Here is a 48726-nt window from a genome sequence, read left to right as displayed (position 1 = left end):
TTAGCGACTCTAATTTCCTAATCCCTTTTTTTATTTCAAATAAAAAATATAATTTTTGAAAAAGTCAAGATGACTTCATTATTTGTTTTAGGATTAAAATAAATTGGATAATATAGATTTGGTCTATCAACTTGTCTTGCATTACTTCCTCTTTTTCTAAGCCCTAATAATCTATATCTTTTTCCTTTCGCATCTATTTCTTTATATTCTTTAGAATAATCTTCTGGCAATTCAACCCCATTAGTTATAAATTTACCTTTATGATAAATTAAAAGGCTTTCATGTGCTGATGCGATGTATTTATCATCACTTCTTCCTTTAAAATTGTTAACAACTGCTACATTTGAAATAAAGTTTCCACTCCCAAAAATTTCATCACAAATAAGTTTGAGATTAGCCTGTTCATTATCATCAATAGAAATAAAAATAGCACCATCATCTGCCAAAAGCTTATGCAAAAGTTTTAGCCGTGGATACATCATGCAAAGCCATTTATCATGTCTTGTGAGGTCCTCACTTTCTTTGCCAACTACTTCTCCCAACCATTTTTTCATTTTAGGATCATTGACATTGTCATTATAAACCCATCCTTCATTTCCTGTATTATATGGTGGATCTATATATATACAATTAATTTTTCCTTCATATTCGGGTAAAAGACTTTTCAAAGCTTCTAGGTTATCTCCATGAATGATTTTGTTTTCAGAAGTAACTGAGTTTTCAGTTCTACTACTAATGGTATATTGGTTCTCCAATATCCTGTAAGGAACTTCTTGGTGATGGTTAATGACTTTTTCTTTTCCTATCCAGTGTAATGATGGCATTTTAGAGATAACTTTTTAAGATTAGCACATTATAAAACAATCGTAGTAATTAGGAATTGCTTTAATGATTGTCAAATTTAACAATTAATATATTAATCTTGTAGAAAAGTATAGCTGCCTTTTTCTATATTTTTTGACATCATTTGTTCTTTCAGGATTTCACCGACACAAAATATTCTAATAAACCAATAAAATAATATAAAATCCGCACCCTCTTTTAAAAACATAAGGCAACAGCATTGCATTGTTTTTCAATAGGGTTGCACCGCTTTCCGCAAAAATGCGTTTCCGACCAACGAGAGGAAATGCATTTTTGCCGCCCGATTTTTCTCAGGCGGTAAAATCATGCAATTTTTATGGGTTGGGAATGAAAGTTTTTCAGGTTAAGGAAAAATCCTCTGTTTTCCGTTAATCCGTTTCTAAACAAACCCCACAATAGAGAGCTTCCCATCTGTGCCAATGTTGAATTGATAAACAAATCCTGCTTCTCCAGTGCTTCTGCCAGTGAACAGCTTGGTGTATCATCAGTGTTTTCTGATTGCTTAAGCAAATCCCCAAACTCATCGGTGATAAAAGCTAAATGATCCACTGTTTCATATTTCTGTGAATTAGGCTGTTTGATTGTTCCAATGGTTGTCAATATTGTTTGACCTGTATTTTTGCTGTTTCCAAAATCTAAGGAATATAACGGACGGTTAGCATAATATCTGCCATTATTCAGGCTTTTTAATATATCCGCAATTTCAAATCTTGCACTCACACTGTCAACACAGGAAATATAAATATTTGCAGAAATATTTTCGGAAAATTTTTCCGATTCACTCTTTTTAAATTTTTGTGTTTCTGCTTTCCAGCTTGTTCCCATCCAACGGTTAGCACGGTTGATTAAGGCAACTGATTTGTATAACCCTAATTCCGATTCGGCAAAACGTTGTCTCCCTAAATTAGCTTCGGTAATGAGATCATCATCCCAAAGTCTTATCATTAGTCCTGGATGCCCCAATTGTATAAGACTGTAATTCATTTCCATTAATGCCGTCAATACTTTTGACCCTGTTCCTCCTGCACCGATCAGGTTAATGGTTACAGGGTTGGTCGGATTAATCAGGTAATTATCTGTAAAATGGACTTTTGTTTTTTCACTTGTCATGGCAGTATGTTTTTAAGGGTTTTATTGGTCTTTTTTAATATTTCTTTCGGGAAGGTTTTATCAGTATCAATAAGACCTTTCCAAATGCTTACACAGTTTCCATTGGTAGGATTATGGTTTAAATGACTGAACCTGCTGTTAAAAAAATAACTTTCCCAAGCACCAATAAATTCTTCAACCGAAGCTGAGTTTTTAATATCCACATTGACTGTTCCCATACAGACACTTCCGTTTTCATACACATTAAAAAAGGGAGCATGATACAAAATTGTTTTTTCTGTGGGTCTTTTGTCGGAAGTGAGGGCAAATAAGGTAAGATTTTGCTTTGAAGCCACCCACAGCATAGCAGGTATGGATGCTGTACCATTGGGAATTCCAAGGGATTCGGTAAAGAATAGTTTTACTTTTTTGGCTTTAGTATACCATATTACCGAGCCTTTTTCGGTCGGATTAATATATAGAACATTTGTTGGCAGAATACTCTCAGGTTTCAGAAATGCTTTGCTTTTTTCTTTTTCCGTATTAAGCGACTTTGCCAATATTTTAGCTTCCCTTTCACTCAAAGGATGAGCATTAATGGGATTTCCGTTTTTATCCATATCAAAATGTTCTACATAAGTATCTTTATCATCGTCTTTGGTCTGATAAATGACCAGTGCTGAAACCGGATGATATAATGTTCCGAAATGATGGGTAATGTCATTCATAGGTTAAATTTTAAATACTGTTTAAAATGTCAATTAATCTTTCAATCAGGGGAAAAATGCTGTTTTCAAAATCCAGTATATCAGTTTCGATGGGTGTTCCGTCAAATCTTTTTTGGGTGGAAGGTTCTTCTATTTCAGTACATTCCTGAAATTCAGCATTAACAGAATCAAATAAATTTTGAAATAATATTCCCTTATCATCTGCACAGAACGAAACATATTTTTCCATTGTGATGGTTCTTTCATGATAATCCTCATCATAATCGTCATGAGCTGTATTTCTTTTGTCCTGTTGAATATTTCGATAAATACTAGCATCAGGAAACATTTCATAGAGGGCAAGGGCATCACAGGCTAATAGGAGACAGTCGGTTTCAAAGGAATCTCTATTTTCAAAATGGTTGATTCTCTCTTTAAATCGGGTTAAATTCTGATGATTGAATATTTTTTGCTCCATATAATCACCAATCCACACACTTTGTCTTATTTCACGTAAGTATTCAGGAGTATCATCAGTTTCATCATAAATAAGCCACTCCGAAATCATTTCGTACATCCAGCACAGGTAACTTTCCTGTTGTCTATAATAAGGGACATCTGCAATGTGATACAAATATGAGCAGACGGATTGCAAAAGCTGTGTTGCCTGCCTGTAATTGGGGTTTTTAGATAATCGATACAGTGGAATTATTGGAATATAATACAGAGTAGCTCCGGTATTATATCTTTCTTCACTCAACAAATACGTTTTCTTTTTATCCTGTACCAAGCGGATTTGCTCCCAATTTTTTATTTTAATTTTTAACTGCTTTTTGATATCCTCTAAAGCAAAAGCAATATTGTAAGGAAAACCTAAATGTTTTGATGGTGCAGGTATGATTCCGTAATGTTCAGCCAATTGGGAAAGGGACAGGTAAAAATCCCTTTCCATTTTGCCTGTTTTCTTTTCATCCTGTGGGGATGGTGTGTCTTTCAGCTTAGGCAGAAACGAACATTTTAGAAAAGCATGGGTAGCATGACTATCGGTACTGCTTTCATTTTGTCTTTCTGTATTTCTCCTGCATCCTTTGGTCTTTGCATCCAATGGGCAAACTCTCCCAACTGTTTGTGCAGTTGCTTTTGTTTTTGTTGTTCGGGAAGCTGTATTCTTCCCGATATGATTTTTTGTTGCATTTATCATAATTTAGTGATTGATATTTAGTAAATAGTGGTTGGATCTAAAGCAGGTTACTGAAAACCCGACCACAAAATTTTATCAGCCTTTCGTTCCCATTACACTTTCAAAACGGTATTCTACCGTGTCATTCCTGATTTGTGGTGCAGAAACTTTTGCAGTGGTTAAAATCGGATAGGTATTGGCGTAAAAATTCATCACGGCTTCTACACTCCATTTCGGTTCTGGATCTGTCAATCGGATTTCCTGTCCGTTATCTCTCAGGATAAAAACTCTTTCTAATTGGGTTGCAAGTAACATAATTGTTGATTTTCTGATTTGATGTATTTTATTTTACTATTTTTCTGCGCTTCATCTGTAGTCTGATGATTGCTGACAGTAGGCAATTTTCTATTGCCATTATCTGTTGTATGGCTCCCTGTTTTCCACTCATAGAATTTATTTGGAATCTTATTCTACCCTTATCATGTTGTAAGGTTGCTATATAGGTTTCTATGGTTATCACGGCTGTTAATTAATGGTTGTGGTAGAAGTTTCTTCCTGACTGAAAAGATTATGCGCAAAGTGCTTCTCATATTCGTCCTGCTTTTTGAGGATAGTTTCTACATAGTCGGGATATTCTGAAGCCTTTGGAAGTGCTGACCATGCCCCTTTGTAGTTTCCTTCTTTTTCAAGTTCTTCGGCTTTTTGAAAAGCATCTTTGTACTTTTTCTCTTTGGCTTCTCTTTCCTTCTTCTCTTTGTCGGATTTTTCCTTTTCCATTGCCGACTGCTTTTTGGCTTCCTCTAATTGCTTCATAAAGCTTTCCATACCGACCATCAGTCCCGAAGCGGTTTGTAATGGGGCTTTAATGTGTTCAAAAAATCCGGCATCAAGCTCGTCTGCCGTTCCTTTAAGGTTAAGAGGAGGAATGATATTTTTTGCTTTATCTCCACATCCATCATTTTGTACTAATATGGAAGCCACTATTTGGCTTTCGTTTGCTTTGGCAATGGTTAGTATCAACTTACTATTAATATCCATTTTGGCTATCTGATTGAAAAAATTGGTTTGCATAATTTGTTGGGTTATGGATTAATTACTAAATGAGTATTGAAGTCTATTAGTTCCCATAATGAAAACTCCACTGTCCTAAATTCTTCTTCCGTATGCTTTCCATAGGCTTTATAAATGGCATTTCCATCCTTAGATATCTGCATCTGGTAATGACACAGGCTATTTTTAGGTTGTTTCAGTTCTTTTAAATTCTCTTTCTCTAATTCAATGAAAACTCTGTTTCTCTCAGAGAGCCACTCTTCAACCACAGGATAATATACTTTCGAAAATCTAAAGAACTCCACATGGGTGTCGAAATAGTTCAGCGATTTTATATCTTCATCATTTTCAATGATTTTTATAACTTCAAGCCGCTTCTTTTGGGTTCGTTTCCACTCCCCTGTAATGTTGATAATGGCAAAGTCGCAAGCATCCCATTCACTGTTGGTTTTTGCTTTTACAAGTAAATATTCCGTTGGTATATCAGATCGTTTCATTTTTTGTTTTATTTATGTTATTAATTCTATTAATTCTATTAATTCTATTAATTCTATTAATTCTATTAATTCTATTAATTCTATTAATTCTATTAATTCTATTAATTCTATTAATTCTATTAATTCTATTAATTCTATTTCTCCGAGGTATAAACCCCGTTCACGTAGTAGCCGATAAGCTTTTCCAAAAGCCGTATTAAGTCGTTGATATCTACATAGTATTTTTCTGTTCGGCTACAATAAATAACATATACAGGTACATCTGCATAATCTTTGTTGTAGCTATATGCTTTTGCCAGTTTTTTGGCTTCGGTTTTAGATTTTGTTTTCATAGTCAGGGATTTTCATAGATGTAAGTTCCACTTGTTTTAAAGGGGTCTGCACCCTGTGTCAATCGGATTTCCTTGTTAAATTTCAATGACAAGCTCCTTGCATAGTGTATCGCTGTTGTCCTGTCACAATGGATTTTGAAGTATATTGCTACCTGCTCCCATTCTGTTCGGTCATTTCGGGATTTCATCTGAAAATTATATTGTGATTCCATAAGTTTTAAGATAATCTTGTGTTAATGATTAAAATGGTAAATCATCATCCGTATCCCCTGCAAAAGGATTGTTTGATTCTTGCGTTGCATTTTGCTTCGGTTCACTTTCAACATTTCTTCCACCTCCATAAACCTGAATGTATGAAGTATGAAAATTCAATCCTGAACGGATTTCCCCATCTTTACCTATCCATGCGCTTGAGCTTGCCCTGCCTGTTAATTCTACCACCGTCCCTTTGGTAAGGATTTTGGCAACATTCGGGCTTATCCAATACGAGCAATTGTAATAGGTAGTCAGCTCTCTGCGTTCTCCCTGCTTGGTATTGTAGCTGTCATTGATGGCTACTGAAAAGTTCACGACCTGTCTGTGGTTTTTCAATGTGTTGATTTCTGCGTTTTTGGTAATTCTACCGACAATGGTGTTCATAATATTTTGTTTTAATTGTTAATGATTACTTTTTTTCAGTTGTAAAATTTCGAGTGATTTGATTCGGTATCGAGGACACTCGGCTTCTTTCTTTTCACCTTTTCCAATGGGAAAAGCATTATTTATTTTTTTTGTTTGATTATTCTTATGTTAAAGAGCGACTGTTTGATTCGTATAACTGAGGTTCCGACTTTTTCTTTGCTAAATGACCATAGTACAGGATCAGGCACTTAAAACCTGAATGGAAAAAAATGAAATGAAGGCTCTGAAATCTTTTTGTCCGAAGGATTCAGGAGTGTCTGGAAAAATTGTTGGAGCGGAGTGGAGAGAATTTTTGTAGAAACCCAAAAAGATTTTTTTGAGTGAATGACCTGTACTACATTTGCTACAGTAAAAAGTGAAAAACCACAGTTATATATATGAATTGAATGGGTGATATTTAACCCGAGAATGATCTAAAAACAATAATGAATAATTGGATTTTTCCTTGTGTTGATGTGATTTTGAAGTCTATTTTCTTATGACCGTCATCAACATTCAAGACCGAAATTCTAAAAATTAACAGTTTTATTGAAGATTTTATATTTTTGTTAGCTGATGAACCTGAAAAAATTAGGTATATTAAATTGAAAAAAATTTTCAACTCATGAAATTACCTCCTAAATTATAGGACCGTATATAAAAAATGACAAGTAAATTATTTGCAATATAGAAATAAACAAGATTATTCTATATTTGCAACCTTAAAATCCATTTTTTATGAAAGAACTATTAGAAAAAATTAACGCAGAATTTGAAACTTTTAAAACAGACTCCAACCTTCAGCTTGAAAAAGGAAACAAAGCAGCCGGAACAAGAGCAAGAAAAGCAGCTTTGGAATTAGCCAAGATTCTAAAAGATTTCAGAAAAATTTCCGTCGAGGAAAGCAAGAAATAGTCAAAAGCTTCCTCTAGATGGAGGGAGCTTTATTTTTGTAACACTCTATAATGAGCATTCAGAGAACCAGTTACTCATTATATCTTTTGGCAAAACCACTCATTAAGGTCCTTAAAATCTCGATAAATTAGAGAACAATCCTCTACATGTTTATATTTCGTTAATATTTTGTTTTTAGTGATATTTCCATTCGAATCATTATCAAGAAAAAGGTAAATTTTATCATATTCATTAAGCCTTTTCATTGCTTTGAAAAGCATTACCGTAGAATTAAGGATCAGATAATCAGAATTTTTAGTTTTTTCTATATTTTTGAAAGTCAGGTAATCTAAAAACCCCTCAAATACCGTGATTTCTTTATTATTTTGTTTGCCCTGAATCAAAGTCACATCTTTTTTACCTAAACAGATTTTAGAATACGGATTGCGGATTTCAAAACCACCTGAATTATTTTCAAAGCCAATTCCGAAATAATTTTTCCCATTTAACTCATATTGCAGTTCTCTAACAAGATCCCTTTGCTGATAAACTTTCCTTGATTTCAGGTATTGCATCAAAACCGGATGCCCGATTCTTTTTATTTCCAAGATCCTGTAATGAGGCCGTGTTGTAATCTCTCCCTTTTGTTTTTGATCCTGTATTGAAAAATCAAAATTTCCAAGGTATTTCAAAGCTTCCGAAACAGAACATTTGTTCACCTGCTGAACAATTGAAATGACATCATAACTCTTTCCTGTTCCAAAATCAAATGCAACATTTTTAATAAAATCGACAGAAAGACTGGGAATCTTTTCGTCCCTGTCCAGCGCAAAATAAAAGGCTGTTTTCCCATTTTCTTTCACGGGAAAAAGATTGAAGGATTCTAAAACCGTCCGGATTCCGACTTTCTGTTTGATTTTTTCGCAATTCATTTTTTTTCTTTTTAAAGCAATTTTTTACCCTGGATTTCCCTTTTAATAAAAAAAAGACTTTTATTATCTTTTAAATAACTTTTAATAGTTCGTGGTATCTGCCTGTCACAAAGCGTTTGCAATGATTTTCAAATGAGCGCAATTCCGAATTCCGAATGAGTGCAAATCCGAAATACAGATGAGCGCAATTCCGAAAAGATGCCCTTTACCGCATGAGCGCAAATCCGAATTGAACTATGTTTTCATCATTTCTTTTTAGCGTATCTGTCATTTTCACTGGCTTTACAATATCGGAATGAGTGCAATTCCGAAATCAGCTTCATAAAATTCTAAATTTTAACAATTCCTTAACTTCAGTGAGCGCAATTCCGAATTCCGAATGAGTACAAATCCGAAATACGGATGAGCGCAATTCCGAAATCAGAGAATCACGGGATAACCGTTGGGCAGTATTTCTCCCATTTTTGTTTCCCTGTATAGCTGTATAATAAGCTCCTGTATTTTGTTTAAAAAAGCCGTTCCCTGATAATTTGTGGATTTTACCCCTTTCAGCCTGTTCATCCTTATAAATTCGCCAAAAGCCTTTTCTATAAGTTGGCGGGTTTGCGGAATAGTTTTGTATTGGTAAGAAAACTGGAGCATTTCGCGTTCTTCCAGGCCATACCTTTTCTGAAAATAATAGAGCCTCTTTGCAATTTTTGATTTCTCTGCCGTGTGCTCCGACATATCGGTACCGCTTACCATTTTATTGAAAAAAGGATGAATGAAAATAGAATCACCTTTGTAATGATAATTGAATGAAAGGGTATTGTACCTGTTGAAATTTATTTTTGCAGTTTTGAGGAACTTGAAACAAAAATCATTCGCGGTTTTATAGTTCAGCCCAAACTTTTTGTTCAGTGACGAAAGTTTTATCACTGTTCCATCTTCAGGCAGTTTTGAAAGCCAGATCGCAAAAATAATGTGCTTGTTGTTTCTGATATTATACACCAGATTGTACAAGATGTAGTTATATTCAGGTATAATCATTAGCTTTTTCAGCCAGTAACTGCTGATGAGAAAGCTTGTATATCCACGCTCATCATAACTGGGAGTGGAAATAAGCCCACCGAATGTTTTAATCTCTTTTCCTTTTGAATTTACGGATTTATACCAGCCCATTTTAAACCGGGCAAGAAACTCATACGCTTCCACAACCTGTTTGGTTGAGCCACTCGGTGAGATCTTGCTGTTCCGGATTTTAATGGAGGCAAAAATGTTATTTTCGGTTTCAAATTCTTCATCAAATAAAGAGAGCTGCTTCGGACGGTCTTCCGGACGGAACTGCTCACTACTGATAATCAAAATGATGTTAAAAATAACACGTAGTGCATTGATCGGAATATCAGCCGCCTCTTGGTCTTCAAAAATAAAATCGTCCACAAAATGATTACCCAGGCGTATTCTTTCTGAAATTCTCTCATCTTTATCTTCAAATATCCTTCTGACAAGCCTTACATCTTTTTCCGGAATCGCCATAATTTATATTTTAAGTGCTTTTAACTTTGTTATTCTAACAGAACTCTATTCTTTGCAAGACCTACAGCAATTTAATTTTCTCACTTTTTAATGTTTTTGAGCCATCGGTAAGATTATAATACAGGTACTCCCCTGTTTCATCTATTCTGAAAACTCGTTTCTCTACTTTCCCGAAATTGGGTATTCTAACTTTTTGGATTCCCTGATACTCGGCGATAGTGCCATTGAGACTTACTTTCTGTCCAGGCTTTAATTCTGATAGTTTCATTTTTTACCGTTTTAAAATTTTAAATAGATAAACATCAATACTTAGGTTCTTTAAAGGATCATTTTGGAGGTTTAATAACAGGGATTGAATCTAAAGACAGCTGTCCGTTATCCGTCCCATTTTTTATATAGGGCAAAAGATTTTTCAATGAGGATTTCCAGTTGGTTATCGGTTTTCCTAAATTATTGCACCAATCATTACCCGCCCACAAAGCGTATTTTTCCTTAATATCAGATTCCATAGATGCCTCATAACCACTCAGTGTATAGGCGTATGCCATGAATTCCTCTAAAGAAGGATTGCCGACTACTGTTTTAAAAGGCTGAGGCGCACCATTATCAAAAGATGCTTTCTCTTTCTGTTCTGTAGTTTCGGGAGTACTTATGACGGGTAAACCAGTCAATGACAAATTTTCCTTTTTTTCTATTACCGGAATCCGAGGGTTATTTTTTCTTTTTGCCTTTTGGTCTTCTTTATCCTTTTGGATTGATAAAGGATAATCTTGCACTATTCTGTAAGAACAGGAGTACCCATTTTTACTTTCGTACCGGACCAGCCCTGAGTTGAGCAGCGCTTCTCTTGCGGATTTTACCGTTTTTCTTGTTAGTCCTAACGTATTACCAATCGCTACGTCGGAAACAGTAACATCATATCTGTTATTATCGTTCGCTAATTTCAGCAGATACAGGTATATTGCAACAGCAGTGGTACCCAGTTGCGCTTTTGGACCAGATTCCCAAAATTTTTGTATGAGTTCCTGATAATACATCGCTACTTCCTGCCAAAAAGCTCTAGTACTTTTTGCTTATCAATGATGATAATTTTCCCCTTTTGTATGATGGCTTCATCCAACATTCCGGAGGATTTTATTTCCGAAGCTTTTGAAACGGAACATCCCAGGACTTTTGCCAATCCCTTGAGTCCGTATTCATGCCTGTTTTCCGAATTGAGGGTTTTGATAATTTCCAAAAATTCCTCAACGGTCAGCTTCCAAAGGGGTGTTTGCGGATCTATCTTTTTCATTTCCTTCTTTTATTGATTTTAGCTAGCTTTTTTTTCCTTAGAAATCCAATTCCTTGCAGCAGCCTGCCAGCTGTTCATTAATTTCCCGTCACTTAATTTCCAACCCTGAGAATCATAAAAAGAATAAAACTCATGTGCCTGAGCAGAAGGTAGATCACGTTCATTAAAATATAATTCTACTTCATGAAATTCAGGTGCAGAAAAGAGGCTTTCTTTTTGTACTGATAATTTTTGCTCCCGGAATGCTTTATGTAAAGAAACTCCAGATTCCTCAAAGTCAACAATATCAACCAGGCTTCCAATATAAGGGTCGTAACTGGGGGAATACATAATGAATCCTGCCAGATGTAATTCTTTAATGCACTTATGATAGGTTCCAAGGGATTTTACCTTACCCAATCTCATGACCTCACCACGATAAATACGAAAGGGGCTTTGAAACCGGTTCATGCTCCAGCACTGAAAAAGTGCAACATAAATACTGATATGGGATGGATGTAGCCGGTTATCTTTAATCACATGCGCAAAAAAATTGATGATATCTTTAGTCTGACTCATGATTTCCTGTTTTCTGTGATTATTTAGAATCCGTAAGCAGCTTCTCAATGTCTTTGTAGTTATAATACAAGATCCCCCCTATCTTCGTATAAGACAGGGTTCCGTTGATTCTAAGATTCTGTAAGGTCCCGGAAGAAATATTCAGAAGCTTTTTGACCTCCGAAGTACGGAGCCATAATTTTTGTTCTGTCGTTCTTACCTGAAGTAATTCTTTAATCCCTTCCAGCAGATCTATTTTGAATTGCTGAAGGTCTTCTTTGGTGATAATGGATATTGCCATAATTTCAAAAATTGTTTGTTTGACAAATTTTCGAAATCAGACCGGATTTCTTTCGGTAGGTCTTCGGTACTACCGAAAGATTTTTATATACCTCTTATCAATAAAGGAATTGTGGAAAAAGTACTAATAATTTGATTTATTGTGTACAAACAGGGAAAAATGTCTATTGATCACCATCTTGGAATGATTGATTCAAATGATCACTGAGCAGCTGAAGGAATTTAGTAGGGTTGGTTTTCCTGCTTTTTATCTCATGAAGCGTCTTATAAAAGTTCCCCAGGTTAATATTGAGTGACTTTTCAGTAAATTTAATAATCTCGCTAAACTCAATATTGCCACCATTAAATGAACGTGTATTGTGGAGCGCATATAGAAGTTCCACCAAAGCAGATTTTGAGGCCGACCATTGGAGCGGGGATTTATCCGTTATCTTTTCATATACATACACGTTAATTTCAGCAATAGATTTCAAAAGGTATTTTTCCAATCGATCATTAGCAATAATTTGGGAAATAAGGTGGTCATGTGAAGTGGCAAATTTTTCATCATAATCATAAAGACCGGATTCTATTTTCGTTTTCAGATCAAACTGATTCCGGACGAAATATTTTTGATCAAGATAGGTGGCTCTACGTCTATAGTACTCATAAAAATCGATGTGGTTTTCATAAAAATTTTTCAACACTTCCAATTCGCATTCAAAATATTCTTTCAGGCTTAACTCTCCTGCATTTGGTTTGGCCGCCTCAATTGATAAAAGCTTTGAAAAATAAATAAACTGCGAAATGAAAACGGGCTTGATTTCCTTGAAGAAATAAACTTCGTCTGCAACAGTTGAAAACTGATATAAGCTTACCTCCTGTTTAATGATTCTTATTACAGAATCAATTTCCATCAATGATCTCTCATATAAATCAATAGGATTATTTTTTTGATCAAAACTAATCTGTTCAAGCTTTTTCCCTAAACTAGTCTCTAATCGCTTACACTTTTTAAAAAACGAATTGGCATGCATATTTTAAATAATAAGTATGAATTTTAAAGAATTATACAAATGTTTAATGATAAATTACACAGCGTGAAACCCAATAAAATTATGAATCACCAAACTCATCATTGATTTTTTGAATATATTCCGAAGGCATTACACCTGTTAATTCTATAAAACATGTAGAAAATTTGGGTCTTGTGGAAAATCCGCATTCATCAGCTATCGTATCAATGGAATACTTCCTCCATTGCACACTGGTTCTTAGCATTTCTTTAGCATAGTCGATCCGTAACCTATTGATGTACGTATTAAAATTCGCTCCTTTATATTCATTTATAACTGCCGATAAATAAGCAGTATTCGTTTTTAGCCTCTTTGCGAGCTGATTTTGGGTAAGCCTTTTTTCTAAATAAAATTTGTTTCGCTCCATAATTTCGAGTTTTTCCAATATTTCGTCTGTCAGATTCTCAGGCAACTTGGAATGTTTTATTGAAACTGGATCTTTATGGTTTTCATTTTCTAAAATCGGGTCGTTAACAATTTGGTTCTTTTTAACACCTTTTCTTACCTTATAATACCTTGCGGATATTACGAGCAGAGCACTGAAAGAAATTCCTGCAATAACATATCCGTAAAAAGCGGAAGATTCCAGTCTTTTTTTGGATGTAAGCAAGTCATTGGTATCATATTCTTTATGGATTTTTCCTGAAAGGTATTTAAAATCGTTAAGCATTACTCTGTCAAATTGCAATAATTGTTTGGTATAATACAATTCTTTTTTATTGTCATTTTTATTTTTGTAATGTGTGATAAGCAACTCAAACGCTTCCCTTACCGAAGGATGTGCAAAATTTCGCTTCAGAAATATACTATCTACTTTTTGTAAATAATTAATACCTTCATTTTCTCTGTGATTTCTTAATAGAATTTTACCTTTTAAAAAATAAATCAGCGATGCATTGGTAAAATCACTCTTCTTTTCAATGCCTGCCAAAGCAATATTAAAATCCGACAAAGCCTCCCGGTCATTTTTTCTTAGGTAGTCTAGGATCCCAGTCAGCTTATAAAAATAGCTTCTTTCTATATAAAAATTTTTATCCTCGGCTGAAGCCTCCAATCCTTCATTAATAAGATCGGAAACCTCTTTTATTTTTGATTGATAAAACAGACAGATACCCATCTGATGAAGGCTGTTCAGATATCCCTTCTTCATATTGTATCGAAGATTGGGAAAATCATCGGGAACGCTTGTATCCCGATAATAGGAACGGCACTTTGAAAAAAGTGTAAAGGCTTCTTCATAATATCCCAGATAACTTTTGACAACTCCTATATGGTACATATTCTTATGACGCAAATAGGGATCTTTACTTTTATCCAAATATTGCCAAGCCCTCAGATACTGATCAAGAGCCTTCTGATATTTTCTGTAGGTAAAATAGTAAACACTTCCTTTTGTAAGATAGGAATTCCCTATAAGATCAGGGTCCCTTGTTTGGGAAGCAGCCCATACAGCACTGTCCGAGTATTCTATTTTTTTATTTCTCGAAAAGCTAACGGCATCACGATACGCCTGGGTCAGCTCCTTATAATTTTTAAATGCTTTCGCCTCTTCAATATAGGCATTGACAAACTCAAGAGCACGTTCATCGTTTTCTTCAAAATTATCATAACGTACCCTGTAATCAGAATATTTCTGACCATTAACCAAAAAGCAAAAGAACACGAAAAAACAGAATATTATTTTCAAAATAAAAATAAATTGACAATATAATGTTAAAAATATTACAAATATGATTCAAAATTAAGCAAAATGAATCAAGCAAAAAATTATTTTAACACTTTAGGAATCATGCATAATAAACACAATAAAACTATCTGATTTACAATCAATTAACACACCATTAAACGTGGATCCGATTTATAAATCGGATCCTGAAAATTTATAAATCAGATCCACCAACCTTTTTTTTCGAAAAATTCATGCTCTAAATTCGCTTTCAGAATTCTAAAAAACTACCGGCCGGGATTGTTAATTATTTAATCCCAAAATCATGAAAACCAAAATATTAATACTGCATATTGTTGCAGGAATTTTACTTTCATTTGTTATTTTATCCTGTCGTGAAGAAAGCCTTCCGCAGATTCCTTATCCGGAGATGCCTGTCATTACGACTGAAAGAATGGTCTCAAAAGCAGACACTACCCAACTTGAAAAAGAATTAGAACCCAGTGAAAAAGATCCGCCAAAGGATCGGGACAACTGGAAAACCAGTAAGTAACAAAATTTTGAACCAACATGGAGACTCAGGTGCCACTCATCATTGAATCGGGAACGGCCTGTCCCGTTAGTGGAATATGGAAAACCATAGGACCTCTTACTACTACCATCACGGTAAATGAAAAATCTGCTATGCCTACCTATTGCGGCGTAAAAGTACGCTGGATATTGTTATACCATTGTTAAAATCTTATTATGAAAAAGAAACTGACACAACTTGCCATATGGATTGCTTATTTTTTTATCCTGTTGTTTTGCTACGCATCCATCAGCAAAATATTTGATTTTGAAAACTTTCAGGTTCAAATCGCCCAGTCTCCATTGTTAAGTGCTTATGCTATAATAATTACCTATGGAATACTTTTCCTTGAACTTTTGGTCTGCTTCTTTTTGATATTTGATAAAACGAGATTCATTGGATTGTACGGTTCCTACATACTGATGGTTCTCTTTAGTATCTATATTTATCTTATCCTCAATTATAGTGAGTTTGTTCCCTGTTCCTGCGGTGGAATTCTTGAAAAAATGGATTGGCAAACACATCTCATTTTTAATCTGATATGTGTACTGGTTGCTGTAGTTGCCCTTAGTATCGACACGTATGCAAACCACAAAAAACAAGGGAAGCTCTTCTTCACACTTCTAATCACAGCAGGGCTCTGTATCACCGCAATGCTCATCATGTATCAAAAGTCAGAATATATTCTTAAGAAAGATAATGGTTTTCAAAGAAGATTTTTACAGCATCCTATTCTTAAAAATGGTACGTATGATTTAAAACTGAACTCCTATTATTTTGCCGGCTTTTCAGGCGATACCCTATATCTTGGGAATTACACAGCACCGTTCTCACTCACAAAGATTACCAATTTTACGGGAATGGAACGAAAAAATCTACAACTCAACCATACAGACATTAATTTCAGGTCCCCCCTACTTGAAGTAACAGACGGGCTAATCACATTATATGACGGGACAATCCCAATCATTTTTGAAGGAACAACCGGAAGCAATAAGCTCACTGAGCAAAATATTGGAAAAACCTATTTCAGGAAAATCAAACGAATTGATCATAATAACTTTCTCATAGGTGCTTTCCACCGCAAAAAGCAGATTCAGAGTCTGGGAATTATCAGTAGAGGAAACAAGGATTCTGTAAGGTTTAATCCAGAGCTTTTGGAAAAGAATAAAGAAGGTTTTTTTGAACCCGATGGGCAATTAAATTATGATTCTTTTACAGGTAAGGTTGTTTATGTTTACCATTATAAGAACAGGTTTGTAGTTACTGATCGAAATCTGAAATCAAAACATGTATTCAGGACCATTGATACCGTCAGCATCCCGCGGCTGGGTCTTTCCCACTTAGCCGATGGCAGCAGAAAGCTTAACAATCCGCTGGTGGTCAACAAAAGATCAATTGCCTATAAAGGGGTTCTGTTTGTGGAGTCGGACCGCAAAGGAAAGCTGGAAAAAGACAGGGGTAATAGAGCCATTATACTTGATCTTTATTCTATTCAAGAGCAGAAATACCATGGCAGTATCAGTATTCCCAACAGAAAGAAGGAGCAACGTGTACAATTTACAATACATGGAAACATCTTGTATGTAATAATAGAAAATGAACTGATCAGATATCGTTTTGCGCAAAACATCACTCAACATTTCATTTCAGGGGAAGCCGAAAACCTGTACACAGAGTAGGCACCAATAATAAATTTATAACAATGAAAAAAATGAGAAAAATCGCATTGCCATTGGCTATCCTGTTAATCGGAGCAGGCAGCGCGTATGCTACCAATGTAGCATCAGAGACTAAAAAAGCTGATATTCCTGGATGGAAAATTGATCTTGAAAATCCGGAACAGCCTTGTGTCATGACTAGTCAGCTGTGTACGACAGATAATACTGGTATTGTCTGTACGGTAAGTGATGCTTCCGGTGTCCATGACCTGTATGAATCCAGTTGCGAAACAGAATTATTCAGAATTCCTTAACTGTTAACTATTACTAACTACTAAAAGAAGGGTGCACTTTATTGAGCACCCTTTATGTATTTCTGTATCCAGGGGATATTTCTTTCATCCTTTAAATGATAATTAAACCAATCCAGAATTTTCAGGGTAAGGTCTTTCTGAGCTTCAGCTCTGCTTAAACTGTGGCCTTCTTTATCATAAAACAAGGCAATAACAGGTTTCCGGTATTTTCTTAAGGCAATAAACATGGATTTGGTTCCTTCAGGGCTTACATTTCCATCATCAGTTCCTGTCCAGAGCAGCATGGGTGCACTGACATTCTGAACAAACATTATCGGATTATTTTTGATATATTTTTCAGGATTTTCTGCCATCGTAGCCTTAAACCAGTACTGGCGCCCTTCATACCTGTAATAGTCGGGAGCATTAAAATGATAATTGTATGCATAATAAGTCCGTACCACATCAGAAACTGCTGATCCTGAGACATAGGCTGCAAAACGGGCTGAATGACCCGCAATAAAATTAGTTTCATAACCGCCAAAAGACTGTCCCATGAGTCCAATCTTTGTCATATCTACATTCCTAATCTTCTGTAATTCGTCTAAGGCATTATTAATGCTTTCCAGTGCTGAAATTCCTGCTCCTTTGTCAGATTGCGAGATATCAGCAAGCAGTACAGCGAAGCCTTCCTCCATCAACAGCGGGATATTCAGCCCTGTGGGATTCGAGAAGGAAGGTCGCAGGAATCTTTTGGTCATATAATCCTGCTTCTCATACACATGGATAACAACGGGGTATTTTTTTGAGCTGTCATAATTCATCGGCATATACAAAGCTCCGCTTATGGTTTTTCCATCCGAGCCTTTGTAGGAAATTTTAATAAGCTCTGCCTGTTCAAATTTTTGATTATTCTGATCTGAAACATAAAGAACTTTTGGATTTTCTTTCTCTTTCTTTACTACAAGCCTTGGCCGTTTATTGAAGTTTTCTTCGATCCAGTAATAATTTCCACCCTGATTCATCTTTTTAAATTCTGTGATTCCATGAGCCGTTGGCTCCTGGATGATATCCAGCTTCCTATTTTTTAATGAAGCATAGCTGGTATAACTGTTATTCGGACCCGTGATTTTTAGCAGCAAGCACTTTTTGATATCCACTGTCCTGAAATCTCTTCCGTATCCTAATTCCGTACTGGTTCTTGTAAAATCTATCAGCTCAATTTCAGAATCATCATTTATGGTAAACATTTCTTTCATTTTCTTAGTAGCCAGATTATATTCAGAGATCCTGTTTCCTCCTACCCATAGAACTTCTTTCTCAGAAGTAAAATAAGGAACCATAGCCGCAGAAATCTTTACATCTTCCATCACCAGAGTTAACGTATTGTACAGCTGCCAGTTGTTTTCCCTCTGGATTAGCAGGTACTGACCTGAAGTTGAGATTACCATCTGTTTCCGCACATCCGTAATCAGAGTATATGTGTCAGTTACCGCATTCCAGAGATACAGCCTGTCATAGCTATTTCCTCCCGCTTTATCCATTTTATCCACCTGCTCCTTATCGGTTTCATACATCATGTAGCGTGAATTCCCGATAGCAGTCTCCCCGAAATATCCGAGGCGGGTCATCAGGACCTGCTTACCGCTTACCGGCTCCCAGTCCACCCGGATAAATTCTGTGATCGCTTTTGCATGTTTCTTAAGGTCGAAGTCCGTTCCGTACCAGATATCAACCATTCCTTTTGAAGGCGGGATTTTCTTTCCTAATTTAAGGACAATACTATTATCAGAACGGGAAGGATTCAGCATCATCTGATCATAGTCAGCGTAACTGCTTCCATCAAACACATATTGTTTTTTATCCTGAGAAACATAATAGAGGTTGGTCTTGCCTTTCTTTCGGGTCTGAATCACAAAGCCTTTCTGTTTCATTCCTGAAGGCAAAATATTGCTCAGCTCATCATGGGTAGAAAAGATTGTTTCAAAAACTCCATTCTTTAAAATTAATGCTTCAATCAGATCACCTGTCTTTCTCCTGGCGATGGTCTCATCCCCTTCAGAATAGATATGCTGAATACCGGAAATACTTTGTCGAAGGCTAAGATCAGTATCATAAACTTCCAGCCTGCTTTCATCTTTTTCAGTATACAGCACCATAAAGGCATGCTGCTGTTTATTGTAGATAAACTTTTTTACGTGTTGAAAAAAACGGGATTTTCCGGTTTCGGGATTAAGATACTCCAATGTATCTTTTGTCTGTATCGCGAGATCGTTTCCCACCCAAATGATAAAATCAATATTTTTTCTTTCCGTTCTGTGGTCTTTATCTCCTGTTCTTTGCAGCATCATGTTTTTTGTCCCGTCAACAGAGAATATATACCATACCAGCCATTTACCATTATCAGAAGCCTGAGGAAATTTCATTTCTTCGGTATCCCTGACAAGCTTTTCCAAGTGCTCATACCGTTGGGCTGAAAGGTTTTGTGGCATAATGAAAAGAAATATCCATAATATCCATGCGACCACATAGGTCTTTCGCCTTCGGAAAGATTTGAAAGTGATATAATCAATATGTGACGCCTTAATATCCATCATTTTGTGGTGTTAAGTGATTGTTCAAAAGCATTTCTTTCTGTGGCAACGGCAGATATTGGTTGGTCGTTTTCCAGTTAGGTTTTATGGGTTGTAATAAATCCAGCTGCCCCCACCGTTTCAGGTCAATGAAACGACTTCCGTGTTCTGCAAAAAATTCTTTTCTTCTTTCATTTTTTATTTCTTCCATCGCCTGAGCCTGTGAAATAGCAGTACCAAGCGGCGTTAATCCCCCCCTTTGTCTGGTCTGATTGATGAAAGGAACTGCCTCGACTATTTTATTCTGCATCACTAGCGCTTCTGCCAGCATCAAGTAGATATCCTCCAGCCTGTAGATGATAGAATATTCTGTCGTATTGGTAGCGGTAGTTATTTTATATTTGGTCTGCTTATAATTGGTCTGTGAACCAAATACCACCGGAGTAAAATAGTTTTGCCGTCGAAGATCGGTGGCTGAAAAAGAACCTATAAGATCCGGATTCAAAATAAATGAAGTAGGCGCACCCACAAAGTTATAGAGCATTGCTTCACTTGTCGGGTCAGTATTGTTCTTAGGCTTTAGCTGCCAGATAATATGCTTTCCGGTTTTCTGAAATACTTTGGGAAGGTCATTTTGAAAAACATAGTCAGCATTCTGAATAATCGTCCGGCATAATGCTTCTGTTTCCTGCCATTTTCCCAGCATCATTTTCATTTTAGCCTGTAAAACCAGGCCTGCTGCCTTATTAATATAAATCCTTTCTGCATTCCGGTATGCTGAGGGCAGAAGGTTCACCGCATCCAAAATATCGGCATCCAGCCTTGCCAGAAATTCAGTCTTAGGCATTCTGCTTAAGGTCGAATTATATACATAATCTGTCGTGGTAGTATATGGAATCTCCCCGTACATCTGGTACAGGTAATAGTAGATAAGGGAGCGGATGAGCATTGCTTCTCCCTTTATCCTGCTTTTTGCTGATGCCGAAAGGCTTTTGGATCTTTCCACGCCTTCTATGATGCTGTTGGTCATATATACCTGCTGATAAGCCGTTGTCCATACCTGGCTCACGGTAGCATTGGTCGCCAGCGGCTGATTATGGTAGATATCCAGGATACCGTTTCCGGCGCTGGTGAAAACGCAAGTAATATCATCGGTATAATTTCCAAGTAAAGCACCGGAACCGTCTGTTGTGCCACTGATCACGGAACCGGTCCATAGTCCCGAGTACAGTCCAGCGAGCGCCGCATCTGCGGTTCTCTCATCTTCAAATACCTGTTCTGTGGCCAGCTGGTTGTTCGGAAAATCTGTTTCTATGAATTTCTCACACGATACTGCGCTTAAAGCAGCATAAAGCATCAAAAGAAGCGCTATGATAGAGTCTATAATATTTTTCATTGTTGTTGGTTATTTGGAGTTATTACATATAAATCTTCAATCATCTCAATCGTTAATGATCCCAAATCTTTATCTTTAATTTTTAATCACTAATCATCAATCTTAATCGTTAAAAAGTCACCTGGAATCCCAGGGAATAGGTTTTAAGGGGTGGAAGGTAGCCTACGAGATAAAACTCCGGGTCCATTCCAAAATAATTGGTGATGGTCAGAAGGTTTTGTCCCTGCACATAGATCATAGCTTCTTTGATGCCCAGCTTTTGCATGGGAATGCGGTAGTTAAGCTGCACATTCTTCAGCCTGATATAGGAAGCATCACTTATTGCCGCTGTTGAGTTCTGGAAGAACCCATGCAGGGAAAGCTTCTGGGGGTTGTACCCTGCTGAATATTCCATATAGCTGCCTCCCGGGTTAGATGGTGACCATGCATCCAGTACTTCTACAGGCTGATTGCTGAGTGCTCCGGGCAGAAGCATCTGGCGGTTGTAATTCCAGTTTCTCTGTTTTACAAACTGCCACAGGAAAGATGCTGACCAGTTTCCCCATCTGAATTGATTCGACCATCCCCCGAAAAACCGGACACCCAGCTTTTCTACTGTCTTATTATCGTCAGGGGAAGTAATCTTGCCGTCACCATTGAAATCTGTAAACTTGTAAAGCCCGGTTGCAGGGTCTATGCCTTCATACTGGTAGACTTTGGCAATGGTGGTAGGATATCCGATCACATACTGATTGGAATATGTAGAGCCTTCGAGATTCGGGAATTCTACAAGCGTATTCTTAGGAATGCTCAGGTTAAAAGAGGTTTCATACCTGAATTTTCCTTTTCGCAAAACCTGCAACGAGGTATCGAATTCCCAGCCTGTATTCCTGATCTTTGCCGGAAGATTGGACTGCACGGAAGGAAAGCCAGTGGTGGTAGGAAGGGGAATACCCACCAGCTGGTTGGAAGAAGTGTTTTCATAATAGGCCGTGGAAAAATTAAAGCGTCCATTCCATAGCCCTAATTCCAGAGCCAATTCTTTTTTCAGAGTCTTCTCCCAGCTGAAATCAGGGTTATACAAACGGGCCGGATTTAAACCGGTCTGCCCGTTATAGATACCCGATGAAATAATATAGGTATTGAGATATTGGTAATCTCCTATTTTATCATTTCCTGTGGTTCCGATGCTTCCCCGAAGCTTACCCAGACTCAGCCATTTTACATCTTTCAGAAATGGTTCTTCTGAGAAAAGCCACGCCGCGCCTACGGCTCCGAAGTTTCCGAAACGGTTATTAGCTCCAAAACGGCTGGAACCGTCACGCCTTCCGGTAAGATTCACAATATATCTTTTTTTCAGCTGGTAGTTAAAGCGGGCAAAAACGGCTGTATAGTTATACTGGCTGCGAACCTGATCGGAGATGGTTTTTACGCTGGCGGCTCCGATATTATCAATCAAAGCGTTGCTCTCAAAGCCTTTTCCCTGGATAGCTCCCTGTTCCGATTGTGTTTTTTGCAGGGTTGCTCCCAATAAAAATTCAAACTGGTGATTTCCTATTTTGTAGGCTCCCACCAGCTGGGGTTCGAGGATATAGGAAAAATTGACCTGGTTATTCCTGGAAGAGGTAGAATTCATGCTGGTTTGTCCGAATGAAGGATTATTGATCGTATGGGGCTTTATCGAACGTTCTTCGAAATTCTGATAGCTGATTCCGGCGTTCATTTTTAATGATAGGAAAGGAAACAGCTTATAGGACACATTAAGGCCGTTATTAAAGTAGGCGATCTTATTTGAATACTCGCTCAGAAGCGAAGCCACGGGATTGTTAAATGTTCCGTTCTCCCAGTTGATGCTCCCGTCTGCGGTATAAAGTGCCGGAGCATTGGGGCTCAGCATAATACTTTTCAAGGTAAGGTCATCATTCTGCACATTGTTCTGCTGAAAAGAGAAGGTATTTACCAGGCTAAATTCCATTCTCCTGTCGGGAGTAAGATAACTGAAATTGGCATTGATGTTATTGGTTTTATACCTGAAATCAGCAGGCAAAACAGTGGTCTGCTCATTATGGCCATAACTGATCTGGTAAGAAAAATTTTCAGCCCCCCCGTTCATTGACAACTGAACGCCGTAGGCATCTGCCATGTTTCCGATCAGTTCCTTCTGCCAGTTGGTGTACCTCATCTGGTCCCAGGTTCCGTTGATGTCATACATGGTAGCGGGATAGGCTACATTATCATTCTGGAATGCCTGCCGGCGCATACTGATGTACTGCTCCGTGTTCATCATTTCCATAGACCTAGTAATCCTGCTTAAGGAATACGAGGTATTAAGCTTGAGCTCAGATCGTCCTTTATTTCCTCTTTTAGTGGTTACAATGATCACCCCGTTGGCTCCTCTTGATCCGTAAATGGCTGTTGCATCAGCATCTTTTAAAATCTCAAAGCTCTCAATATCATTCGGATTGATAGCATTCAGGGGATTGATAGAGGACCACGGAAGGATCTTATTAGAATACAACGAAGGGGTTTCGGAAGCCTGGGGAACACCGTCTATAATATATAAAGGCTCATTGCCCTCACGACGGATACTGTTCTTTCCCCTGATCTGGATATCAAATCCGCCTCCGGGAGTTCCGGTGTTCTGGGTAATGCTTACTCCTGACATTCTCCCCTGAGCTGCGGATAGCACATTGGTGACAGGCTGGTTTTCGATATCCTTAGCTGAAACTTTGGCTATGCTTCCGGTGCGTTCTTTATCTTTGACCTTATAATATCCTGCATTTAGCAGTACTTCTTCAATGCTGCTTACTTTTTCCGAAAGAGGTTTATTTAAAGGGGATAAGGTATCGGTCTTTTCCCTGATTACGGAAGCTTCAGGGGTATTCTTTCGGGAAATAGTATCAGAATTGTTCTGTACCTGTGCATGAAAAGAGACGCCTGCTACCGTCAGCATAAGGACACCTGAAACGCGCCCTATGCTGGTATAGGATTTTTTCATAAATTTGTTGGGTTTAATAAACTTATTATAACTAACTGCTCTTTCCTGCACCAGCTGTCAACTTTTGCGGAAAGGGCTTTTCTATTTTCTGATCAATCTGATAATTGGCTTCTACGAATCGTTGTAATATTCTATACTCGTTTTCATGGGTTTTTTATGGTTACTTTGTGTTTTGCAAAAATTCCAGATACTTCCTTAGCATCGGCAGCTTAAGAAAGCTCCGAAAAATATTAACATGTATGTTTTTCTTAAAAAGCCTGTAAAGCTCTCAATGGCTGCGCAACCATTGTACCTGTCAATGCATACTCTTATATTTTCAAAAGTTGAACTTAGAGTTTTTAATAGTGTAGAATGTATGGAACTGCATAGAAACAAAAACGGCATGGGTACTCTACATTATCTAATTCGGGGTACTGGTATACCTACATGCAGATAAGAGGAAGAAACCCACGCCTAGGTCGTGAGCTTACTTACTTATCCTCTCGCATGTAAAAATTACCAGTTTTCGAATTGAGATTCTAAGCAATAGCTTCTATTTTTCGTTGAAGTATCGCAAAATTACATCTTTTTGATATAATGTTTTACAAATATAATAATATTTTCCAATATTGGGATATATCCCAATATAATTTTTATTAAAATATTGCACTTTGCTTTAAATATTAGCAAGTATGGATATTAGTAAAGACTTGAGAATTCATATTGGAAAGAGAATTTCAATTATTAGAACTAAAAAGAAACTAACCCAACAAGAGTTGGGATTTTTAACAGGAATTGATACAGCTGATATAAGCAAGTACGAATCGGGCAAGATAAATTTAACATTAAGAACACTTCTAAAATTTGCGGTTGCCTTACAAGTTCATCCAAAAGAATTATTTGATTTTGAACTTGATATCACAAAATACAAAATAGAAGACTAAATCCTGACGAAAGTTTGGAGTTTTTGTTTGTAAAATATCATATAAAAAACAAACTCCTAAAATTATAATGTGAAAACTTTTATTGCCTATAATAATAAAGTCCGATTTGAAGGCAGCATTAAGTAATTTTTGAAATAACTAAATTATCTCTGACACAGCTCGTGGCACTTTCCTAACAATACAATTTCATTTTATAGTATCTCAGTAAATAATCATAAATCATCAATTCAAACAATCGTTGATTAGAAACAAAAAGTCTATTAATATTCATATGGAATATACTACTGAAAAAGCTTTGCAAAGACATTCCCAAAGATTCGTTTTCTTCATGGCTGATAATATTCTGTAATACTAAATTGCTCTCTTCAATATTAGAGATAATTACATTCCGCTCTTCCAAAAATTCTGCTGATTGAGTAAAATATAAATATTTTGGTTTAAAATTCCTATATTTTTTATCAAGCTGTGAGTTAAGCTTTTTATCCGTATTAAATTCCTGTTTAAAGGCCGTATTGAAATCTTTTATCCAATCTAGTTTTTTTTCAACTGAAAGATTGAGCCTACTCAGAATTTCGTCAATATAAAAAAGAGAAACAATGATTTTTTCCTCATCATCGTAATGTAGGCATTGTAGGATAAAATCGCTGTTTATACAAAACAAGGTTTCAGCTTCTTCAATGGTATTTTCACCATAACGTTCAATTTCCCGGTTGTAAGTATCAATCAGAATATTCGAAATTTCTCCACTTTCTATATATTCTTTTAGACTTTTGTTAATTTTATTAAGAATCTTGTCGTAATCATTAGTATTATTTAACCTAAATCTCACCCTCAAATGCGGCTTCGGATCATGATAACGGATGAAAAGCCATTTTGAAATATAATTATTTTCCTGTAAATATCCTACTAAGGGCTGTACTGCTTCTTCTAAAATGAGATCGGCAGTTTTCACTCCTGTATAAATTTTAAGATACAGCCATTCACTTCCCGGAACAAATTTTCTTTTTGTAGCCATAATTCTTTGCTCTTATTTCTTCTCTCTATACATGGGGAAAATGAATTCTCTTTTAAAATCATCATTTTCATTATATAAGAATTCTTCTATAATAATTGACTTTTCATTTCTTACAGCTTGAATAAAAAGCTCTACCATATCGTAATTCTCTAAATTCATTGTTAGCGTATTATCAAACTTTACCCATTGAATCCATGCAGGAATTTTTCTTTTGCTTCTCCAATTTTTTAGTTCCAGTAAAAAATCCTCTTTGTCTGAACTTAACAATTCTAAAGAAGAAATATCTTTTTCAGTAATTTTCCATCTGGCTTTTGAAAGAATAATATTATCATATCCTACTCTTGGTAAAAATTTATAAATATGCTCCAACCCACCCCAGCTGAAATAAAGCCCGGATCTGGTATTTTGAGAATATAGATCAGACAAAAAATGATAGACAGGAAGCGTATTGGTATAATAGTTATGAGCGTTCGTTAAATAAGGTTTTACTTCTTTATTAAGTTTTTTAGAACGCAAAACAATTCTGTCATTCTTTATAGAAATATACAGATCATCAACAGGTATTTGGTTTTCTTCCGGAAGAACAGATTGTGCCAGATAGGGAATTTCATACTGCCGTAGCGTAGATCTTCTAATGACGTTTCCTATTCTTGCTTCTGGTAAATGGATAATTTCTGCCAAAATCTCGTTATTGTCATGCTGAGCCTGCCGAAGCGTCTCTTCTTTTTTAGTAATCGTTTTTGTTAAATTCTGAATTTCTGATTTCTCAGAACAAAATCGCCCCAGGAGGTTAGCCGCACTGCTTCCAGTACTACTACTTAAGAATAATTTTTCCTGACCATCTTCAGAAATTATCTCTGCCATAAAAGAAATCGTATCCGGTAAATCATCCCATTTCTCTTCAAAATCTTTAAAATCTTCGTCGGATAATTCAATACTATATTTATTGTCCAACAAAGCTTCCTGCACCTTTTCATTAAGAATCTGATGAACCGAAGTAAGCTCAATGTTCTTGTTTGGGTGTTTCTGTAAAACCGGAAATATCAGGTCTTCCAAATAAGGATGAATACCTTTTGCAAAAACATTTTGTTTGTAACCGATACCTACTTCATTATCCAGAACATACAGCAATGGTAATTCCTGCTCTTCAAATCTTTCGTTAAAAGCTTTTTTAAATTTTGAAAACTCACTTTCCCTTTGACTCAAAGTGATTTTGTTCAAAAAGCTTATTCCCTTTTTTAATTTTTTTTTCCATTCAAATGATAAATGAAACAAAGTTTTATAATAAAGATCAGTTTGGAAAAGATATTTTGGCTCGTATTCTATTACAAAAGATTTTATTAATTCCTCAATTTCAGCATACCTGGAGGTTGAATTACTAATGTTTTGGTCTAATTCATTCAGCTTATTTTTTATCGAAATTAAAATTTCGGCTTCATCTTTAGCTTCTATTTTATTTAAAACAGAAATTATTTCATCTAAGAAATCGTTTCCTGAAACATTCGGCTCTAATTCACTTACAAGCACCTGATTATTGATGAGTTCTTCCACAAATTCTATGGCTTCTTCTTGTGTGATTTCTTCATCAATCAAAATTTTTGCAATTTGCTGTTTCGTTTTTCCTTCTTTTAAAAAATTCAATATCTGCTGTAATTCCTCAGAAAGTGGGGCTAAGGAAATGATATATTCTCTTTTTCCTCCGGTGTACTGGTATTCTATGTAGCGGATCCTGCTTCCTACTTTGTAAATACTGTTATTAGGGTAAAATAAAAGCTTGTTTCTCATCTCAGGTTGCTGCATTAAATATTGGGCTAAGGAGACAAGAAAGTACATATCCAGTTTGGTATCCCGCAATAGATTATCAGTCGTGAATTGATGATTTTCAGTTTTGTTACTGAAAGTGTTGGGAATGTCTAAACTGAAGTTCCCCGACCCAACAGATGAAAATAAACCGAATGGAGTACAACGTGTACTTATTCGGCTATAATATTTTAATAGGGTATATTTTAGTTTTTGAGATTCTTTTTGGGAAAACTCTTTTTCTGAATGAAACCATTTAGTCAGCTCGTCATGCAAATTTGGAGAGGCTAAATAAATAGCTTCCTGAAATATGGGATTGGAACAGATTTCTTTCAGTTCTGCATCCGTAATTTCATCTTTACTTATTACTTGTTGAAAGTTTTTGCGTGAAAATAAAGGAGTACGTACTCCATACTCATTAAAGAACTGGTAAGGGAAACGTGACATTTATTTTTTTTTATGCTCTTTAGGCTGGTAGTCGGGATGACCCAATTGCCAGAATGCAAAGGCAAAAATATCCGAAAGATTTGAATGCCCATGGGCTACAGTTGTATTATTTCCATGACCTCCCTCATAATCTATTTGAAGTAATACAGGATTTTTTGAAGTATTATTCGACTGTAGTTTAGCAGCAAATTTTGTAGGCTCCCAAACCGGGACTCTAGGATCATTTATCCCTCCGGTTATTAATGTTGCAGGATATTTCACTCCTCTTTTGATATGGTAATAAGCATCCATTTCCAGTAAAGCTTTAAACTCTTTAGGATCTTTTAATGTTCCATATTCATCCACATTGCTACCAATAGTAAGCACATCCCTTAATGTATTGGTTGTTGGCACTTCCAGAATTACAGCTTTGAATAAATCAGGTCTTTCTGTCACGGCTCGTCCTACTGTAATTCCTCCTGCACTGGCTCCCCAAATGGCAACTTTATCTTTTGAGGTATATTTTTCATTAATTAAATATTCTGTACAATCAATTAAATCTCTCCAAGTATTGGGTTTTGTTTCTTTATACCCTCCTAAGCGCCATTTTTCTCCTTTTTCTCCTCCTCCTCGCACATGAGCAATAGCCATTACTCCTCCCTGATTTACCCATAATAAATAGGTTCGGGCAAAGAATGGGCTCTGTGAATATCCGTAAGCACCATATGAATCAATTAGAACCGGATTATTATTATTTAATATAATATTTTTATTGTATATGAGAGATAATGGTATTTCTTCACCGTCCCTTGCTTTTATGGTGATTTCCTCAACTAATATATCTTTAAACTCAGGATATTCTGTAATAGGAGACATATTTTCAGGAAAAAAAGAATTTATTTTTATATCATATCTAAAGCGCTGCTCTTCATTCGCCCAACCGGAGCAGCTTACCCAAATGTCTGAAAAATCTTTTCCTTTTGCTTGCAAATTGATATTTCCTGAAGGGAAAGGTAGTTTGATAGGAATGCTTTTTCCCTCTTTATATAAGTATAATTTTGCTTCAACTCCGTTTTTTGTAGTTGTGTAATAAATACCATCTTTAGTGAATCTATATTGTCCTATCACTTCATCTTTTCTTTCTGGAATAAGAATTTCAGGATTTTTATAATTTGGAGCTATTATATTAGTTTTACAAAGTGTGTAATTTTGAGCGTTATACTGCGATAAAAAATATAAATCATTATCTACCAGCTGTAAAGATCTAACTTTATCTTCTTTCGTATAAAGAGTTTTCCATGTTTTCTTATCTTCTAATAAATCTTGTTTGGGAATTATAAATGTTTGTCTGTAATAATTATTGTCAAGTAACATTCCTACGTAATATTTATCATTAGAATCCAAGATAATAGGGGATCTTTTTTCATCTATCTTTAGCTCAGGATTATTTTTAGCAGAAAAAATATCTGTCAATTCTTTTGGATTTGTCCCTATTTTGTATAAAATAGCTTGTGAGTGTTTATAGAAATTCTGAGATTTGGAATCATCGATTGGAAAATACGTATAGAAAAATCCTGAATTATCATTCAACCACTTTATCCCTCCTACATTTGCGGGCATTGTATTAGTAATTACTTCAGGATGAATATATCTGTTTTTTACATCCATAATAATAACCTCTGCAAGCTCCTTCCCTTTTTCAGCCATTGCAATAGCTACCTTACTTCCAATTAAGTCAGGGCTAATGTGGTTAATTACAAACTCATGATTCTTTTCACTACTTTTATAATTAGCAGGATCATAAAGTAATTCCTCCTTTCCTAAAAACCCTTCCCGATAATAAAGCTTTGCTGCTTTTTCATTACCGTTTTTTTTTAAATAAAAATATTTATCATTATCAGTTACATTTAGATTTGACACAGAATACCCCTGCCTTTTATCAAATTCCAGCCTTTTATCTAAATAAAATTTTCTTTTAGGAATTTGACTAAGAATTAAATTAGTATAATCCGTTTGAGTCTTCATCCATTTCTTTGTTAAAGGACTCTCTAAATTTTCTAAATTTCTGTACTCATCTACGATTTTAGTCTCAAAATATTCATCTGTTGTAGGAACAGATGGAGCAGGATTGCTTTTTTGAGCATTTAAAGGAAGGATACAGAAAGTACTAATAATGATAAATATTAATTGTCTCATTTTTTATCTTCTTATTGATACAGGATTTTGAGGAATTAAAGTTCCTGGTTCATCATTAGCATTATCTAATTGATTATTTCCTCCGTTAATTGTTTTCATTTCACTAATTTTCATTATTTGCATTTTCTTTAATGATAATTTCTTTTCTGATTTAATTGTCTTTTTTTTCATCGATAATAATATTTAAAAATCAAACGCAAATAAAAGAATATTTTCCAAAGCTACAATAAAAATACAATATGGATTTATAAATCCATTATTTCAAAAATAATTTAAAACACTAATTATCAAAAATTTAAATACATTTATTTAAGATTTTTCATGGATTCCTAATTTAATGAATAAAATGTAAATTTGCAGTGTATTTACAAAATGATGAAGTATATATTTCCAATTATAATATTATTGTTTAATAATTTGGCAGGTGCTCAAAACCATAATATTGATAGTTTATCTGAATTCAAATATTCCCAGCTGAAAAATAAATTTTATGATTATTATGATCATAATCAATTTCAGCAATCTGAACAAATAGCAAAATATTACCTCCAAAAAGCTAAAAAAGAAAAAAATACACTTGAAATAGCGGAAGGTTATAACCTTATACATTTTAATAAAGATTTTTCCGTTGCTTTAAAGTACGTTGATAGCATAGCTGCAATTACAAAAGATATAAAAGGAAGTTTCTATCCTGCCAGAACTTTTTTGATAAAAGGAAATCTATATTACAAGAATGATAATTTAAAAGCAGCATTGGATAGCTATGTTTTGGGGCTGAAATACGCAAAAGAGCAAAATGATAAAAGACAAATTGCCTATGCTGACATAAATATTGCTTACATTAACAGCTATATAGGCAAAAATGCAGAAGCGGCAAAAATATTCAGACATTATCTGTATAATAAAAATGACATAACTGATAATTATCAGCACAATCAAATGCGTATAGCACTCATAAGCTGCTATCTTGATATTAATAAATTGGATTCTGCAAATATTCTGATTCGGGAGGGACAAATATACGCCAGTATCAGTAAAAATAATTATGATATTAGTTTGTACTCTTTTTTATCAGCAAAATATGACCTAAAACAGAGAAAATATAAAACTGCCATTACAAAACTATCCAAAGTGTATGACGATATAGTAAGAATCAATCCAAACAATGCTAATAATGCACTTTATAATTTAGGAAAAGCTTATGATGGTTTAAAAAACAAAGAAAAAGTTGTAGAAACATACACTAAGTTAGATTCTTACGTACAAAAAACTGATATTACTTTCCCAGAACTTCGGGAAGCATACACTTATCTTATAGATTATTACAAAGAAAAGAATGATAAAGAAAAACAATTGTATTATATTGATCGATTTTTAAAAGTAGACAAAAAACTTGATGAGCAGTTTCAATATTTGTCCACAGAACTACCCAAGAAATATGATACCCCTAATCTTTTACAAGAAAAAGAAGAGATTATCAACGATCTAAAAAACAGGAAAATAATTTTATATGCTTCTATTGGTTTTTTATTATTAATTCTTTTATTGGTTCTTTATCTTTATTATAAAGCAAAGAAAACAGCAAAAGAACACCGGAAAATTGCCCAGGAACTGATTTATAGTATTGAAAAAAGAAATTTTGAATCTACTACAGATATTAAAAAAGAAATTCCTGAGCTGTCTCAAATGTCTGAACATGCTGAAACGGAAAATATAATAACTAAGACTGCTCCTGAAGAGGTGACCCAATTTATTCTAAAGGAATTGGAAATCTTTGAAAATAAGCAGCTTTTTCTAAAAAGTGGCATTACATTAGCCAGTCTTGCAAAAAATATAAAAACTAACACATCTTATTTGTCTGAAACGATCAATAATCATAAAGGCAAGAATTTCACTTCTTATCTTAATGATCTGCGTATTGATTATGTTTTGGAGCGACTTGTAAAAGATAAAAAATTCCGTTCTTATAAATTACCGGCTATTGCGGAAGAAATTGGTTATAATAATGTGCAGGCATTTGCAACTGCATTCAAGAAGAAAACCGGAACTACCCCATCAATTTATATTAAAGAAATCGAGACTCAAAAATAGTTTAACAAACTGATTTTCAACTGTTTTTAATTTCAACAATTTATAAATTCATAATATGAATTTATAAATCCATTATACATATGCTTTTTTTACGAACAATTCCGATGTAAGTTTGTCCAAGATGAAACAAAAATTTTCATTATATAAAAACCATGTAGAAAGAGATTTAATTTCTAAATAAGTTTAAATGGTAAATTTTTATATTTAGATTAAAATAAAAAATGAAAATGACTCTAAAAATAAGCATTCTATTTACAGGATTATTTCTATGTAATTTTTTATTCTCACAACAGTTTCAAATAACAGGAAAAATTGTTGATGAAAAAAATCATCCAATTGAGTTTGCAGAAATATTGCTTTTAAACCAAGATTCTGTAGCTGTTAAAAGTGAACTTTCAAATGCAGCAGGGATATTTTCTATACGAACTGCCAATTCCAACTATATTTTGCAAGTTAAACATTTAAAAGATATTATTTATTCACGAAATGTTAACCTGGAAAGTAATATTAATCTTGGAAACGTAAAAGCAGGAAACGTAAAAGAAATAAAAGAAGTAGTTATACAAGGAAAAAAGAAGCTTATTGAGAGGAAGGTAGACCGGCTGATCTTTAATGTGGAAAACAGTATTATATCCCAAGGAGTAAACGGAATAGAAGTTTTGCAGAATACACCTAAAATAGATCTTTCACGGGGAGGTATTCAACTTATTGGAAAAAGTAGTGTAGGAATAATGGTAAATGGACGCCTTCTTAATCTAACTGGAGCTGATATGGAAAACTATATCAAATCTATGAGATCTGATAATATTGCCAGAATAGAGGTAATTACCAATCCCCCTGCAAAATATGACGCAGAAGGAAATAGTGGCCTTATTAATATCGTGTTGAAGAAAAATGCAAATTTAGGATGGAAAGGAAATACTTCACTTTCCTACACCCAAAGATCCTATGCTGGAATTGCGCCTTCAGCAAACTTATATTACACCGGTAAAAAATTAAGCGTAGCATTTAGTTTATCCGGAAATGCAGAGGCTAAAAGCCCAACCTCTGGAAGAGAAATCGAATTTAGTTCAACTTACAGAAAATCATCTGAACAGAAAAAAGAAAATTATACAGGAGTAAATTCAAATATGAACATTAACTATTCCATCAATGAAAAGAATGACATCGGTCTGATTTACAATGGCAGTTTTATCAAGAACGATCAGAAAGGGAATATTATGAATTATTTTATGTCAAAACCTCTTAACCAACTTGACTCATTACAGCATTCTCCTTATAAGAATGTGACAAAATATAATTATCACTCTTTGTCCACTTATTATGATTTAAAATTAGACACCTTGGGAAAAAAAATGAGTGTATATTTTAATTATCTTGGGAAAAATAACAGATCTGACAGAGATTTTTCCACAACAACCAGTAGTGGTTTAAATAATGCAGCATTATACGGATCAAAGGCAGATTACAGTATATATTCAGGAAATGCAGATTTTACACTACCATATGAGTTCGCAGATATAGAAGCCGGAGTAAAATATACTTCTATCACAAATAATAGTGACATTTCCTATTTCAATGTAATAAACGGAGCCTCTATTTTTAATCCATCTAAGAGTAACGAATTTAACTACAAAGAAAACATATTCGCTCTATATTTCTCAGCCACAAAGGAAATTGTAGAAAAATGGGAAGTTCAGATAGGACTTAGATACGAGAACGCCTCTACCAGAGGATATTCAAAAACACTTAACCAAACACAACACAATAAATTCGACAATTTTTTCCCGAGTGTATTTGTAACCTACACGCCTAACAAAAACAACTCTTTTTCTATTGCCTATTCCAAAAGAATTGACAGACCTGGGTTTTATGAAGTGAATCCATTCAGAATATATACAGATTTTTACTCCTATGATTCAGGGAATCCTAATTTGATTCCTTCCAACACTCATAATATAGAATTGTCTTATTTGTATAAAAACAACCTTTCTGTCACATTGTATGGATCTCGTTTGGCACAAGGTAAGGATTATATCACAACTGTTTCAGATAATTCTAATTCGACGATTTCACAACCAATGAATTTTTACAATCAAAATACATTGGGATTAGATATCAGCTATACCTACAAACCTTATAAATGGTTCAATAGTTATAATAGTTTAAGCGGATATTATAATGATTCAAAATCTTATATGGAACAGCTTACAATACCTAGCTTTAGTGGATATGGAGCCTTTGTTTCAACAAAAAATACCTTTACATTGAATGATAAAAAAACATCATTCTTGGTATTGAACTTTTTTCAAAACTTACCTACCAAGGAAGGCTTCGTTAAATCTTTTAACAGGGCTAGCTTAGATTTAGGTTTAAGATTAATGTTCCTTGATAAAAGTTTACAGGTTAATGCTTTAATAAGCGATATTTTTGCTCAGAACAGAAATAAAAATACGGAATACTATCCTACGTATAATTATTTCTCTACCATTTACAACGATATGAGAAGTTTCAATTTATCAATAAGCTACAGTTTTGGAAACAAAAAAATAAAAACCACTAACAAAAAAATAGAAAACCTAGAGCAAAGCAGGTTATAAATAAAAAGGAGATCAGATAATTTTCTCCTAATTAAAAACATAAGGAAGAGTCTTCGCCGAAATAAAAAGAAAGAATATTGTCTAATCACAAAAATGTACCGATATGAAATTATCTAAATTCAAAAAAGATCAGCTATCTGTGGCTACTCTAAGAGGTATTAAAGGTGGTCTAAAGCAGATGGAAGTGGAGCTTGAAGAAGGTTCTACTCAATCAAACAGACACTCTACTTCTTGTACAGGCTCTGATCATGACGGAAGCAGACATGATAGTGACTAATCAAGATCATGTCAAAATTTCTAAAAAACATTAAGGAAGAATCTTTGCCTAAATAAAAAGAAAGAATATTGTCTAATCACAAAAATTTATCGATATGAAATTATCTAAATTCAAAAAAGATCAGCTATCTGTGGCTACTCTAAGAGGTATTAAAGGTGGTCTAAAGCAGATGGAAGTGGAGCTTGAAGAAGGTTCTACTCAATCAAACAGACACTCTACTTCTTGTACAGGCTCTGATCATGACGGAAGCAGACATGATAGTGACTAATCAAAATCATGTCAAAATTTCTAAAAAAACATTAAGGAAGAATCTTTGCCTAAATAAAAAGAAAGAATATTGTCTAATCACAAAAATTTATCGATATGAAATTATCTAAATTCAAAAAAGATCAGCTATCTGTAGCTACTCTAAGAGGTATTAAAGGTGGTCTAAAGCAGATGGAAATGGAGCTTGAAGAAGGTTCTACTCAATCAAACAGACATTCTACTTCTTGTACAGGTTCTGATCATGACGGAAGCAGACACGATAGCGACTAATCAAATCATGTCAAAATTTCTATAAGTGAGTAATAGAAATATTACTCACTTATTCTTACTATTCCCAACACTATTTCTATGATATTAATATTTACTATCCAAAATGACTTTTCTACATCGAATGTCATTAAATGGCTGACTCATTATGGCGAAAAAGTAGTGCGTATTAATTCCGATGACGGACTGCACAAACTCTTTAAAATAGACAGCAAAGGAATATTTTTCAAAAATACAAGATCGTCCGCTATCATTAATTTACTTGATGCCAAAAGCTGTTGGTGGAGAAGAAATGGAATCAGCAAAAGCTTGTTTCTTCATAATTCTGATTATCAAGAACTAATGATGAATGATTTTGACCTAACCTCTATAAAAAAAGACCTAATCAGTAATGAAGCGGAGGATCTTAAGAATTTTATTTACCATTCCGTTTATCAGAATACAGAAATAAATCTTGGACGGCCGAAATTCAATTTGAATAAACTTATCACCATGAATATTGCCCAAAATTGCGGTCTGAAGGTTCCTGATTACGAGATCATAACAAATACCGATCAAATAAAGCAAAATGACCTGAGCATAACAAAGGCTATATCGAACGGAATTTATAAAGTAGTCAATAATTACAGTTTTTACTCATACACGGAACTTATTGAATATGAAGAAGATGTAAAAGTCCCTCTATTCCCATCATTGAAAATGGATCTTATAAAGAAAACTATGGAGGTCAGAGTCTTTTTCATTGAAGGACATTTTTTTTCGATGGCTATCTTTTCACAATCATCAGACCAGACCAGTATAGATTTCAGAAAGTACAACCATAAAAAGCCCAATAAGGTGGAACCTTATAAACTTCCCGCCTCAATTGAAGAAAAAATAACCGATATGTTCAGAGAACTGAGACTGAATTGCGGCTCCGTAGATCTGATTCTAGATGATCAAAATGAATTTGTTTTTCTGGAAATAAACCCTGTTGGTCAGTATGGAATGGTATCTGATCCATGCAATTACTCATTAGACAAAAAAATAGCTAAATATCTAATCAATGGAAGGATTACAGAAAATTAAATTAAAGAAAGAAAAAATTCATAACCTGCCGCTTTTCTTTAAAACAATCTATTATAACCAAGTTACCAATATTAATGATGAAATGAAGCTGTTCAAACATAATGAAATTCTTCAATGTTCGTTTATGCGCCATTATTATTCCAGCCGAAGAATCTGCAAGACATTAGATTTTAAACTTTTTGAAAATGAAGAGTAGTACCTATACCAGTGAAACCATAATTCTTACCTCAAGCTGTAAGATTACAAAAGGAAAAAGCAGAAGTCTTATTGTAGACTATTTAAGGAATGAACTTTTCTTTATTTCGAACGATTATTATCAACTACTGAAAGAAATCGATAGAAAACCAGTAAGCCATGCATTTAGTATGGTAGATTCTAAAGATCACGATTCTGTTTCTGAGTTTATAGAATATTTGTTGGAAAATGAAATCATCATGCTTTCCAAGACACCGGAATTATTTCCTCAGCTGTCCGAAGAAACTGATGATTTTGAACTCATCAGAGATTCTATTATTGAAATTGACCCTAAAAATTTTATTGCAGACGTTTTTTCAAAAACAGTTCAGCAATTAAACAGCTTGAGATGCAATGATATCCAGCTAAGATTATATTCGGAATTTTCTACAGATTTTATTCATGAACTTCTCTGTTCGATAAATAATACGGACATTAATTATATAGAACTCCATTTCGAATATGATGAAAAAATCAGTAGAGAATTTCTGCTCAGCCTGATTGAGGACTACCCTTCCCTCTCTCATATTTTTGTCTATAACGCACCCGAGAACAGAATATATCAGCATAAGATTCAGCATGATCATTATTATCCTTTGCTCCTCGGAAATATTTACTACGCCCAGACTCCTCTGAACAGTGGAAGTTGCTGCGGAATCATTACGCAAGAATCTATGAATTTTGACAACATTTTGAAATACAATGAACTTAAGCAAAAAAATGGATGCCTTTATAAAAAAGTAACGATTGACAAAGAGGGCAACATTAAAAACTGCCCATCCATGAAAAAAAAATATGGTAATATTAAAAATGCCTTTATAGAAAATATTATAAAACAGGATGAGTTCCAGTTTTTTGGAAACATAAAAAAAGATGAGATCGCAGTCTGCCAGGATTGTGAATTCAGATATGCATGTACAGACTGCAGAGCTTTTTTACAGGATAGTAGTGATGTATACAGTAAACCTTTAAAATGCGGATACAACCCAGAAACATGTGTTTGGGAAGATTGGAGTGCTAATCCATTAAAGAATAGAGGCAAAGTATATGAGTAACATAGTAAAATCCATTTTTTTTTCTAAATTCCCTTTTGTCCCTCAAAAAGATCAGATGGACTGTGGAATTGCATGTATCAGCATGATCTGTAAACATTACGGAAAAGAATTTGGATATACTTATTTAAAAGAAATTTCTGCCGTTTCACGGGAAGGGGTTAGCATGCTGAATATTTCCGATGCTTTCCATGAGCTAGGTATAGATAATGCGGTGGTAGAAACAGACCTGAATAGTCTTATTGATGAAGATATGCTTCCATGCGTATTACACTGGAACGAGAAACATTTTGTCATACTATATAAAATAGGAAAAAACATTTTTACCCCAAAAAAGACATTTTATATAGCTGATCCGGCACATGGTCTTATCAGATTAAATGAAACTAATTTTAAAAAATCATGGGCCGACACTAGATCCGGATTTGCATTATATACAGAGCCTACTGAACAATTTTACAGTAATGATAATAATCTTGAAGAGATTAATTCCAAGCATTTATTAAAGTATGTACAATCTTTCAAATGGGAATTATCAAAGATTTTCATCACCTTAATCTTAGGCAGTATTCTTACCCTCGCCTTCCCCTTCCTAACAGAAAAATTGGTAGACAAAGGTATAAACAATAAGGATCTCAACTTTATTCTCCTAATTCTGATTGCTCAATTATCTCTTTTTATTGGTCAAACCATTATAGAAATTATCAGAAGTAGAATATCAATTTATCTCGGATCCAGAATAAATATCAATATTATCTCGGATTTCTTAGGAAAACTGATGACAATGCCTTTGCAGTTTTTTGATTCTAAACAGGTGGGCGATATTATACAGAGAATTTATGACCATAAAAGAATCGAAAACTTCCTGACCTCGCAAAGTATTCTTACTTTATTTTCGATGATTAATTTCTGTGTTTTTTTCTTTGTATTGGCATACTACGACTGGACAATACTGATATACTACGTTTTCATTACAGGACTGTCTATCTTATGGATACTGTATTTCCAGTCGCAAAGAAAGGTTGTTGATTATGAAAAATTCAATCTTAATTCTGAAAACCAAGAAAATACACTGGAATTGATTACCGGAATGCAGGAAATAAAACTGAACAGTTTTGAAGATTACAAAAAAAATAAATGGAAAGATACTCAGGAAAAACTGTTTAAAATTAATTTTAAGGTGTTGAATATTGATCAAATACAGTTATCTGGATATGAATGTGTCAACAGTCTAAAAAATATTATTGTCACTTACATCGTTGCTCAGAATGTAGTTTCCGGGCACCTGACCCTAGGAAGCATGTTAAGTATATCTTATATCATTGGAGAAATGAACTCTCCCATAAGTCATCTCGTAAGTTTTTTCAGATCATTGCAGGATGCTAAACTTAGCTTTTCAAGAATTAATGAAATAAACAATTACCAGAACACTGAATCTCCCACAGACGGTTTTGCTGAAGATGAAACAATACACTCGGATATCAAACTCGAAAACTTGTCTTTTCAGTACGAAACAAAAAATTCGGCATATATTTTAAAAGATATCAACCTGCTAATCCCCCGAAACAAAACTACCGCAATTGTCGGAATAAGTGGCAGCGGGAAAACAACCTTAATGAAACTGCTGCTGAAATTTTATGCTCCAAACCTCGGAAGCATTTCTATCGGCGAGACAAATCTAAAGGACCATATTTTCGAAAACTGGATAAAAAAATGCGGTGTTGTGATGCAGGACGGCTTCATTTTTTCTGATACGATTGAACGAAATATTGCGACCAATGATGTTCGCATTGATTATCAAAGACTAAATGATATATTAACAATAACCAATATAAAAGCTTTTGTAGATGAACTTCCACTCGGACTCAAAACAAAAATAGGAGCTTCAGGAAATGGAATCTCCGGAGGACAGAAACAACGTATTTTGATCGCTCGTGCATTATATAAAAATCCTCATTACTTATTTTTCGACGAGGCAACCAGTGCCTTAGATGCTGATAACGAAAAGCATATTCATGAAAAATTGCAACCATTTCTTAAAGGTAAAACAGCAGTAATTATTGCCCATCGTCTTTCTACAGTAAAAAATGCTGATAAAATTATTGTGTTGGATAAGGGAAAGGTAGTTGAAGAAGGAAATCATCATGAACTGGTAACCTTGAAAGGTGAATACTATCGTTTGGTCAAAAATCAACTGGAGCTTGGCAATTAAGAAGTAGTTATTAAATCTTACATGTAATAGCCACGACTTTATCTGAGAGTTAGGGTTTAAAAATAATTGTCAGTTATCCAATACTGTCCTTACTTCCAAAAGTAAGGATTTTTTGTTCCTCTGCAAGCGTTTCCAATAATTTCTCTTTTGCCATAGGTTTACTATCCAAAAAACGTCTGCATCGGTGTTTTACCGTAACAATGTTTTCCTGTATGTTTTCTTTCATGCGGAATATTATTCCATTTATTTCTCACAATTTTTATGAAGCTGAGGGACTTTTTTCTTGCATTTTTATCAAGTTATCCTTTACTTTTATTCACATTCTCTGAAATTCATAATATTTCCTTTAAACTAATCTTTTTTAATTTTTTTTAAATTTTCAATATAAGTATATGCTATTTCAGTAATCAAATCTTCTAATGGAGGTTCCTGATTATTTATAAGTATTGAGATAACCAGATTATATTTAGGATACACTCTGAGAATAGCTCTTGATCCATTTTCTAACCCATTATGACCTAAAAAAAAATTACCATACATATCTTTATTAGATATAATTCCCAGTCCGTAACCAGTTTTACTTCCTGAAAACAAAACTTGTTGCTTAGTCATAATTTGCAATGGTCTAATATTATTAAAAACTAGGTTAGGCTGAAAAAAAAGATTTCCTAAATGTATTAGGTCTTCCGAAGTAGATAGGTGGCATCCCTGTGCGTACTTTAACTTACAATCCATATATGGGGCCTGTTGGATTAGCCCATCTTTTTTTAGGTAAAAATTTGTAGTATTAGGACTAGATAAGCCTGTATCAGGAATGGTATTAGTCATATTTAATTTATTAAGGATATACTCTTCCTGACATTCAACTATCGTCTTGTGGCATTTTTTCTCAATTATTAAGCCCAATACTTTATAACCATAATTACTATACGAAAACTGGACTCCTGGTTTACTATCCAAGTCATCATCTTTCAAGCTTTGATATAAATCATCTTCGCTATATGTATTATAACTATCCCATCTTTCTTTACTGGGATTTCTCTTTAACCCTGAAAGGTGACCTGCAAGCTGTCTTAGTGAAAAATTATATTTGTCATGTGGAAGATTGTCCAAATAAAAATGAATTGAATTGTCTATATTTAGGGAGTCTAATTCATTTAACTTCATTAATGTAAGGGCAGTAATAATCTTTGTGACACTTGCTATTCTAAATTTTGTTGAAGACGGATTTACTTTAATTTTCTTCTCTAAATCTGCAAAGCCTACACCTTCCGATAAAATAAATTTCCCACTATATGAAATAGAAATAGCCATTCCTGGAATATCGTTCTGTTTGCAAAACAGTTCAATTTTTTTCTTACTTATTGCAGTTGCCTTGTCAAGATAATTTTGTGCAACCGCATTTAAGGGGCACAACAAAATGAGATTAAACAAAAATAGAAACTTTTTCATAAATTATGTTTTTTTCATAAAATAAAATTAATCAAGTTATACATTACACATTCATACTAATGATATCGGTATTAATTTTAAATACATTTCATTAAGATACAAATTTCATGATTAATTTATAAAATTTTACATTTGCAACTGATAGTTTTTTTACTCTCACATTTAAAGGTTGGAGAACTTTTGTGGAGTTATTTTTTTATATAATTTTTTGCGCTTATAAAAAGTTTGCGCTCAAAAAATATAAATAGCAAATATAACAGAAACAAAATATTCCCATAAATAATATTCCCTTTCAATAAGTAATAAGAAATATATGATACTACAATTCCTGAACATACATAAATAATGCAGGTCTTCATCTCATATGGTATCGGATAATATTTTTGTCCTAAATAGTAAGAAACTATCATCATTATTAAGTATGAGGCAAATGTAGCCCAAACACTAGCCCAGTAACCATATGAAGGAATAAAAAAGTAATTAATACTTATTGTTACTATTGCCCCAATAATTGAAATATATACACCAAATCTAGTTTTGTCAGAAAGCTTATACCAAATAGAAAGATTTAAATATATACCTAAAAATACAGCTGCAATCAAGACAATTGGAACAATAGGTAAACCAACATAAAAAGAGGAGTTTCGTATATACTGTTCTGAAATCCAGTTGAGGTTCACACATAATCCTAAAAATATCACACAATTCACAATAATAAACCAAGTCATTAGCTTGGAGTATGTTTGAGCAGAGTTCTCATTTTTTGCATGTGCAAAGAAAAAAGGTTCTACGCCAAGCAAATACGCCTGTCTAAATAAAGTAATAAATGTTACTAACTTACATACAGTACCGTAAATTGCCATTTGAATTACATTCTCCCCATTAGGTAAGAGGTATTTTAGAAACTGTCTATCCATTGTTTCATTAACAACCCCAGATAAACCAGCAAGCATTATAGGCCAGGAATAGGATAACATTTCTTTCCATAAATTAAAATCAAACTCCTTTATATTTATCTTTTTAAACTCACTAAATAATAGAATTAAAGAAAATATACTGGCTATTAGGTTAGCTATAAAAACATAACCAATTCCGAACTTTTGGTCATATTGAAATCCAAATAGCCCATTAGAAAATTTTGGAAACAAAACAATGAAGAAAATAACAAATAAAAAATTCATAACTGCATTCACAGTTTTAACTAATGTATATTTTTTTGATCTTCCTTCTTTTCTAAGAATTACAAAAGGCATCGCACATATTCCATCTACACATAATATAATTAGCATTATTACTAAAAAACTAACCTGGTCCGGTGTTTTAAATGCTATTGCTAATGATTGCCTAAAAAATAAAGATATGATAATGAAAAATAACGAAGCTCCAATAACACTTAAGGAAGCTGTTGACATTAACTTTCCAGAGCTAATATCTTTTTGAGCAAAACGAAAAAAAGAGGTTTCCATTCCGTGTGTTAGCAAAACAATTATGATACCCGCCACAGAATAAAAATCAACAAATGGAGCTATCGCACTTGGGCCAAACCTTTGAGATATAAATGGAGATATAATAAATGGAAATAGCTTGACTAAAACTGTACTAAAACCATAAGTTGCGGTTTGATAAAATAATTTTTTAAACAATTTTTCTTCCTGTTTTTTAATAAAAAAACCTATTTAATTTACTGGACTTTCAATGAAATATTTTTACTAAAATAAAAAAATATTACTGGTAAGTTGAAATTTACTTAAATTAAATGTTACCCCCTAAGATTGATAACATTTGGTTATATGTATTCATTTTAAAAGTTCATTCAAGCCATATTGATCAAATAATAATTTTCCAATTTCAAGTTTAGACCAGCCTTCTTTTAACTTATAGGTAAATGACAGTTCATTATTTTCTAAAAAACATTCTAAATGAAGCAATAAAGCATTCTCATTTTCAGTTAAATGATCTTCGATAAGATTTAAATGTGTGGAAAAAATAAAGAGAGAGTTTTTAAATTTTGATAAGCCATTTATTGTACTTACAGTAATCTGCGCAGCATCATTGATATTTGTACCGCTAAAAATCTCATCAAATACAACAAAACAGTTTTTAGATTTTAGTTCTAATAAAACACCTTTTACATTTATGACTTCCTGAGCAAAATGACTATAACCTTCTTTGAGGTTATCATTAACAGAAAAATAAAGGAAAATACTGTCATAAAAAGGGATATTACAGTATTCGGCCGGAACCGCAATTCCTAAATGAGCGAGTAGAACAATAATACTAATCGACTTCATTGTAGTAGATTTCCCAGACATATTTGCTCCTGTGAAAATAACAATAGCTTTATTTTTTACATTTATAGTATTTTTAACGGCATTGTTAAGATCTAAATGGTAGAAATTTTCAATTGTAAAAATATTTTCAGAATTGAACTCAGGAAATATCAAATTGTTTAACTTAATTCCTTTCGCAATACTGGAATATACATCAAACATGTAAAAGAAATCCCAGAATAAGTCGAAATTGCCCTTATCAATTTCGGGTGCAATTTTGACTAAAATATTCTTTCTTTGCTTAAAATCAAGTTCTTTATTATAAAACTCATTGATGGGCAGTGAGTTGATGAACAGAATCATTTTTTCTATCTCACAAGAATACTCTAGACAAGTTTCTTTCTTTTGGAAATTTCTCAATAATAATCCGAAGTGATAAAAGAAGTCTAATAACAAAGAAATACTAGTATTTATCTCTTTAAAATATTCACGGTATTTAATGCTTGTGAAATAATTGTATTGGCTGACATCAATTTCATCCAAAAATTTTTGAATTGCAGAAACTCTATTTTCCTTGATTTCATAGCTATTAATAATTTGAAAATTATCCAGGAACAGTTTTAGTTTTTGTTGAACATATAAGGTCTGTTTTTTGTTAAAGGATTTTTGATTGAAAAATGATATTAAATATTGCTTGGATTTTCTTGTCTGAGTGAAGTTAAAATAGGTTATTATTTCAGCAGTGTTTTCCATGATTCATCTATGCTTATATTGGTAAAATTATGTAATTAAATCTCGAGCATGTTTAAAAAAAATCCTAAATTATTGGGGCATTAATTTTTGTATTTTTTCTTTCAATCAGACAGCTAAACAGAGCCGAGAATATCAGAACAATAAACAGAATTGTTTTGTTTTCTTAGTGGGATTCAAGTGTTTTAAGAAAATCTTCGATCAGCTTGTCAATTTTTTCATCGTAAACCTTGACCGCATTTTCATATGTCTGATCTTCTGTAAGCTGAAGAAATTTTTCTTTATCATACTGTATTAAATATTCAATAAATGCTCCTGCAATCGGATACATAATACTTTCTTCAGCTCTTCTTTTATTCTGCCATATTTCTTTAATATTGGCAGGATCTTTTCGATATGCCTCTTTTGCTGCTTCCAGCCTGTTATTTCCCTGCTGGTCAAAGTAAACTCCTATGCCTTCATTGATAAATATTATCTTCTTCTGTTCCGGGGTTTTCCAAAAACTGATATTATGAGCAATTTCGTGTCCGGGTGACTGGTTGATTCTGTTATGAGAAATACAGAATTGAGCAAACGTAAAGCCCAAGTTTGTTTTCAGATAAGAGTTATAGCTTTCCTCCATATCCCATACAAAGAAATCTATTTTTTTGGGAAGTACCGAATTGAAGAAATTATTAATCTTTTCAAAAGCCTTCTGTCTTGAAGCAACAATATTCTGCATTTTTTCTGCCGAAACTGACTGTTGAAAATGAAAAACAATATTTTGCGTTTCTTTTATTTTCCAGTCATCATATATCGGATCCAGACCCGTTACTAGTCCGAATTTCAACAGCTCATTTTTCAATACTTCATTTTTAGAGTTCTTAATCAGCTGATCGTATATTCTTTTTGCCTCTTTTGTATTTCCTAAGCCATAATTGGTTTTAAGGGATTCTATTAAGAATTTTGCATCACTGCTATCCATTTTTGTCAATAATGCATTCGCGGCTGGATAATCACATTTTGAATTATAGATTTTAAGGAGCATCAATTGGGTCTCAAAATCCTCAGGTGAGGATATAAGATTTGTCTGGGCAAGTTTAATGGCTTTGTCATATTCCTTTTTACTGTAGAGATCTTTAAGATTGGCTTCCTGTGACAATCCAAGAGTAAAATACACTAAAAATAAAATAATGTTGATTTTTTTCATTTTTCATTTAGCTTTACTGCTAAGCTAATAAAAAAGAAACTAAAAAAATTTCGTAGTATAAAAATTTTCAGGAATGAATAAGTATCACAAATTTTTAGGTAATTCTGCAAACAGAAAAAATACGAATGTTTGAATATATAATATAATCATAATATATAAAGGCAAATTTAAGTCTATCAAGTCATATTTGCCCCTATATCTTATTGTATTCTAACATGCAGTTACTAGAGATATTTTTGATTTTATAAAATTTCGTATTAAATTAGTTACTAGATTATATTAAAACAATATACAATAGAATTTCCATTTTATGAAATTACCTACTGATTTAGGAGATGAATATGTAAACAAAGTCCTTTCCAATCTTTCTCTGGAAAATCTTCCAGGTGAAGAATGGAAGGAGATTGAAGGTTTTGAAAATTATGCTATTTCTAATTATGGACGTATAAAAAGCCTAGAACGTTGGGCAATAAATCCTGCGGGAGTAAAGCGGAAAATCTTGGATAGTATTAAGAAGCCAAATGTCTTTAAATATTTTAATAAACATTTAAAGACTCATTTTTATAATGTGAGGAATGTTTTATCTATTGAAGGGAAAAAGTATGGAAAATCAGTAGCCCGTTTAGTGTACTATTATTTTGTAGAAAAATTTGATATGGATGATCTTTCATTTCGAATATCTTTTAAAGATAATAATCAGTTTAATGTATATTTTAGAAATCTGGAGAAGTTAACTATAAGTAAGCTGCATCGGAAATCAATGAATACAGGTAGAGGAAAAAGAGGAAATTATAAACAGGCAGTCAGCCAATACACAGTTGATGGTGATTTTGTTGCCAGCTATGCAAATATTTACGCAGCAAGTGAAGCTTTAAGAATTCGTCCTACTTATATTCTACCTGTCATCAATAAAAAAAGGACTACAGCCGGAAAATTTCGATGGTTTGTAAAAGATTACGTCCCCTCTAAAGAAGATTTTATACCGGGAAGAAAAAGAAAACCGGAAAAAATCTTCAATGCAACTCTTTGGAAAAAGCTTGGGCAGCCACCTATTAATCCGAGTAATCCACCCGCCTGTATGAATTTATTCCTAAAAGATCTTTCCGGTGAAAGGTGGAAACCAGTTCCCAACCTAGAGCGGCATTTTGCCATTTCCAATAAAGGAAGAATAAAGCGGTTAAATACCTGGACAGAGAACAGAAATAAAACATTTTGGGGAGAGCATATCACGTCACTCTCTGTACTCAAATCCAATAGTAATTATCTCTATGCTCAACTAAGTTGTAATGGAAGAAAATATTGTTTACCAATTACCCGATTACTTTATTATTGTTTTGTAGAAGAATTTGATCTTAAAGATAAAAATCTGGTAATTGTAAACAGTAGTATTCCTCAATGGGATATAGATATTTCGAACCTTACTTTGAAACCTTTTAATGAGATCCTTAAGGAAAGAAATAAAGAGTATGCTACTAAAGTGAGAACAGTACTTAATTCAAAAAAAGCATTCAATGACTCTCTTTGGGAAAAGTTAGGTAAACCCCGGATTAATAAGAAGAATCCACCAGCTATTTTCAATTTATCTCTAAGTGATTTACCGGATGAACAATGGAAAGCAGTACCAGGTTTTGATGGTAAATATACTATTTCCAATAAAGGGAGGGTAAAACGATTGAGTGGATGGGGAGTAGGTACTCATTTTTATGGAGAAGATCAGATTCTTTCCCTCAACCTAACGAGTGATAAGTCTTCTTATCTTTATTTTAAGGTTCATAAGAAGGAAGATAAAGCTCAAAAAATGCTTCTACGCATACTTTATTATTGTTTTATTGAAGAATTCGATCTGAATAACAGAACACTTCGGGTGGTCAATGAAAATGAACCTCTATGGAATATAGATCTTTCAAAGTTATCATTACGCTCTATGGCAGATGCATTTAATAAAAAGAATATTAAAATAGAAACTCGAGCATTCAAAAAATCACTAAACAATAGGATATAGAACATCGAGCAGAAGTCACACAATTTTAAATACCACCCATTTCTAATCTTGCATAAAACTTTGATATATATTCATTAAAATACAAAATAAGTTATTATCTTTGATTTGTAAAATGAATCAAAAACCTACATTTTCAAAGTGAGTAATTCGGTGAGTAGCCAGGGACTCAGCTTTAAAAAATGTTGATAAATAAAGAGGTTTAAAGAGACGGTTCGAATCCCTCCAAAAAAAAGTCCTCCATTTACTTGACTACCAAACTGATGGTAGCGTTTACTGAAGGTGAGATTTCTTTAACAAATTCAATAGCTAGGAATAATGATTTATAAAATAGAATTACCAACTCTCCAATACTGGATAAACTTAGACATATTCTCAAACAATTAATGGATTCAATCAATACAAATGGGTACATTAAATTCCTGTTTAAAAAGTACCGTCGAAATTTCGATCCAACCTAGCTTTTCATGAATCAAAAGATTGATTTTGTTCAACACTTAATCATTACATAAAAGAAAGGTATTGTTAAAATAAAATAGATTTTATATTTTTGGAATAAAAAAAATGGATTGTCCAAAATGCCATAGTTCTTCTA

46 protein-coding genes are annotated in these 48726 nt (G+C 33.9%); 16 read left to right on the top strand and 30 right to left on the bottom strand.

The features are described 5' to 3' along the window. Positions 1-35: 35 nt before the first annotated feature. The 9 genes from CQ046_RS21630 to CQ046_RS21580 form a co-directional block, all read right to left on the bottom strand. Complete coding sequence (locus CQ046_RS21630; RefSeq protein WP_228407015.1) at positions 36-824, bottom strand: site-specific DNA-methyltransferase; 789 nt, start codon at positions 822-824, stop codon at positions 36-38. Positions 825-1167: 343 nt separating this feature from the next. Beyond that, complete coding sequence (locus tag CQ046_RS21625) at positions 1168-1974, bottom strand: PRTRC system ThiF family protein (RefSeq protein ID WP_105704260.1); 807 nt, start codon at positions 1972-1974, stop codon at positions 1168-1170. After that, positions 1971-2681: a PRTRC system protein B gene (locus tag CQ046_RS21620; RefSeq protein ID WP_105704259.1), complete on the bottom strand. Its 711-nt coding sequence runs from the start codon at positions 2679-2681 to the stop codon at positions 1971-1973. Before CQ046_RS21620 ends, CQ046_RS21625 begins: the two co-directional genes overlap by 4 nt. Positions 2682-2691: 10 nt before the next feature. Continuing rightward, positions 2692-3861 (bottom strand): hypothetical protein, encoded by a 1170-nt coding sequence (locus CQ046_RS21615; RefSeq protein ID WP_105704258.1) that lies wholly within the window; start codon positions 3859-3861, stop codon positions 2692-2694. Positions 3862-3936: 75 nt separating this feature from the next. Further along, a complete protein-coding gene (locus CQ046_RS21610) occupies positions 3937-4155 on the bottom strand; it encodes a PRTRC system protein C (RefSeq protein WP_024568776.1) in 219 nt (72 codons plus the stop codon). A 210-nt stretch (positions 4156-4365) separates the two neighbouring features. Further along, positions 4366-4911 (bottom strand): PRTRC system protein E, encoded by a 546-nt coding sequence (locus CQ046_RS21605; protein WP_105704257.1) that lies wholly within the window; start codon positions 4909-4911, stop codon positions 4366-4368. Positions 4912-4922: 11 nt separating this feature from the next. Next, positions 4923-5387, bottom strand: a complete 465-nt coding sequence (locus CQ046_RS21600) for a hypothetical protein (RefSeq protein ID WP_105704256.1) — start codon at positions 5385-5387, stop codon at positions 4923-4925. 134 nt (positions 5388-5521) lie between these two features. After that, positions 5522-5719: a DNA-binding protein gene (locus tag CQ046_RS21590; RefSeq protein ID WP_105704254.1), complete on the bottom strand. Its 198-nt coding sequence runs from the start codon at positions 5717-5719 to the stop codon at positions 5522-5524. A 240-nt stretch (positions 5720-5959) separates the two neighbouring features. Next, entirely contained in the window at positions 5960-6358 is a 399-nt protein-coding gene (locus CQ046_RS21580) for a single-stranded DNA-binding protein (protein WP_105704252.1), read from the bottom strand. Positions 6359-7117: 759 nt separating this feature from the next. On the opposite strand from CQ046_RS21580, the gene CQ046_RS21575 reads away from it, so the two are divergent. Beyond that, positions 7118-7294: a histone H1 gene (locus CQ046_RS21575; RefSeq protein WP_024568772.1), complete on the top strand. Its 177-nt coding sequence runs from the start codon at positions 7118-7120 to the stop codon at positions 7292-7294. A 77-nt stretch (positions 7295-7371) separates the two neighbouring features. Here CQ046_RS21575 and CQ046_RS21570 read toward each other — a convergent pair whose 3' ends face one another. The 9 genes from CQ046_RS21570 to CQ046_RS21530 form a co-directional block, all read right to left on the bottom strand. Continuing rightward, positions 7372-8205 (bottom strand): toprim domain-containing protein, encoded by an 834-nt coding sequence (locus tag CQ046_RS21570; protein WP_105704251.1) that lies wholly within the window; start codon positions 8203-8205, stop codon positions 7372-7374. Positions 8206-8625: 420 nt separating this feature from the next. Continuing rightward, complete coding sequence (locus CQ046_RS21565; RefSeq protein ID WP_105704250.1) at positions 8626-9723, bottom strand: hypothetical protein; 1098 nt, start codon at positions 9721-9723, stop codon at positions 8626-8628. Between the two features lie 61 nt (positions 9724-9784). Then, positions 9785-9991: a hypothetical protein gene (locus CQ046_RS21560; protein WP_105704249.1), complete on the bottom strand. Its 207-nt coding sequence runs from the start codon at positions 9989-9991 to the stop codon at positions 9785-9787. Positions 9992-10049: 58 nt separating this feature from the next. Continuing rightward, the gene (locus CQ046_RS21555) at positions 10050-10760 is read right to left on the bottom strand and encodes a hypothetical protein (RefSeq protein WP_105704248.1); all 711 of its coding nucleotides are present in this window, start codon (positions 10758-10760) and stop codon (positions 10050-10052) included. A gap of 2 nt (positions 10761-10762) precedes the next feature. Beyond that, the gene (locus CQ046_RS21550) at positions 10763-11014 is read right to left on the bottom strand and encodes a DUF3853 family protein (RefSeq protein WP_105704247.1); all 252 of its coding nucleotides are present in this window, start codon (positions 11012-11014) and stop codon (positions 10763-10765) included. An 18-nt stretch (positions 11015-11032) separates the two neighbouring features. Further along, positions 11033-11572: a hypothetical protein gene (locus CQ046_RS21545; protein ID WP_105704246.1), complete on the bottom strand. Its 540-nt coding sequence runs from the start codon at positions 11570-11572 to the stop codon at positions 11033-11035. Positions 11573-11591: 19 nt separating this feature from the next. Then, entirely contained in the window at positions 11592-11852 is a 261-nt protein-coding gene (locus tag CQ046_RS21540) for a helix-turn-helix domain-containing protein (protein WP_105704245.1), read from the bottom strand. 163 nt (positions 11853-12015) lie between these two features. Continuing rightward, positions 12016-12747 (bottom strand): RteC domain-containing protein, encoded by a 732-nt coding sequence (locus CQ046_RS21535; protein WP_228407014.1) that lies wholly within the window; start codon positions 12745-12747, stop codon positions 12016-12018. Between the two features lie 199 nt (positions 12748-12946). After that, entirely contained in the window at positions 12947-14593 is a 1647-nt protein-coding gene (locus CQ046_RS21530) for a helix-turn-helix transcriptional regulator (RefSeq protein WP_123906666.1), read from the bottom strand. Between the two features lie 304 nt (positions 14594-14897). Here CQ046_RS21530 and CQ046_RS21525 point away from each other — a divergent pair, with 304 nt between their 5' ends. From CQ046_RS21525 to CQ046_RS21515, 4 genes are read left to right on the top strand one after another with little or no spacing between them, the layout of a single operon-like run. Next, on the top strand, positions 14898-15125 hold the full coding sequence (locus CQ046_RS21525) for a hypothetical protein (protein WP_105704242.1): 228 nt from the start codon (positions 14898-14900) through the stop codon (positions 15123-15125). Positions 15126-15142: 17 nt separating this feature from the next. Next, complete coding sequence (locus CQ046_RS23765; protein ID WP_157837397.1) at positions 15143-15310, top strand: hypothetical protein; 168 nt, start codon at positions 15143-15145, stop codon at positions 15308-15310. A gap of 9 nt (positions 15311-15319) precedes the next feature. After that, entirely contained in the window at positions 15320-16825 is a 1506-nt protein-coding gene (locus tag CQ046_RS21520; protein ID WP_105704241.1) for a MauE/DoxX family redox-associated membrane protein, read from the top strand. 23 nt (positions 16826-16848) lie between these two features. After that, positions 16849-17118 (top strand): DUF6520 family protein, encoded by a 270-nt coding sequence (locus tag CQ046_RS21515; RefSeq protein ID WP_050022320.1) that lies wholly within the window; start codon positions 16849-16851, stop codon positions 17116-17118. Between the two features lie 38 nt (positions 17119-17156). Here CQ046_RS21515 and CQ046_RS21510 read toward each other — a convergent pair whose 3' ends face one another. The 3 genes from CQ046_RS21510 to CQ046_RS21500 all read right to left on the bottom strand — a co-directional run bounded on the left by CQ046_RS21510 (position 17157) and on the right by CQ046_RS21500 (position 24043). After that, on the bottom strand, positions 17157-19694 hold the full coding sequence (locus tag CQ046_RS21510) for an alpha/beta hydrolase family protein (RefSeq protein ID WP_105704240.1): 2538 nt from the start codon (positions 19692-19694) through the stop codon (positions 17157-17159). Then, positions 19681-21066: a RagB/SusD family nutrient uptake outer membrane protein gene (locus CQ046_RS21505; protein ID WP_105704239.1), complete on the bottom strand. Its 1386-nt coding sequence runs from the start codon at positions 21064-21066 to the stop codon at positions 19681-19683. The genes CQ046_RS21510 and CQ046_RS21505 overlap by 14 nt, the downstream gene beginning before the upstream one ends. A gap of 109 nt (positions 21067-21175) precedes the next feature. Further along, positions 21176-24043 carry a SusC/RagA family TonB-linked outer membrane protein gene (locus tag CQ046_RS21500; protein WP_105704238.1) on the bottom strand — a complete coding sequence of 956 codons (2868 nt, stop codon included), beginning with the start codon at positions 24041-24043 and terminating at the stop codon, positions 21176-21178. A 671-nt stretch (positions 24044-24714) separates the two neighbouring features. On the opposite strand from CQ046_RS21500, the gene CQ046_RS21495 reads away from it, so the two are divergent. Continuing rightward, positions 24715-24966 (top strand): helix-turn-helix domain-containing protein, encoded by a 252-nt coding sequence (locus CQ046_RS21495; RefSeq protein WP_105704237.1) that lies wholly within the window; start codon positions 24715-24717, stop codon positions 24964-24966. Between the two features lie 172 nt (positions 24967-25138). On the opposite strand, the gene CQ046_RS21490 is transcribed toward CQ046_RS21495, so the two are convergent. Genes CQ046_RS21490 through CQ046_RS23760 form a run of 4 tightly spaced genes read right to left on the bottom strand, consistent with a single transcriptional unit; the run spans position 25139 to position 30574 of the window. Continuing rightward, positions 25139-25981, bottom strand: coding sequence for a thiopeptide-type bacteriocin biosynthesis protein (locus CQ046_RS21490; RefSeq protein ID WP_105704236.1), 843 nt, complete (start codon positions 25979-25981; stop codon positions 25139-25141). Between the two features lie 12 nt (positions 25982-25993). Continuing rightward, positions 25994-28228 carry a lantibiotic dehydratase family protein gene (locus tag CQ046_RS21485; protein ID WP_105704235.1) on the bottom strand — a complete coding sequence of 745 codons (2235 nt, stop codon included), beginning with the start codon at positions 28226-28228 and terminating at the stop codon, positions 25994-25996. After that, positions 28229-30403, bottom strand: coding sequence for a prolyl oligopeptidase family serine peptidase (locus CQ046_RS21480; protein ID WP_105704234.1), 2175 nt, complete (start codon positions 30401-30403; stop codon positions 28229-28231). Positions 30404-30406: 3 nt separating this feature from the next. Then, positions 30407-30574 (bottom strand): hypothetical protein, encoded by a 168-nt coding sequence (locus CQ046_RS23760; RefSeq protein ID WP_165790577.1) that lies wholly within the window; start codon positions 30572-30574, stop codon positions 30407-30409. 204 nt (positions 30575-30778) lie between these two features. On the opposite strand from CQ046_RS23760, the gene CQ046_RS21475 reads away from it, so the two are divergent. From CQ046_RS21475 to CQ046_RS21450, 9 genes are all read left to right on the top strand, one after another. Further along, entirely contained in the window at positions 30779-32494 is a 1716-nt protein-coding gene (locus CQ046_RS21475) for a helix-turn-helix domain-containing protein (protein WP_165790576.1), read from the top strand. A 221-nt stretch (positions 32495-32715) separates the two neighbouring features. Further along, a complete protein-coding gene (locus CQ046_RS21470; RefSeq protein ID WP_105704232.1) occupies positions 32716-35094 on the top strand; it encodes an outer membrane beta-barrel family protein in 2379 nt (792 codons plus the stop codon). Between the two features lie 103 nt (positions 35095-35197). Next, a complete protein-coding gene (locus tag CQ046_RS23755; RefSeq protein ID WP_165790575.1) occupies positions 35198-35371 on the top strand; it encodes a hypothetical protein in 174 nt (57 codons plus the stop codon). A 94-nt stretch (positions 35372-35465) separates the two neighbouring features. Continuing rightward, positions 35466-35639: a hypothetical protein gene (locus tag CQ046_RS23750; RefSeq protein ID WP_165790575.1), complete on the top strand. Its 174-nt coding sequence runs from the start codon at positions 35466-35468 to the stop codon at positions 35637-35639. A 95-nt stretch (positions 35640-35734) separates the two neighbouring features. Beyond that, positions 35735-35908, top strand: coding sequence for a hypothetical protein (locus CQ046_RS23745; protein ID WP_165790574.1), 174 nt, complete (start codon positions 35735-35737; stop codon positions 35906-35908). Between the two features lie 78 nt (positions 35909-35986). Further along, complete coding sequence (gene gwsG / locus CQ046_RS21465) at positions 35987-36973, top strand: grasp-with-spasm system ATP-grasp peptide maturase (RefSeq protein WP_105704231.1); 987 nt, start codon at positions 35987-35989, stop codon at positions 36971-36973. Continuing rightward, positions 36951-37169, top strand: a complete 219-nt coding sequence (locus tag CQ046_RS21460; RefSeq protein ID WP_105704230.1) for a hypothetical protein — start codon at positions 36951-36953, stop codon at positions 37167-37169. The genes gwsG and CQ046_RS21460 overlap by 23 nt, the downstream gene beginning before the upstream one ends. After that, entirely contained in the window at positions 37159-38262 is a 1104-nt protein-coding gene (gene gwsS, locus CQ046_RS21455; RefSeq protein WP_105704229.1) for a grasp-with-spasm system SPASM domain peptide maturase, read from the top strand. Before CQ046_RS21460 ends, gwsS begins: the two co-directional genes overlap by 11 nt. Then, a complete protein-coding gene (locus CQ046_RS21450; RefSeq protein WP_105704228.1) occupies positions 38255-40471 on the top strand; it encodes a peptidase domain-containing ABC transporter in 2217 nt (738 codons plus the stop codon). The genes gwsS and CQ046_RS21450 overlap by 8 nt, the downstream gene beginning before the upstream one ends. A gap of 73 nt (positions 40472-40544) precedes the next feature. On the opposite strand, the gene CQ046_RS21445 is transcribed toward CQ046_RS21450, so the two are convergent. The 5 genes from CQ046_RS21445 to CQ046_RS21425 form a co-directional block, all read right to left on the bottom strand. Continuing rightward, complete coding sequence (locus tag CQ046_RS21445) at positions 40545-40697, bottom strand: hypothetical protein (RefSeq protein ID WP_228407016.1); 153 nt, start codon at positions 40695-40697, stop codon at positions 40545-40547. Between the two features lie 125 nt (positions 40698-40822). Continuing rightward, positions 40823-41923: a serine hydrolase domain-containing protein gene (locus CQ046_RS21440; protein ID WP_105704227.1), complete on the bottom strand. Its 1101-nt coding sequence runs from the start codon at positions 41921-41923 to the stop codon at positions 40823-40825. Between the two features lie 188 nt (positions 41924-42111). Then, a complete protein-coding gene (locus tag CQ046_RS21435) occupies positions 42112-43566 on the bottom strand; it encodes a lipopolysaccharide biosynthesis protein (protein WP_105704226.1) in 1455 nt (484 codons plus the stop codon). A 153-nt stretch (positions 43567-43719) separates the two neighbouring features. Then, positions 43720-44736 carry a MutS-related protein gene (locus CQ046_RS21430; protein ID WP_165790573.1) on the bottom strand — a complete coding sequence of 339 codons (1017 nt, stop codon included), beginning with the start codon at positions 44734-44736 and terminating at the stop codon, positions 43720-43722. A gap of 373 nt (positions 44737-45109) precedes the next feature. Next, positions 45110-46132 carry a tetratricopeptide repeat protein gene (locus CQ046_RS21425; RefSeq protein ID WP_105704224.1) on the bottom strand — a complete coding sequence of 341 codons (1023 nt, stop codon included), beginning with the start codon at positions 46130-46132 and terminating at the stop codon, positions 45110-45112. Between the two features lie 310 nt (positions 46133-46442). Here CQ046_RS21425 and CQ046_RS21420 point away from each other — a divergent pair, with 310 nt between their 5' ends. Then, a complete protein-coding gene (locus CQ046_RS21420; protein ID WP_105704223.1) occupies positions 46443-48134 on the top strand; it encodes an NUMOD4 domain-containing protein in 1692 nt (563 codons plus the stop codon). Positions 48135-48726: the final 592 nt, after the last annotated feature.

The organism is Chryseobacterium sp. MYb7, assembly GCF_002979455.1.
Taxonomy (GTDB): domain Bacteria; phylum Bacteroidota; class Bacteroidia; order Flavobacteriales; family Weeksellaceae; genus Chryseobacterium.
This window is presented reverse-complemented; position numbering and strand designations above follow the sequence as displayed.

Bases quoted from the DNA above. Each gene is read 5' to 3' on its own strand.
- CQ046_RS21630 (WP_228407015.1), bottom strand. From the start codon at position 824: ATGCCATCATTACACTGGATAGGAAAAGAAAAAGTCATTAACCATCAC.
- CQ046_RS21625 (WP_105704260.1), bottom strand. From the start codon at position 1,974: ATGACAAGTGAAAAAACAAAAGTCCATTTTACAGATAATTACCTGATT.
- CQ046_RS21620 (WP_105704259.1), bottom strand. From the start codon at position 2,681: ATGAATGACATTACCCATCATTTCGGAACATTATATCATCCGGTTTCA.
- CQ046_RS21615 (WP_105704258.1), bottom strand. From the start codon at position 3,861: ATGATAAATGCAACAAAAAATCATATCGGGAAGAATACAGCTTCCCGA.
- CQ046_RS21610 (WP_024568776.1), bottom strand. From the start codon at position 4,155: ATGTTACTTGCAACCCAATTAGAAAGAGTTTTTATCCTGAGAGATAAC.
- CQ046_RS21605 (WP_105704257.1), bottom strand. From the start codon at position 4,911: ATGCAAACCAATTTTTTCAATCAGATAGCCAAAATGGATATTAATAGT.
- CQ046_RS21600 (WP_105704256.1), bottom strand. From the start codon at position 5,387: ATGAAACGATCTGATATACCAACGGAATATTTACTTGTAAAAGCAAAA.
- CQ046_RS21590 (WP_105704254.1), bottom strand. From the start codon at position 5,719: ATGAAAACAAAATCTAAAACCGAAGCCAAAAAACTGGCAAAAGCATAT.
- CQ046_RS21580 (WP_105704252.1), bottom strand. From the start codon at position 6,358: ATGAACACCATTGTCGGTAGAATTACCAAAAACGCAGAAATCAACACA.
- CQ046_RS21575 (WP_024568772.1), top strand. From the start codon at position 7,118: ATGAAAGAACTATTAGAAAAAATTAACGCAGAATTTGAAACTTTTAAA.
- CQ046_RS21570 (WP_105704251.1), bottom strand. From the start codon at position 8,205: ATGAATTGCGAAAAAATCAAACAGAAAGTCGGAATCCGGACGGTTTTA.
- CQ046_RS21565 (WP_105704250.1), bottom strand. From the start codon at position 9,723: ATGGCGATTCCGGAAAAAGATGTAAGGCTTGTCAGAAGGATATTTGAA.
- CQ046_RS21560 (WP_105704249.1), bottom strand. From the start codon at position 9,991: ATGAAACTATCAGAATTAAAGCCTGGACAGAAAGTAAGTCTCAATGGC.
- CQ046_RS21555 (WP_105704248.1), bottom strand. From the start codon at position 10,760: ATGTATTATCAGGAACTCATACAAAAATTTTGGGAATCTGGTCCAAAA.
- CQ046_RS21550 (WP_105704247.1), bottom strand. From the start codon at position 11,014: ATGAAAAAGATAGATCCGCAAACACCCCTTTGGAAGCTGACCGTTGAG.
- CQ046_RS21545 (WP_105704246.1), bottom strand. From the start codon at position 11,572: ATGAGTCAGACTAAAGATATCATCAATTTTTTTGCGCATGTGATTAAA.
- CQ046_RS21540 (WP_105704245.1), bottom strand. From the start codon at position 11,852: ATGGCAATATCCATTATCACCAAAGAAGACCTTCAGCAATTCAAAATA.
- CQ046_RS21535 (WP_228407014.1), bottom strand. From the start codon at position 12,747: ATGGAAATTGATTCTGTAATAAGAATCATTAAACAGGAGGTAAGCTTA.
- CQ046_RS21525 (WP_105704242.1), top strand. From the start codon at position 14,898: ATGAAAACCAAAATATTAATACTGCATATTGTTGCAGGAATTTTACTT.
- CQ046_RS23765 (WP_157837397.1), top strand. From the start codon at position 15,143: ATGGAGACTCAGGTGCCACTCATCATTGAATCGGGAACGGCCTGTCCC.
- CQ046_RS21520 (WP_105704241.1), top strand. From the start codon at position 15,320: ATGAAAAAGAAACTGACACAACTTGCCATATGGATTGCTTATTTTTTT.
- CQ046_RS21515 (WP_050022320.1), top strand. From the start codon at position 16,849: ATGAAAAAAATGAGAAAAATCGCATTGCCATTGGCTATCCTGTTAATC.
- CQ046_RS21510 (WP_105704240.1), bottom strand. From the start codon at position 19,694: ATGATGGATATTAAGGCGTCACATATTGATTATATCACTTTCAAATCT.
- CQ046_RS21505 (WP_105704239.1), bottom strand. From the start codon at position 21,066: ATGAAAAATATTATAGACTCTATCATAGCGCTTCTTTTGATGCTTTAT.
- CQ046_RS21500 (WP_105704238.1), bottom strand. From the start codon at position 24,043: ATGAAAAAATCCTATACCAGCATAGGGCGCGTTTCAGGTGTCCTTATG.
- CQ046_RS21495 (WP_105704237.1), top strand. From the start codon at position 24,715: ATGGATATTAGTAAAGACTTGAGAATTCATATTGGAAAGAGAATTTCA.
- CQ046_RS21490 (WP_105704236.1), bottom strand. From the start codon at position 25,981: ATGGCTACAAAAAGAAAATTTGTTCCGGGAAGTGAATGGCTGTATCTT.
- CQ046_RS21485 (WP_105704235.1), bottom strand. From the start codon at position 28,228: ATGTCACGTTTCCCTTACCAGTTCTTTAATGAGTATGGAGTACGTACT.
- CQ046_RS21480 (WP_105704234.1), bottom strand. From the start codon at position 30,403: ATGAGACAATTAATATTTATCATTATTAGTACTTTCTGTATCCTTCCT.
- CQ046_RS23760 (WP_165790577.1), bottom strand. From the start codon at position 30,574: ATGAAAAAAAAGACAATTAAATCAGAAAAGAAATTATCATTAAAGAAA.
- CQ046_RS21475 (WP_165790576.1), top strand. From the start codon at position 30,779: ATGAAGTATATATTTCCAATTATAATATTATTGTTTAATAATTTGGCA.
- CQ046_RS21470 (WP_105704232.1), top strand. From the start codon at position 32,716: ATGAAAATGACTCTAAAAATAAGCATTCTATTTACAGGATTATTTCTA.
- CQ046_RS23755 (WP_165790575.1), top strand. From the start codon at position 35,198: ATGAAATTATCTAAATTCAAAAAAGATCAGCTATCTGTGGCTACTCTA.
- CQ046_RS23750 (WP_165790575.1), top strand. From the start codon at position 35,466: ATGAAATTATCTAAATTCAAAAAAGATCAGCTATCTGTGGCTACTCTA.
- CQ046_RS23745 (WP_165790574.1), top strand. From the start codon at position 35,735: ATGAAATTATCTAAATTCAAAAAAGATCAGCTATCTGTAGCTACTCTA.
- gwsG (WP_105704231.1), top strand. From the start codon at position 35,987: ATGATATTAATATTTACTATCCAAAATGACTTTTCTACATCGAATGTC.
- CQ046_RS21460 (WP_105704230.1), top strand. From the start codon at position 36,951: ATGGAAGGATTACAGAAAATTAAATTAAAGAAAGAAAAAATTCATAAC.
- gwsS (WP_105704229.1), top strand. From the start codon at position 37,159: ATGAAGAGTAGTACCTATACCAGTGAAACCATAATTCTTACCTCAAGC.
- CQ046_RS21450 (WP_105704228.1), top strand. From the start codon at position 38,255: ATGAGTAACATAGTAAAATCCATTTTTTTTTCTAAATTCCCTTTTGTC.
- CQ046_RS21445 (WP_228407016.1), bottom strand. From the start codon at position 40,697: ATGAAAGAAAACATACAGGAAAACATTGTTACGGTAAAACACCGATGC.
- CQ046_RS21440 (WP_105704227.1), bottom strand. From the start codon at position 41,923: ATGAAAAAGTTTCTATTTTTGTTTAATCTCATTTTGTTGTGCCCCTTA.
- CQ046_RS21425 (WP_105704224.1), bottom strand. From the start codon at position 46,132: ATGAAAAAAATCAACATTATTTTATTTTTAGTGTATTTTACTCTTGGA.
- CQ046_RS21420 (WP_105704223.1), top strand. From the start codon at position 46,443: ATGAAATTACCTACTGATTTAGGAGATGAATATGTAAACAAAGTCCTT.